The sequence below is a fragment of the Pseudofrankia coriaricola genome, assembly GCF_001854805.1.
Lineage (GTDB): Bacteria > Actinomycetota > Actinomycetes > Frankiales > Frankiaceae > Pseudofrankia.
This window is the reverse complement of the sequence record NZ_MBLO01000207.1, coordinates 1-57,671: the sequence shown is the minus strand read 5'-3', so window position 1 is coordinate 57,671 and position 57,671 is coordinate 1. Positions and strand designations below refer to the sequence as shown.

Here is a 57,671-nt window from a genome sequence, read left to right as displayed (position 1 = left end):
GCACCAGCGAGGTGGCCACGAAGGTCAGCGCCCAGCGCCGCTCGTGGCGGTGCAGGCCCGGCGTGATGAACGACCAGAGCTGGTAGAGCCAGACCGGCGCGGAGAGCACCGCGGCCGCGATCGCGGCGACCTTCAGCTCGATCATGAAGGCGCCGGTGATGTCGAAGAAGTACAGCTGGCAGTTCTGGCCGGCCTGCTGCGCGCGCAGCTTCGCGGGCAGGTCGCAGTACGGCCCCGTCAGCCAGTGCATGATCGTGTTCTTGAAGACGAAGGCCACGACCAAGGCGGCGAGGAACGCCAGCAGTGCCTTGAACAGCCGGTTGCGCAGCTCGCGCAGGTGCTCGGTCAGCGGCATCCGGCTGTCCTCCACCGTGCGCGTGCGCCGGTGGTTGACAGACGAGGCGAGGCGCCGCGGCGAAGGGAGGCCAGGCACGTTCGGGCCGCTCCTGCTCACTGGGTCGGGGACGTGGGTCTACGGAAGGCCGCCGGCCACCCGTCACGACGCGCCACGGCCGGGGGCGCGGCGAGGTCGGCCTGTCGGCCCGCCCGGCCGCCGACCCGGGTACGACGGCGAATCGACGTGGTCAGGCCGCCGACCCGCACCGGGCTGGCGTGCGACGCGACCCCCACCGGCCCGAGTCTCGTGCCGTCGGCGGCACGAGGGGTCAGTGCTGCTGCTGGGCCTCGACCGGGCCGACACCGTTGGCCGACGGGGCCTGCACGGCATCGTGCTCGAGTTCCGCGACCCGCTTGCGCAGCGCGTCGACCTCCGACGACTCCAGCTCCGCCTTCGGGGTGGCGATCGGCTTCGGCGACGGCGCAGGGGTCGGCGTTACGTCGTCCTCGCGCAGGCCCTTCGTCTCCGCCTTGAAGATCCGCAGGGAGCGGCCGAGCGACCGTGAGGCCTCGGGCAGCTTCTTCGCCCCGAACAGGACCAGCACCACGATCGCGATAATGATGATCTCGGTCGTACCCAGGTTCGGCATGGCAGACGTCCTCCGGTGTCCGATGACCGGTGCTGCGACCGGTGCGAGCCTGATGTTACGTCGAGAGCATAGGTCGGAACAGACAACAGCCAGGTAACCCACAGATGACGGAATGAGCCCACAACCCGTCTACCTGCATCTTCCGGCGTATGAATCTTCCGGCGTATGAAGCCGGCCGATCGGCCCTTACGTCGCCGTCCTGGCTGGTCAGACCACATACGTCATCCGCCGAGATTTACGGACAGCGCGGGAGGAATGACGGCGGCGGATCACCGAGCCCGGGCCGGTCGGTCGGTCAGCCCGCCGCGGATCGCTCGGCGAGCCGGGCCGTCACCTCGGCGGTGTCGAGCCGGGCCGACAGGGCTGTGGTCTCGGCCGACAGGCCGGAGACCTGCTCCTTGAGCTCGCCCGCCGTGGACCGCGCCGCGCGGACCTTGCGCCACACGGCCAGGGCACACAGCACGAGCAGCAGGAGTGACCCGACGATCAGCGCGACGTCGACCAGAACCCACGGCATGACCGATCACCCTACCCGCGCGCCTGTCAGGAAGAGGCGGTGTCGTCGTAGGCCGTGAGGGCCTTGGCGGCCGCGTCGTGGATCTCGGTGACGAGGGTGGGCGGGCCGACGACCCTGGCGTCGCCGCCGAGGCCGAGCAGCAGGCGGCGCAGCCACGCCGTCCCGGTCGCGTACAGGGTCATGCGCAGGCCGCCGCCCGGCAGCTCCGCGGTGGACTCGACGGGGTAGTGGTCGGCCGCCCAGCGGGCGGAGGCGGACAGGTCGACGACGGCGAGCAGGTCGCCCGGGCCCGGGGTGAACACCCCGGCGCTGACGTCACGGACGGCCGCGTCCGGCGGCGGGGCCGCCCGCTCGTCGAGCACCCGCACGCCGGCGGCGCCGCCGACGATGGAGTCCAGACGGAACATCCGCACCGCCTCGGCGCGGTGGCACCAGCCCTCCAGGTACCAGTGCCCGTCCATCGACAGCAGCCGCATCGGGTCGACATCGCGCTCGGTGAGCTCGTCGCGCGACCAGACCAGGTAGCGCAGGTGCACCCGGCGCCGCTCCCGCAGGGCCCGCTGCAGCACGGTCAGCACCTCGTTCGGCGGGTCGAGCTGGACGCCGACCCGCTCGGTCGGGCGGCTGCCGATCGCCTCCTCTATCCGCTCGACCGCCCGTTCCAGCGCCTCCCGGCCGGCGAGGCCCGGCAGGTCGGCGAGCGCCCGCGCGGCGACGACCAGGGCGGTCGCCTCGTCCACGGTCAGGCGCAGCGGCCGGTCCAGGGTCTGCGGGTCGACGACGGTGATCTGTCCGCCCTCGTAGCTGATGTCGATCAGGTCACCGGGCGCGCCCCCGGGCAGGCCGCAGATGAACAGCAGGTCCAGGTCGTCGCGCAGCTGGCGGGCGGTGATCCCGAACGCCGCGGCGGCCGCGTCGACGGAGACCCCCGGCCGCGCGCGCAGCCACGGCACCAGCGCCAGCAGACGGGACAGCCGGTCCTCCGACGGCGCCTCGCCCGCCGCCCGGCCCGCCGCCCGGCCCGCCGGCCCGTCGGCCCGGCGCCGCCCGCCGCCGTTACCGCCCGCTCCCGCGGCGGAGGCCGAGGAGCCGGCGCCGCCAGCCGTGTCCGTGGTGCCCACGGCGGCGGTCGTCGGGACGGAGGCCGAGGCGGCCGCGCCACCGGCGGCGGCGCGCAGCCGGCGGACGACCTCGGCGCGCATGTCCGGCGGGTCGAGGACGACGACGTCGGCGCCGTAGCCGGCCACCCAGCGGGCCATCCGCTCGACGTCGGCGAAGCCGATCCGCAGCACCTCCATGTCCGCGCCGACCCCGGGGCGTGCCTCGCCGGCCTCCCCCACCGGGACGGGTACGCCGGCCGCGCCGGACACCGCGGCGGGGCGGCCCCGGCGGCGCAGCGCATGGCCGGCGCCGACCCGGACCGCGAGCGTCGCCGTGCGCACCCGGTCGGGGACGGACGACGAGGACATCGTCACCATCGCCCGCAGGTCCACACCCGCCGGCACCGCCACCGCGCCCGCTGGGCCGACCGGGCGCACCGGCCCGGTGACCCGGGACAGGCGGAACACCCGGGGCGCGCCGCGGCGGCGGTCGTGCCCGGCCAGGTACCAGCGGCCGCGCCAGGACAGCACGCCCCACGGCTCGACGAGGCGCTCCGCCGGCTCGGCCTCCCCCGGCTTGCGGTACGGGAAGCGCACGGCACGGCGTTCCTGGACAGCGGCCAGGCACGGCTCGAACGCCGCCTCGGCCGCGTCGACGCGCGGCTCGAGCCCGTCGAGGCCGAACAGCTCCGCCGGCCCCGGCGCCCCGGCCGGCCTGGCGGGGGCCTCACCGGGCGGACCGGGGCCCAGGCCGGGGCTGGTGGCGGCTCCCCCAGCGGCGAGCTTGCGCAGCGCGCTCGCCGCGGGCGCCGCCAGCGACGCGGTCGACCACAGCCGGGTGGCGAGCGCCAGCGCCGCCGCCTCGTCCGGGGTCAGCCGGATCTCGGGCAGCGCGTAGTCGTCGCGGCGGATCCGGTACCCGACCTCGTCACCGTAGGAGTCGGACCCGGTCTCCAGCGGGATGCCCAGGTCGCGCAGATACTGCTTGTCCCGCTCGAACATCCGGCGGAACGCCTCGTGCTCGTCGCCGTCTCGGCCCGGCTCGTAGCCCTCGACCATGTCGCCGATCTCGGACACGGTCAGGAACCTCGACGTCGCCATCAGGCACATCGTCAGGTTGAGCAGCCGCTCCAGCCGTCGACGGGACACACCCGGTGAGGTTATCTGCCGTCAGGGCAACCGGGACGCGAGGCCGCACAGCAGTTCGACGCGCGCCCGCCACGGGCTCCCGTGGATCCGTATTATGCCGCCTGTTGCGGCCCGCTGGGGGCTGCGACGGCCGGCCCATGGGTGCCTGTTGGCCGTCCGGCTGGAAACGCGGATACGCGCCCGCGCGCCGGTCAGCTGCTGGCCGCGGGGTCCGTCGGGGCGGTGGTGGCGCCCGCGGCCCCGGAACCGCCGAGGTCGAGAAGGTCCACGACGAAGACGATCGTGTCGTCGACCTTGATCGGGCCGCTGCCACCCTGCGGCCCGTAGCCCAGCGCGGGCGGGATGATGATCATCCGCCGGCCGCCGACGCGCATGCCCTCGACGCTGTCCTTGACGCTGCCGCCGATGCCCTGGGCGAAGCCGGCGATGACCTGGCTCAGCGTGAACGTCGCCGGCTCGCCCTGGGTCCAGGAGGCGTCGAACTTCTCGCCGGTGTTCCACAGGACGCCGACGTAGTTGACCGTCACGTTGCTGTCGAGGCTCGCCTGGGCACCCTGGCCGACGACCAGATCCTTCACGGTCAGCGCCGTGGGCGGCACGCCCACGCCGGCGCCGACAGCCGGCTCGACCGTCAGGTTCGTCGGGTTGCCCACGACCGGCAGCACGGTCGGCGCCTCGGTGACGGGCGCCTTCGTCGTCACCGGGGCCGCGGCGGTGCCGTCGGGGGCGGTACCCGCGTCGCACCCGGCGACGGCGGCGCCCAGCAGGACCACCGCCACCGCACAGCCGGCGACGACCCGCCGACCGTGCCCCCGGCCGCGGGAACCAGCCGCGGCGGCCAGCGGCGCGAACGGACGGGTGGGCACGGGGCGAAGACTCGTCGTCACGGGAGGGTGCGTCCTTCCTGGATGGCGGCGGATGACGTGGACGACCTGCCGGCGCGCCTTCCGACGAGATACCGAGCGGATGCCGACCAGATCCGGAGGCATCCTCGCAGAGCCCGAAACCCTTCCGCCACCACCGCCCGCCCCAGTTCCCCCAGGCCACCGCCCCCACAACGCTCCCCCGCCAAACCCCCGACCCCCACCGCCGAGACACGACCGGCCAGAAGCACAAGACGTGGACAAACGCTCCCCGCCACGCTGCGACCCGGACCGCCCGCACCACGACCGACCAGAAAGCACGAAACGCGGACAGTCATCCATATGCGGCGCCGCTGTTTCGCACGCCAGCGAAAAGTCATGAGAGTGCGCAACACCCGGGCATCCCACGGGTTCGATGTCAAATCACACGATGGGACGGTGTCGTTCCAGCGAGCAAGCAACGCAACCCGACCACCGCTGGTGACGGCGCCTCAGCGCAGCGCCAACCCGACCACCTCGTCAGCCCGGACCCAGCGTTACCACCGCTATATGCCAGGACCCGGAACCACGTGGGGAGGGCGCCCAGCGCCCGACAGGCGCTGCCCGGTTGCGGGCGCGGAGCGTCCGGCAACGGGAGCGCCCTACATGGACGCGATCAGCTTGTCGACGCGGTCGTCGACGGAGCGGAACGGGTCCTTGCACAGGACCGTGCGCTGGGCCTGGTCGTTGAGCTTGAGATGGACCCAGTCGACGGTGAAGTCGCGGCGCTTCTCCTGCGCCCGCTTGATGAACTCGCCGCGCAGCCGCGCCCGGGTGGTCTGCGGCGGCTTCGACTTCGCCTCGAAGATGTCCAGGTCACGGGTGACCCGCTCGACGAGCCCCGCCTTCTCCATCCGGTAGTACAGCCCGCGCTCGCGGTGGATGTCGTGGTACTTCAGGTCGAGCTCGGCGACCCGCGGCGAGGCCAGCGACACGTCGTGGCGGGCGCGGAAACGATCGATGAGCACGTACTTCGTCACCCAGTCGATCTCCCGGGCGACCAGCTCCAGGTCGTCGGTCTCGATCGCCAGCAGCGTACGGCCCCACAGGTCGAGCACCCGCTTCGCGACCGCGTCACCGCCGCGGCGGTCGACGAACTCCACCGCCTTGGCGTAGTACTCCCGCTGGATGTCGAGCGCGCTGACCTCCCGTCCGTTCGCCAGCCGGATCTTGCGCTGGCAGGTCATGTCGTGGCTGACCTCGCGGATGGCGCGGATCGGGTTCTCCAGCGTCATGTCACGCAGCACGACGCCCGCCTCGACCATGCGCAGCACCAGGTCCGTCGCGCCGACCTTGAGCAGCATCGTCGTCTCGGACATGTTCGAGTCGCCGACGATGACATGCAGCCGGCGGAAGCGCTCGGCGTCCGCGTGCGGCTCGTCGCGGGTGTTGATGATCGGGCGCGACCGGGTCGTCGCGCTCGACACCGACTCCCAGATGTGCTCGGCCCGCTGGGAGATGCAGTAGACCGCGCCGCGCGGCGTCTGCAGCACCTTGCCGGCCCCGCAGAGGATCTGGCGGCTCACGAGGAACGGGACCAGCACGTCGGCGAGCCGGGAGAACTCGCCGTGCCGGCCGACCAGGTAGTTCTCGTGGCAGCCGTAGCTGTTGCCCGCCGAGTCGGTGTTGTTCTTGAACAGGTGGATGTCGCCGGCGATGCCCTCCTCGCGCAGCCGCCGCTCGGCCTCCACCAGCAGGCCCTCCAGGATGCGCTCCCCGGCCTTGTCGTGGGTGACGAGGTCGGGCACGGAGTCGCATTCCGGTGTGGCGTACTCGGGGTGGCTGCCCACGTCCAGGTAGAGGCGCGCCCCGTTCTTCAGGAACACGTTGCTGCTGCGGCCCCAGGACACGACCCGCCGGAACAGGTAACGGGCCACCTCGTCCGGGCTCAGCCGCCGCTGGCCGCGGAACACGCAGGTGACGCCGTACTCGTTCTCCAGGCCGAAGATGCGGCGATCCACACCTGGACCCTATGCGCGTCGCCGTCTCCGCGCGGCCGGACGCACGCGCCGGCCCCGGGAATTCGGCACGCCGGGCCGGTCGGCGTCACGAACCGTCAGAAAACTCGTCATTTCGGCTACGCCCGGCGACATACGCCGCCATCTCCCGCGGCGACGGCGGCCCCACGGCCGACCGGGCCGAAAGCTCGCGGCCGCCCGCGAGCGGCCTGGCGTGGCCCTCCCGGACATGCGGGCGGGCCGTCAGGCCAGGGGTAGGCCGGGCCGCCTGCCCGGACGGCGGGCGACCGCTCAGCGGACCGGCGGGCCGGCCGGCGGCACGGTCCGCGCCGAGCTCTCCGCCCGAGCCCACACGTCCGCCGCCGGCGCGGGCACGACCGGCGTCGGCGCCGAGGCGGGAACCGGCACGGGGATGCCGGGGAAGCCGACCGCCTCGTCGTCGTCCTCGTCCGGCGTCTCGGCGCGCCGGGAGCCGCCAAGCCAGCCGCGGGTGTCGCCGACCATGACCAGGGCCACCCCGAGCGCCGCCCACACCGTCAGCACCGCCGCCGGGTCCCCGCCGCCGGCGCCCCGGAAGTAGGCCGCCGACCGCAGCAGTGTCACGCCGGCGCCCGGCGGGGTCAGCTGCCCGAGACCCCCCCACGGGGCCGGCATCATCTCCGGCGCCGACGACCAGGCCGACAGCGCCGCCGCGACCACGAAGAACACGAACCCGCCGGTGAGCCCCGCCGTCCCCGCCCTGGCGCCCAGCCCCAGGACCGTGCCGGCCACCGCGAGCGACAGCAGCGTCAGCACCCCGGCCGCGGCCAGGTAGGAGCCAGGCAGCACGTCCAGCCCGTAGCGCAGCGCCGCGGCCCCGGACGCCCCCGCCGCCACGGCGAGGCCGACGAGCCCCGCGAGCCTCACGCGGCGGCGCGGGGTCGCCCGCGCGAGCAGCACCCCGCCGGCGGCGACCACCAGGACCAGCGGCAGGTAGCCGGCGGACAGCCCGCCGCCGACGTGGTCGGCCGGCGCGTTCGGCACCACGTCCACCACCGGGATCTCGGCGTTCGGCGCGACCTGGGTGATGCCGTGCTGCATCGCCTCCGACACGGCCGGGCTCGCGGCCGACGCGACGTGCAGCGACAGCCCGCTCGGCCCGACCACGAACGCGGCATAGGCCTCGCGGGCGCGCAGCGCCGCGTCGGCGGCGTCGCCGTCGGCGACCACCCGGACCCGCAACGCCCCCGGCTCGGTGTCCGACAGCTGCTCGGCGAGTGCCTTCGCCGCGTCGGCCGGGCCCGCCGCCAGCACCGGCAGGGAGCGCGGGCGCAGGCTGGTGACGGTCCACCCGTACAGGCTGGTCAGCACCCCGACCAGTACCGCCATGCCGACGACGAGCACGACGAGCCGCCGAGCCTGCCGCCCACCGCCGTCGGCGGCCCGCGTCGCCGGGCCCGCCCCATCCGCCCTGTACGGCCCATACGGCCCGGTTGTGAAGGTGCCTGGCCCCGGCCGGCCCGGCGCGTACGGCTCCGGCACGGCCCACGCCGGCTCCGCGCGCGGGCCGCGCGGGCCCGTGCCCCGGCCGCGGATGCCGCCGGGTCCCGTGGTCCTGCCGGGCGCGCGGTGGCGCGGACCGCCACGGCCACCATCCGGGCCGGCCACCGAGTCCCGCGCACCGCCCCCGCCGGGGTCGTTTCCCTCGCCCGTCAGCACCCGGCCCCTCCCGCCCGCGGCGTGCCCGTCCTGACAGGCACCCACCACCATCACCGTCCGCTATCGTTCGCGCCGATCCTGTGGCAGCGAGCCGGCGTGCGCACGCGCCTCGCGGCGTGTCGTCGCGAACCGGCGGCAGAGTCCCGGCAGAGGGCCGGATAGAGGATCCGACGCCCGGCGTCGACGCCGCGGGGCAACTCCGACATCCCACCGGACGGCCTCGCCCCGCTCCCCCGCCCGGGCCGCCATCACTCCCGCGGGGCGGAGACGATAGGGCCATGTCCCATGCCCACAACACGCCCACCGAGGCCGCGGCCCCCGGCGGCGCGCCACTGACCGTCCGCGCCCCCGCCGGGGCGCCGCGCGGCGGCGTCGTCGTCGTCCACGACGCCCGCGGCATCACCCCGTACCTGCGCTCCGTCTGCGAGCGGCTCGCCGCCGCCGGCTGGCTCGCCGCCGCGCCGCACCTGTACCACCGCCAGGGGATCGCTCAGACCCCGGCGGCGGGCGGTTGGCCGACCGCGGCCACCGACATGCTCGCGTTCACCGGCGCGGAGATCGCCGCCGACGTCGACGCGGCCCTCGCCTACCTGGGTACGGCCGGCGTCGGCGAGGAGAGCCGCGCGATCATCGGCTTCTGCATGGGCGGCACCGTCGCGCTCGCCACCGCCACCCGCGCGCCGCTGGCCGCCGCGGTCTCGTTCTACGGGGGCGCCGTCAGCGCGCCCTACTGGGATGGCATCGCGCCGCTCGTCGAGCTCGCCCCGGCGCTGCGCGGCCCATGGCTCGGCCTTTACGGGGAGGAAGACGCGCTGATCACGCTGGCGGAGATCAACGCGCTGCGGGAGGCTGCGGCCAAGGCGCCGGTCCCCACCGAGCTGGTCTCCTACCCCGGCGCCGGCCACGCCTTCCACAGCGACGACCGGGCCTCCGTCCACCGCCCCGAGGCCGCCGCGGATGCCTGGTCGCGCGCCCTCGCGTTCCTCGACGAGCACGCGGCCAAGACGGCATAGCCGAGACGGCCCGGCCGGCGCGCCGCGGTCATGGCGGCGCAGGCAGGACCGCTCGCCTGACGGCAGCCGCGGGCCGCCGGGCCGCCGTCAGGCGGCGGATTCCTGCCAGGCCGCTTCGGATCGCCAGGCGGGGCATCAGTGGCCTCGAGAGGCTCCTGCAGCCGCGGCGGTGGGCACCAAAGAGAAATCCCCGCCGGTTCGCGGACGCGGACCAGCGGGGATTTCTCGTGACACCGTCAGTCCGCCGCGGCGGCCGTCTCCGCGAGCAGGCCCTCGAGCTGGGCGCCGACGATGCGCTTGAACTGGCGGCGCGCCCGGGTGCGGTCGAGCACCGCCACCTCCAGGTTGGCCGACGAGAGCACCCGCTCGCCGTTGCCCGCCGCCACGCCGGGACCGGGCTGGACGCCGGCGGTGAGCGCCGTCACCGCGACCCGCAGCGCCGCCGCCAGCGGCTGGCCAGCGGTGTGGTGCTCGCGCAGCGACGTGTTCACCTGCTCGGACTGGCCGCCGATCGCCACGAAGCCCCGCTCGTCCGCGATCGAGCCGTCGTAGGTCAGCCGGTAGATCTGGTCCGACTCCGGCGTCTGCCCGACCTCCGCGACGACGATCTCCACCTCGTACGGCTTGACCGACTCCGTGAAGATGGCGCCGAGGGTCTGCGCGTAGGCGTTCGCCAACGCCCGGCCGGTCACGTCCCGCCGGTCGTAGGTGTAGCCCTTCATGTCGGTCAGCCGGATCCCGGCCGTGCGCAGGTTCTCGAACTCGTTGTACTTGCCGACCGCGGCGAACGCGATCCGGTCGTACACCTCGCTGATCTTGTGCAGCGTCGTGGACGGGTTCTCGGCCACGAACAGGATGCCGTCCGCATAGGTGAGGATCACGACGCTGCGGCCCCGAGCGATGCCCTTGCGGGCGTACTCGGACTTGTCCCGGACCCACTGCTCCGGGCTTGCGTAGCCGCCGAACGGCATGGTCACGTCATCCTCCAGGGTTCGTCATGCGGTCCGCGACGAGGGCATCCACCACGGCCCCCACCTCGTCGTCGGCGTACCGCCGGAACCCGTCGGCGGTGACGGCCGCGATCACCGGGAAGATCCGCCGGGCCATGTCCGGCCCACCGGTCGCCGAGTCGTCGTCCGCCGCATCGTAGAGCGCCTCCAGGCTGATCCGGACGGCGCGTTCCTCCGACAGGTCGTCCTTGTAGAGCTTCTTCAGCGCGCCCCTGGCGAACAGCGAGCCGGAGCCGATCGAGTGGAAGCCCTTCTCCTCCGAGCGGGCCGCGGCGATGTCGTAGGAGAAGATCCGCCCGGCGCCGCTGTCGAGGTCGTAGCCGGCGAACAGCGGGACCACCGCCAAGCCCTGCAGGGCCATCGGCAGGTTGCCCTTGACCATGAAGCCGAGCCGGTTCGCCTTCGCGTCCAGGCTGAGGACCGCGCCCTCGATCTTCTCGTAGTGCTCCAGCTCGACCTGGAACAGCTTCACCAGGTCCGCGCCGACGCCGGCCGTGCCGGCGTAGCCGACCGCCGAGTACTCGTCGGCGTGGAACACCTTCTCCACGTCCCTGGTCGCGATCAGGTTCCCCTGGGTCGCCCGGCGGTCACCGGCCATGATCACGCCACCGGGGAAGGTCACCGCCACGATCGTCGTCCCGTGCGCCACCTCGGTCGCGGGCACCGGCAGCTGTTGCCGGCTCCCGGGCAGCAGGTCAGGCGACGCGAGCGACAGGAACTCGGTGAACGACGACGTTCCCGGCATCATGAACACGGACGGTAGACGCCCGGCTACACCACTAGTTGGATCCGGCACGCATCCCCCTTCAAGTAGTTCGCCGCCAGCAGCAGGCGGTCCGGGTCATCCCCGAAGTTGCCCATCCCGGTGTTGCAGGTGAAGCACAAGATGCCACGGATCCGACCGGACGCGTGGTCGTGGTCCACGTGTTCCGGCGGACGAATCCGACAGACGGCACACGCGGCCCCCTGGGCGGCCACCAACGCGTCAGCCTGACTCTCCGTCAGACCGAACCGCCGACGGATACGCGTACCTACAACGTCACCGTGCCACTTCCCCGAGTCACCACGCCCGCGGGCCCCGAGACAAGCGGAGCAACAGGGCTGCATGCGATCCTCACCGACCTTGGCACCCTCGCTCCGGCGGGCCGCGAAGTCCGCGAACGGCTTGCGCTTGCCACAGCACATGCACACCCGGAAGCCCTGCGCCGCCATCAACGGCGAACCTCGGTGCTGGTGCATCCGGAGGTACCTGGCCGCCAGCCGCAGCCCGTACTCGTCGTCCCCGAAGTTGCCCAGCCCGACGTTGCAGGTGAAGCACAGCACACCCCGGACCCAGCCGGCACGATGGTCGTGGTCCACGTGGGCGGCCGGTCTCTCCACGCAGATCGCGCAAAGGCCACGCTGCTCGGCAACCATCGCTTCGACGTCCTGCTCCGTCAGGCCGTATCTCAACAGGAGGGCACGGCTGCGGGTGCTGCCGTGCAGACGTCGCGCGCTGGCGTACGAACGCGCGTTGTTGCACGGTCTGCAATAGGTGTGCAGGCCGTCCGCCGCGTTCTTCTTCGCAGCGAACTCTGCGGCGGGCTTGCGCTCGCCGCAGTCCGGGCACACCCGGTACCCGTCGGACACCAGCGGACGAGTCCGCCGAAGGTTCGTAAGGTCGCCCGCCTTCCTCCGGTAGTACCGCTCCCGGCCACGCCGACGGAAACACTCGATGCAGTAGCTATGCCGGCCGTCTCTGGCTTTCGGGTCACGGTGGAACTGATCGAGGGGCTTCTCGACGCCACAGTCCCGACACGCCTTTGTGATCATGGGACATAGGTACACCGAGGCCGTGACCTGCACAAACGCGCTTAGAGAACCGGGTCTTGACGTCTATCAATCAGTCATGGTAAGATTGGAATTTCGACTATTCTCCACCTTTTTGCACATAGCCGCGGACAAACTCCTCCGCGTTCTCCTCGAGAACGTCGTCGATCTCGTCGAGGAGCGAGTCCACGTCCTCGGACAGCTTCTCGTGGCGCTCCTTGAGATCTGAGGCGGAACGCTCCTCGACCTCGACCTCCTCGGTGTCGTCGTCACGACGGCTGCCGTGGGTCTGGCCCCCGCTGGTGTCCTTGCTCGGCATGACTGCCTCCTGTCGTCGCGGCCGGCGCGCCTGCGCCGCCCGTCCGTGCCGGCGCCGCCGCCCAGGCCCTGCCAGGCCCGTATCCGGACCAAGCCGGTGTCTGGCGAGCTATCCGCGCCGGCGGTGCCGATGGCCAGTCATGTCGTCGACCAGCCCGGGCGTCGTCGCCTGCGATCACACTATCCCGGCCCACCGACTGGTTTCGGCGGATCGAGAGAGCACCACTTCATCACGAACGTCGGCCTCCGTCCGGCCGTCAGCCCTCAGCGCAACGAAGGCTACCCACGCCCGGCCGCGCCCATTCAGCCACGTCACGGCCCCGTGAGGCCGTCGCGCGGCCCGTCAGGGCGGCCACGGAGCGCACAGGCGGCGCCGTCCTCACCACCCTGGCACGGCGCGGCCCATCGCGCCCCACAGCGGCGTTGGGCGCTGGACGGCGGCCGGGGCGCGTCAACTGGCCTGACGTCGTGCCGGCAGCCCGTCCACGCAACCCAGCCACCGAGTGGTGACGGCGCATCAGCGCTGCGTCGCCCTAGCAACGTCCTCAAGCCGAGACCAGACCAACCCCGGTCATATGCCCTAACCCCGGAACCACGTGGGGAGCAGGGTCCCTGCCGGATCCGGGTTCCTGCTTGATCGGCTTCGCCGATCAAGCAGGTCTGGGAGCTTGCGGAGCCGATCTGGGAGGTCAGGCTCGGCGCCCGACGGACGGGCGCCCCAGCGCCCGTCCTTATTTGCCGGAGAGGGCGTCGACGAGCTCGGCGGCGGTGCGGCAGCGCTCCAGCAGGGCGCCGACGTGGCTCTTGGTGCCGCGCAGCGGCTCCAAGGTCGGGACGCGCTGCAGGGAGTCGCGGCCGATGTCGAAGATGACCGAATCCCAGCTGGCGGCGGCGACCTGCTGCGGGTACTGCGCGAGGCAACGGCCGCGGAAGTAGGCCCTGGTGTCCTCGGGGGGCTCGGTCATGGAGCGCACGACGTCGTCCTCGGTGACGAGCCGGTCCATCCGGCCGCGGGCGACGAGCCGGTTGTAAAGGCCTTTGTCGGCGCGGACGTCGTGGTACTGCAGGTCGACGAGCTGGAGCCGCGGGTCGTTCCAGGGCAGGTTGTCGCGGGTGCGGTAGCCCTCGGCGATGGAGAGCTTGGCGACCCAGTCGAGCTCGCGGGCGCAGGTCATCGGGTCGTCCTCGAGCCGGGTGAGAACGGACTCCCAGCGGGCGAGGATGTCGACGGTCTGCGCGTCGGCGTCCGTGCCGTAGCGGTCCTCGACGTACTTGCGGGCCTGTTCGAGGTACTCCATCTGCAGCTGGATGGCGGTCATCCTCCGCCCGTCGCGCAGGGTGACCAGGTGGCGAAGGCTCGGGTCGTGGGAGACGGCCCGCAGGGCGGCGACCGGCCCGTCGACGGACAGGTCGACGGTGAGCCAGCTGTCCTCGATCATCGACAGCACGAGCGCGGTGGTGCCGACCTTGAGATAGGTGGCGATCTCGCTCATGTTGGCGTCGCCGATGATGACGTGCAGCCGGCGGTACTTCTCCGGGTCGGCGTGCGGCTCGTCGCGGGTGTTGATGATGGGGCGTTTCAGGGTGGTCTCGAGCCCGACCTCGACCTCGAAGAAGTCGGCGCGCTGGCTGAGCTGGTAGCCGGCGGTGCGGCCGTCGACGCCGACACCGACACGGCCGGCGCCGCAGAAGACCTGGCGGGTGACGAAGAACGGGGTGAGGTTGCGGACGATCTCGCCGAAGGGGGTCGACCGGGCCATGAGGTAGTTCTCGTGGCAGCCGTAGGAGACGCCCTTGTTGTCGGTGTTGTTCTTGTAGAGGTGCACCGGGTAGGTGCCGGGGACGTGCAGGGCGCGCCGCGCGGCCTCGGCCATGACCCGCTCGCCGGACTTGTCCCAGAGCACCACGTCGCGTGGGTTGGTGCACTCGGGGGCGGAGTACTCGGGATGGGCGTGGTCGACGTAGAACCGGGCGCCGTTGGTCAGGATGACGTTCGCCAGGCCCAGGTCGTCCTCGTTGGCGGGCGCGGACGGGTCGACGACGGGCTCGCGTGGCGTCTCGAAGCCGCGTGCGTCCCGCAGCGGGGACTCCTCCTCGAAGTCCCAGCGGGCCCGGCTGCCGCCGCTGGCCGTCCGGTTGGCATACGAGTTCACCACCAACGACGAGGCGAGCATCTGGTTGGTGTTGGGCTGACCAGGCACCGAGACGCCGTACTCGGTCTCCACACCCATGATCCGGCGAACGCTCACTCTGTCAGCGTAGGCGGTCGGCGGCCGGTTGGTCGGCCAGACAGCCCCGCAGTTTTATTGGTTCGCTCCGTCCGGGCGCCGCGCTCCGGCCCCGTACTCGCTTCGCTCCCACGGGACCTCCGCGCGGCGTCCTCCTCCGCGAACAGGGCGCTACGGCGACCTCGCTGCGGCCCAACCCACTTCGCTGCGCTCGTGGGCCGGGCCTCCGCGAGGCGCGCCTCCGCGCCCGCACGGTCACCTACCGCTGAACGTCACCAATCCGAAGTGGCCTCGTCCGTGCGTTTCCTTCGCTGCGCTCGGTGCCGAGCCCTCCACGCCCGCACGGCCACCCGCTGCTGCACGTCACCAACTACCAGGCGGTCTGGTCTCGTCGCGGAACGCGCGAGGCCGGCCCGTCCCCGGTGGATGCGGGGGCGGGCCGGCCTCGGAGCTGCCTCTACAGGTACTGGCCCGTGTTGGCGATGGTGTCGATCGAGCGGCCGGCCTCGGTGCCCTTGGTGCCGGTGACGAGCGTGCGGATGTAGACGATCCGCTCGCCCTTCTTGCCGGAGATGCGGGCCCAGTCGTCCGGGTTGGTCGTGTTCGGGAGGTCCTCGTTCTCCTTGAACTCGTCCATGCAGGCCTGGAGCAGGTGCTGCATCCGGATGCCCTTGACGCCGCCCTCGATGAGCTCCTTGACGGCCATCTTCTTGGCACGGGCCACGATGTTCTCGATCATGGCACCGGAGTTGAAGTCCTTGAAGTACAGGACCTCCTTGTCGCCGTTGGCGTAGGTGACCTCGAGGAAGCGGTTGTCCTCACTCTCCGAGTACATCCGCTCGACGGTCCGCTGGATCATCGCCTGGACGGTGGCCTCGGGACTGCCGCCGTTCTCGGCCACGTCGTCCGGGTGCAGCGGCAGTTCGGGCAGGACGTACTTCGCGAAGATGTCCTTGGCCGCCTCGGCGTCGGGCCGTTCGACCTTGATCTTCACGTCGAGCCGGCCGGGGCGCAGGATGGCCGGGTCGATCATGTCCTCGCGGTTCGAGGCGCCGATGACGATCACGTTCTCCAGCAGCTCGACACCGTCGATCTCGGCGAGGAGCTGCGGGACGATCGTGTTCTCGACATCCGAGGACACGCCCGAGCCGCGGGTGCGGAAGATCGAGTCCATCTCGTCGAAGAACACGATGACCGGCATGCCCTCGGACGCCTTCTCGCGCGCCCGCTGGAAGACCAGCCGGATCTGCCGCTCGGTCTCGCCGACGTACTTGTTGAGCAGCTCGGGGCCCTTGATGTTGAGGAAGAACGCCCGACCGGACCCGTTGCCGCGCAGCGCCTCGACCTTCTTGGCGAGCGAGTTGGCGACGGCCTTGGCGATGAGCGTCTTGCCGCAGCCGGGCGGGCCGTAGAGCAGCACGCCCTTCGGGGGCTTGAGCTTGTGCTCTACGAAGAGGTCCTTGTACAGGAACGGCAGCTCGACGGCGTCGCGGATCGACTCGATCTGGCCCTTGAGGCCGCCGATCTGCTCGTAGCCGATGTCGGGGACCTCCTCCAGGACGAGCTCCTCGACCTCCGACTTGGGTATCCGCTCGAAGGCGTAGCCGCTGCGCGGCTCGATGAGCAGCGAGTCGCCCGCGCGCACCGGGCCGTCGAGCAGCGGCTGGGCCAGCATGACCACCCGCTCCTCGTCGGTGTGCCCGATGACGAGCGCCCGGTCGCCGCTCTCGAGGATCTCCTTGAGCAGCACGATCTCGCCGTGCCGCTCCCAGGCCCGCACCTCGACGACGTTGAGAGCCTCGTTGAGCATGACCTCCTGGCCTGGGCGCAGCCCGTCGATGACGACGTTCGGCGAGACCGTCACCCGAAGCTTTCGGCCCTGGGTGAACACGTCGACCGTGCCGTCGTCGTACGGGGTCAGGAAGATCCCGTAGCCGCTCGGCGGCTGGGCCAGCCGGTCGACCTCCTCCTTGAGCGTGACGATCTGGTCACGTGCCTCCCGGAGGGTGGCCACCAGCTTCTCGTTGTGTGCCGTGGAGCTCGCCAGGTCCGACTGGATCTCAGCGAGCCGTTCCTCGAGCACCCGGACCTGCCGGGGCGACTCTGACAGCCGCCGTCGCAACATGGCCACTTCCTCCTCGAGGAAGGCGACCTGCGTCGTGAGCTCGTGCACTTCCTTCTGGTACGCCGACGTTCGTGCCGCTTCGGCGTCACCAGGACGACCCGTGCTCCCATCGGAGCCAGAGCCCGAGCGGGGATCGGACACCGCGCCTCCACCTCCCCCGTGCTGACCGGGACGCACCCAACACTACCGTTGTGACCGCCGCTGACAGGCAAGGTCCGCAAGGACGGCCGGGCTTTGTCGTAAACAGCGGGTTACGGTGCCATGGTGACAGACGATCGGAGCCGCGTGGCAACTCCTTCGAACTCGGGTGTCTCGGCCGGGCTTCGGGTGCGGATCGACCAGGGGGCGTGCACCGGTGACGGCCTGTGCGTCACCCGGGCACCTTCCGTGTTCGAGCACGACATCGACGGCCTCGCGTACGTCAAGAGCACCGAAGGCGAGCTGCTGACCCAACCGGGCGCCCGGGTGGTGATTCCGCTCCCACTCGTGGACGCGGTGGTCGACGCGGCCGATGAATGCCCCGGCGACTGCATCTACGTGGAGCGGCCCGACGGCACCCTGGAAGCCGGCCCGGGTTCCTGACGCCCGCCTCCCGTGCCGCATGGGTCCTCACTCTGCCCGCCGGGTCCGCGCCTCGCCAGCTGGGGCTGTATCTCTGGTTCGCTCCGTCCGGGCGGCGCGCTCCGGCCCCTTACTCGCTTCGCTCCCAAGGGGCCTCCGCGCGCCGTCCTCCTGCGCTCACGGGCGCTCCGGCGACCTCGCTGCGGCCCCCCTACGTCGCTTCGCTCGTAGGAGAGCCTCCGCGAGGCGCGCCTCCGCGCCCAGCCCGGTTGCGTCCCGCTGTAGGTCGCGAGCCCGAAGCTGCTGTCTCGGTGGGGGCACGTCGCTTCGCTCGTGGACGGCCTTCGCGCCTGATCGGCACGGAACGCGACCAGCACCGATCCAGACGTTCCACGAGCGAAGCGACGTGGCTCCCGCGAAGATCTGGCTACGGTTCGGGGGTCGGTCTTGGCTTGGTGACGTCACAGCGGCAGGCGACCGAGCTGGCGCGGAGGCGCGCCTCCGCGGAGGCCCTCCTACGAGCGAAGCGACGTAGGGGGGCCGCAGCGGAGGTCGCCGCAGCGCACGTTCGCGGAGGAGGACACGGCCCGGAGGTAGCCCGCGAGCCGCCAGGCGAGCGGGCTGCCGGAGGGCCGTGTCCGCACGGAGCGAACCAGAGACACAGCCTTCTGCGCCGACCCCGTCTCTGTCCTCCGAGGTCCCGGGTTAGTTCCCTGTGTCAGTCGTCTGCGGGCGTGATGTCCGCGGTGTCCTGGGGCTCGGAGGGGGCGGCGGGGGTGGGTGCGTCGGGCTCGGCTAGGGCGCCCTTGGCGGGGCGGCGGCGGCGCGGCGGGGCGGTGACACCGTCGGCGAGCCGGCGGGCGGTGATGAGGAAGCCGGTGTGGCCGATCATCCGGTGCTCGGGACGTACCGCGAGCCCGTCCAGGTGCCAGTCGCGCAGCATGGTCTCGAACGCGGCGGGTTCGGCGAACGAGCCGTGCTCGCGCAGCGCCTCGACGGTCCGCGAGAGCTGGGTCGCGGTCGCGACGTAGGCGCACAGCACCCCGCCGGGCACCAGCGCCCGCGCCGCGGCGGGCAGCACCTCCCAGGGCGCGAGCATGTCGAGCACGACGCGGTCCATGTCGGTCTCGCCCGCGTCGGCCAGGTCGCCGACGTGTAGCCGGTGGGCCGGGTGCGGTGCGCCGAAGAACGCCTCGATGTTGCGCTGGGCGATCGCGGCGAAGTCGGCGCGGCGCTCGTAGGAGACGAGCAGGCCGCCGTCGCCCACGGCGCGCAGCAGCGAGCAGGACAGCGCGCCCGAGCCGACACCGGCCTCGAGTACCCGCGCGCCGGGGAAGACGTCCGCGTATCCGACGATCATCGCCGCGTCCTTGGGGTAGACGACGGCGGCGCCGCGGGGCATCGCGAGCACGAAGTCACTCAGTAGCGGCCGCAGCGCCAGGTACGGCGTGTTGCCGGTGCTGGTGACGACAATCCCCTCGGGCGCGCCGATGAGCGCGTCATGCTCGAGCGCGCCGCGGTGGGTGTGGAACTGTTTGCCCGGTTCGAGCACGACGGTGTGCTTGCGGCCCTTGGGGTCGGTGAGCTGGACCCGGTCGCCCTTCGCGAACGGCCCGCGCCGATGCGCCGCCTCACCCGTCGGGCGGGAGGTGGCGGCGAAGGCGTCCCCGGCCGGCCCGCCCGCCTCGCCGTGGTCGTTCGCGCCGGCGACGGCGCCGTTGGTCTCGCTCACGGGGTGGATGTTCCCTTCCTGCCTGTTGTGGCGGCATCTGCGCGCCCACGACCATTCGGCCCAGGACGTCCCGGCAGATTACCGGCTGCCGCCGCCGCACCGCGCCCGCCGCATGGCAGGGCACGGAACCAGGTGGAGAGGGCGCCTATCGCCCGACAGGCGGGCGCCCCGGCGCCCGCCCCACCATTCGCTGGGCCGCGTTCCGGTCCAGGCGCGCGACCAGGTCGACCATGACGAGCACGCCGACGGGCCGGCCGTTCTGGGTGACGAGGTACTCCGACGCGGGGTGGCGCTGGATGTGGTTGAGCAGCTCCTCGCCGGCGAGGTCCGCGTCGAGGATCATGTTCGGCTCGATGGTCCTGCTGACCTCGGAGATGCCGACCCAGGGGCGGCGGTGCTCGGGCATCGCGTCCACCGACGCCCCGTTCATGATCATGGAGGGGCTGCCGGTGTCGTCGACGACGGCGATGGCGGTGGCGCCGGCCTGCTGGGCGTGGCGCAGCGCCTCGGCGAGCGGCACCGACCCGTCGACCGGCAGCGTCTTGCGGATCAGCCGGCCGGCGCGCAGGTCGGGGAGCTTCTCGCGCAGGTCGGCGGCGCGCAGCGACTGGTAGGCGCCGAAGCCGATGAAGCCGGCGAGCGCGAGCATGTAGAGGGTGTAGAAGCCGCTGGACGGGTAGCGCAGCGTGAACACGGCGACGGCTGCGGCGACGACGAAGCCGCCGTAGGCGCCGCCGCGCAGGCCGCGCAGCCGGCTGTGGGTGATCCTCCAGACCGCGGCGACAACCACGCCGCCGCCGTCGAGCGGCAGGCCGGGCAGGAGGTTGAACCCGAACAGCAGCAGGTTCGTGAGGCCCAGGTCGAACAGCACCACGCCGATCGAGCTGTGCGACGGGACCCCCAGCAGGCCGAGATAACACAGCCCGGCGAGCAGGCCGTTGACGAACGGCCCCGAGAAGGAGAGCAGGAACTGCCGCCCGGCCGACTGCGGCTCCTTCTCGTGCTGGGTGAAGCCGGCGAAGCCGTGCACGGTGACCGAGCGCACCCGCAGCTCGAACCGCTCGGCGACCAGCGCGTGGCCGATCTCGTGCAGCAGGATGGAGGCGAGGAAGCCGACCGCGGTGATGGTGGCCAGCAGCAGGACGAGCGAGTCGCTGGGGCCGACGAGCCGGGAGCGCTGCGTGTCGGCGTAGACCGTGGCGACGAGGACCGCGAAGACGACCGCCAGCGGCGAGACGTAGATTGGGACGCCGCGGACCCGCCCGATCCGGAACCCCGGCGGGCGCTGCGCGGGCGGGGTGCTGGAAGCCTGCGCGTTCGGGCCCGTTGGATCGGGCTGGTCGGCCATGTCACCGATGCTACGGCCGCCTCCCCGGCGATCCACCCGATCGGCCTCCGTCCTTTTCCTTTAGCGCCCGGTTTCTTATCCGAATCTCAACCGGGGGCGCCTGCCGGCACCCGTTCCCGGACAGCCCCGCCGTCGTCCGGCCGGTGCCCGGGAGGTTTCGCGGACCACGTTCGCGGGCGTTTCCGTCTCCGCCCGGGCCGTCTCCGCCCGGGCGGAGACGGCCCGGGGAACGCCGCCGGCCGGCTCGCCCGGTCTCGCCGGGAGCCGGTGAGGTGGCCGAGGCTGCCGCCGCACGGGCGCGTCCCGGCCCAAGGGGCGGTGCCCGCTGGCTGGGAGGACCTCGGCGGACGGCATGTCACAGGTGCGCCCTAGGGTGGCGGCCATGAGCACCGCCGCTGACCCGACGGCCGATCCCGTGACGGGCGATCCCGCCACGGGCGATCCGCGGACCGCCGGCCTGGCGACGGCCGGGACGGTTCTCGCCGCGGACGGCTCCCCGGCCACCAGCACGGCGGGGCTCCCCGGCGCCGTGCCGCCAGGTGACGCCCCAGTCGCCGGAGGCCGTGGCGACGCCGCGGCCGTGCCGGAGCAGCGGCCCCAGATCGTCGGGTCGCTGTCGCCGTCGCGGGCGGCGGACTTCGTCAGCTGCCCGCTGAAGTACCGCTTCCGCGTCGTCGACCGGCTGCCCGAGCCGCCGAGCCTCGCGGCGACGCGGGGGACGATGGTGCACACGGTCCTGGAGCGGCTGTTCGACCTGCCGGCGGCCGGGCGCACCCCGGCGGCCGCCGAGGAGCTGCTGCCGGCGGCGTGGGCGGACCTGCGGGCCCGCGAGCCGGAGCTCGCGGCGATGTTCGCGGACGAGGACGAGCTCGCCGGGTGGCTGTCGTCCGCGCGCGACCTGCTCGCCGGCTACTTCGCGCTCGAGGACCCGCGCCGGCTCGCGCCGGCCGCCCGGGAACTCTACGTGGAGCACGTCCTGGACTCGGGGCTGCGGCTGCGCGGCTACGTCGACCGGCTCGACGAGGCGCGGACAGCGGACGGCCCCGCGCTGCGGGTCGTCGACTACAAGACCGGGCGCTCCCCCGGCCCGGCGTTCGAGAACACGGCGCTGTTCCAGATGCGCTTCTACGCGCTGCTGCTGTGGCGGACCCGCGGGGTGGTGCCGAGGGAGCTGCGGCTGTACTACCTGGGAGACCGGACGTGGCTGCGGGTCGTCCCGGACGTCGACGACCTGCTGGCGACCGAGCGGCGGGTGCAGGCGCTGTGGGCGGCGATCTCGCGGGCGCACCGCACCGGCGACTGGCGGGCGACGCCGAGCAAGCTGTGCGGCTGGTGCGACCACCAGTCCCGCTGCCCGGCGTTCGGCGGCACGCCACCGCCGCTGCCCGAGGCGCCGTTGGCCGACGACACCGCCCCCGCCGTCTGCGAGGCGGAGGGGTAGCGGCTGGCGGGTACGGAACGAGTCCCATACCGCCGCCAGACCGGGCGGGCGCCGCGGATCCGAGGGAATCAGGCACGATGCGTAGGTGCGGCGCGTCTGCGATCGATCGCCTCGGGCCGGCCGAGCCGCCCCCGCCGTGGCCGGCCCGGCCGGGGCTGGGCCGATGACGGCGGCTGGTCGGCGGCCGGGGGTGGGCGAACCGCGTCCCACCGGCGCGGGGGCCGGCGGGACTGCCATCGGCCCGACAACGAGCGGTCAACCAAACGGGCGAGCCAGGCGTCCGACACCCTGGCGGCGCGGCGGCGCTCCCCGCCCGGCGGCCGGGCTGGTGGCCGTCCGCGAGCCTGGCCTGTCCGCCCAGCGGCATGACGACCCGGCCGGCGGCCTCGCCGGGCGAGGCCGGCCGGCGCGGGCAGCGATGGCCACCGAACTCCAGGGCGCGCGAAAGGAAGACCGATGAGCCCAGTGCGCGGACGGGCCGCCGACACCGCGGCGGGCCGTTCGGGTGGGCCGCGCCTGGCCGCCCGGGCGGAGCGGCTGACGAAGGTCTATGGCTCCGGGGACACCGAGGTGTCCGCGCTGCGCGGCATCGACCTGGACTTCCCCCGCGGCCGGTTCACGGCGATCATGGGGCCGTCCGGTTCGGGCAAGTCGACGCTGATGCACTGCCTGGCCGGCCTCGACACGGTCAGCGGCGGCCGGGTGTTCATCGGCGACGTGGAGCTCTCGCGCCTGTCGGACCGGCAGCTCACCCAGCTGCGCCGCGACCGGATCGGCTTCATCTTCCAGCAGTTCAACCTGCTGCCGACGCTGACCGCGGCGGAGAACATCACGCTGCCCCTCGACATCGCCGGGCGTCGGGCGGACAAGAAGTGGATGCAGCTGGTCGTCGACGCGGTGGGCCTGGCCCCGCGGCTGAACCACAAGCCGACCGAGTTGTCCGGCGGCCAGCAGCAGCGGGTCGCCTGCGCCCGGGCACTGATCACCCGGCCGGACATCATCTTCGGCGACGAGCCGACCGGCAACCTGGACAGCGCCTCCGGCGCCGAGGTCCTGTCGTTCCTGCGGGACTCGGTGCGCGAGCTCGGCCAGACCGTGGTGATGGTCACCCACGACCCGAAGGCCGCCTCCTACGCCGACGAAGTGATCTTCCTCGCGGACGGCCGGATCGTGGACACGATGCTCGAGCCGACCGCGGACGCGGTGCTCGACCGGATGAAGAACCTGGACCAGCCGGGCCGCGGCCGCCCGTCCCGCCGGGGCACCACCGCGCCGCGCGCGGCCGGCCGCGACGGCGCGCCCGCCCGCCGCGACACCGGCGGCGGGCGAGACGACGGCGGCCGCGCGGGCTGGGACGACGGCGAGCGCCCGCCGACGCGGCGCCGGCCCACGATGCCGCCCCCGGGCGAGGGGCGACGGTCGGCGACGGGCGCGAACGCCGCCCGCGTACCCACCGGCCCCGGTCCCGCCACGGGTCGGCGCGGCACCGGAGCAGGTGCCGGGGCCGGGGCCGGGGCCGGTGGGTACGCGGATCCCGGCTACCGGCGCGGCACCGGGCCCGCGCGCGACGGCCGCGGCCCGGCCCGGCCCGACCTCGGCGCCGGGCGGGGCGGGCCGCCGCCGGCCCGCGGTGCCGATGGGTATCCGGTGGTCGAGGAGACCGACGAGTTCCCGCTGGCCAGGCACGGCGCCGAGGGCTACCCGCCGCCGCGGCGGGCCACGGGCGGCTACCCGCCCGCCGAGCCGAGCGGATACCCGGCCGGCGAGCCGAGCGGCGGCTATCCGCCCGCGGAGCCGGTCGGCGGCTACCCGGCCGGCGAGGACACCACCGGCTACCCGGCGCCCGGGCCGCCCGCGGGCGAGCAGCAGCCACCCTGGCGCGCCCCGTACCGCCGCGACACCGGTGCCCCTCGCGAGCCGGGTCCGCCGGGCCCGCGCCGCGGCTACGGCGGGGACGACGGCCCCGTCCAGATCGACCCCTACGGGGAGCCCGGCCCCTACCCCGACGGCTACGGTCCCCCGGCCAGTGGGTACGCGCCGGCCGACGGCTACAGCCACGCCGGCTACGGCGAGGAGCCGAACGGCCACTACCCACGGGGCGGCTACCCGCCCGACGACACCGAGTCGTACGGCGTCCCCAACGGCTACGGCGCTCCAGAAGGCGGCTACCAGCCGCGCCCGGCGCCCCGCTCCGGCTACCGGCCGGATGACGCCCGAGGCGACCAGGACGGCCGTGAGGCCTACGAGGTGGACCGTTACGACGGCCGCTACGAGACAGGCGGCTACGAGACCGGCCGGTGGACCTGAGGATGCTGCGCGCAACCCTGCGCAGCCTGCTCGCCCGCAAGCTGCGCCTGCTCCTCTCGGCGCTCGCCGTCGTCGCCGGCGTCAGCTTCGTCTCCGGCACGCTGGTGCTCACCGACACGCTGAACGCGACGTTCACGTCGCTGTTCGCCGGGATCACCAAGAACGTCAGCGTCGACGTCCGCGCGGTCAACAAGGTCGACCCGACCAGCGACGACGGCCGATCCCCGCTGCCGGCGTCGCTCGTCGACGGGCTGCGGGCGAAGTTCCCCAAGGTGGCGGTCGTCGGCCAGGTTAGGGGCAAGGTGGCGCCGCTCGACCCGGCGACCGACAAGTCCATCGCCCAGCCGACCACCCCGGCGATCGCGATCAACTGGACCGGCGGCCAGCCCACGTCGGTGCAGGAGATCGCCACCGGCCGGGCCCCGAACGCCGACGGCGAGGTCGTGGTCGACAAGGCCACCGCGGACCGGTACGGGTTCCAGCTCAACCAGAAGATCGCGATGGATGTCGAGGAACGCCCGGCGTTCACCCTCGTCGGCACGTTCCGGATGAACGGGCAGGACGGCCTCGCCGGCACCCCCGTCACCGCCTTCACCCTGGCCGACGCCCAGCGGCTGATGCTGAAGCCCGACCAGTTCTCCGCGGTCTACCTGGCCTCGAACGACGTCTCGCAGGAGGAGCTGGCGAGACAGGTCGCCGCGGCGCCGCTGCCCCCCGACGTCGAGGCGATCACCGGTCACCAGCTCGCCGACGAGAACGCCACCGCCGTGCGCGACGGGCTGGCCTTCCTGTCTACCGCCCTGCTGATCTTCGCCGGGATCTCGGTGTTCGTCGGCGCGTTCATCATCTTCAACACGTTCACGATGCTGGTCGCCCAGCGCGTCCGGGAACTGGCGCTGATGCGGGCGATCGGCGCGAGCCGCCGCCAGGTTCAGGTCTCGGTGCAGGTGGAGGCCGCGCTGATCGGCTTCTTCGGGGCGACGGCCGGCCTGGTGTGCGGGGTCGCGCTCGCGGCGCTGCTCCAGTCGGCGCTGGGCGCCTTCGGCGTGGAGCTGCCGACCGGCGCCATGGTCTTCCGGCCCCGCACCGCCGTCGTGTCGTACCTGGTGGGGGTGCTGGTCACGTCGGCCGCCGCCGTCGTGCCCGCCCACAAGGCCGCGACCGTGCCGCCGATCGCCGCCCTTCGCGACTCGTACACGATCGCCGCCCGGTCGCTGCGGATGCGGGCGCTCGCCGGTGTCACCGGCGCCCTGCTCGGCGCCGGGGCCGTCGTCGTCGGGCTGTCGCGGCCAGGTTCGTCGGGAACCCCGCTGGTCGGCGTCGGCGCGGTGATGATCTTCTTGGGGGTGACGGCGCTGTCGCCGGTGCTGGCCCGGCCGGTCACCCGGGTCATCGGGGCGGCCCTGCCGGCGCTGTTCGGCGTGGTCGGGCGGATCGGGCTGCAGAACGCGATGCGCAACCCGCGGCGGACCGCGTCGACCGCGTCCGCGCTGATGATCGGCCTCGCGCTGGTCAGCGCGTTCGCCATCTTCGGTCAGTCGATCAAGGTGTCGGTGAAGGACACGGTGACGAACAGCGTCGGGGCCGACTACCTGATGTTCAGCCCCGGGTTCGCCACGTCGTTCAGCCCGCGGCTTGGCCAGACGGTCGCGAAACAGCCTGGGGTCACGGTCGCCGCGATCAGCGGTGGTTTCGCGGCCATAGCGGACCGGGGCACGTCCGACAGTTTCTGGGCGGGCGACCCGGCGGCGATCAGCGATCTGCTGAAGCTGAAGGTGACGTCCGGGGACATCCACCTGCGCGAGGGCCAGGTCGCCATCGACGAGACTACGGCGACCAAGATCGGTGCCCGCGTCGGCTCACCCGTGAAGATCACCTTCAGCAACGGCCAGGAGACGCTGACGCTCGCGGCCACGTTCGCCGGCGGCGGCATCGCGCCCAACGCGCTGCTCACCCAGCCCGCATGGGTCAAGCACGCCGCGGCCGACGAGAACTTCCTCGTCCTGGTCAAACGGGGGCCAAACGCGGACCCGGCCACGGTCCGGTCCGCGATCGACGCCGCGGCGAAGGCGGTGCCGAGCGTGAACGTCTACGACCAGTCCGAGTTCATCGCCGAGCAGTCCAAGCAGGTCGACCAGATCCTCGGGCTCGTCTACGTCCTGCTCGCGCTCGCCGTCCTCATCGCGCTGTTCGGCATCGTCAACACGCTCGCCCTGTCCGTCATCGAACGGACGAGGGAGATCGGCCTGCTGCGCGCGGTCGGCCTGCGCCGCGGGCAGATGTGGGTCGTGATCGTCCTGGAGTCGGTGGTGATCGCGCTGTTCGGCGCGGCGCTCGGGGTAGGCGTCGGCAGCTTCCTCGGCTGGGCGCTGGTGACGGCGCTGAAGAGCCAGGGCATCACGAGCTTCGCCTACCCGACCGCCACGATCGTCGTGGTGCTCATCCTCGGCGGTGTCCTCGGCGTCGCCGCCGCGGTCTTCCCCGCCCTGCGCGCCGCCCGCATGAACGTCCTGCGCGCCATCTCCACTGCCTAGGCCGGCGGGTCACGACCGTCGGCCCGGACGGTGGCGGCTGCTGCCAGGGCTCGGCGCATGCAGGGATGCGCGAACATCCACCGGTCACCCACCTGCCGGATGACACCGCGTTCAGCGGCGTCCTCTAGGACACCGATCAGGTCGGCCGGTGTTCCCAGCTGACGGCTCAGCCACCAGCGGGAGAGCTGGTACCGCCCCCACGCGGTCATCATGAGAGCGCAGCTCAGCGCCGCCGCGGTCACGGCGGCGGCTGTGGCCGGCGTCGAGGCGGGCCCCCAGGGCCAGGTCAGCGGCGTCATCCCGCCCGCTCGGCAGACCGGGCGGGAGACGCCACAGCTCACAGCCGTGATGACCACGGCGGCGGGCACCGTCCAGCGGCAGCGGCGCAGCACCGCGCGGGGCCCGGCCGGCCGCCACCGGCTCACCGGCCCGGACGCCGTCCGGTCCCGCCCCGCGGGCCGCGCATAGTCCCGAATCGCCGGCACCGGCCCGGCGCCCATCCCGGTCCGTGCCAGCATCAGCCGCGTCACGACGACGCCTAGCAGCCCGATCCCGACGGCGGACACCAGCCCGACCGCGAGCCCCGCCATCTCGATCATGATGCCGAGCGTCAGGACACCGCTCAGCACCCCCAGGGCCGTCACAACGGCGGGAACCGCAAGCAAGGTCTGGGTGTCCCACCAGCCGAACTCGGCCAAAGCCTGCGACCGGTCGCGTTCTCGACCGCCGGTGGAACGCTGGGCACTGGCGAGCGGCTGACCGTCGAGGCACAGGGCCAGGTGCGCCAGCGCCCGAAGACGGACCGCGGCGGCGCGAACCGCCGGTGCGGTGGCGTCATCGGGGGCGAGCGCCCGCCGCAGCCGGAGCACCGCCAGATGTTCCTGGACCGAGCCCGCCGTGGGGAATCGGCTCGCGTCTGTCAGCTCGGCAGGTGCCCGCCCGGCCGTTCCCGTGGCCACCCGCCGCTTGCCATAGCCATCGGCCAGCAGGCTCAGCACGAGCGGTGACGTGAGCGCACCGGCGACCGGCCCTGCCGGGTCCGCGGCCGCCCGGTGCAGCAGCGGGTCCCAGGACACGCCATCGGGCCCTGGTGTGCTGGCGGCCAGGTACGCCGCGGCGCCCGCCAGGCCGACGGGGCGGATCTCGACGACCGCGGCCGCCAGCCGCGCGAGCCGGCTCGGCCAGGCCGGTTCGCCGGCCTCCGACGCGCCCGCGCCGCGGCCGGCCGGATCGTCCGCCGGCTGCGGGCTGCGGGCCATCGCCCGGCCGATCGGCGTAGGCGCGTCGACCGGCAGCCGGCGCCGGGCGAGCCCCCACCTGGCCTGGGCGCCGGCTGGCCGCGCGTGGGAACGCGGGGCCGGCGGAGCCTCGACGAGATCCCGCCAGGCCTCCGGGGCGCAGCTCAGCACCAGCGGCAGGCCATCCGCGAGCCAGTCGCCGATCCGGTCCAACGCCCGGGCCCGCCGCTCGGCCGGGATCTCCTCCAGGCCGTCGAGCAGGGGGAGCACCTTGCGCCGCGCCAGCAGCGCCCCAGCCCGGCTCACCGCCGCAGTGCGCCAGCCGAGCCAGGTGTGCCGACAGCCGATCTCGTACTCGAGCCAGGTCGCCAGGTCGTCGCGCTCGGGATCCCACGAGCGCGGGGACAGCAGCACGGGCACCGGGCCGGTGGGCAGCCTGGCCGCGAGCAGGTCGCGGGCCAGCGCGGCGAGCAATGTGGTCCGCCCTGAGCCTTCCGGACCGAGGACGACCAGCCGGTGGGTCGGGATGCGCGCGAACGACGGGGCGAGCCGAGTGCCAGTGCCGGCGAGCCCGTCCGGTCCCTCCGCCCATGCCTCCGGCGATCCGCCGGGCCAGCCGCCGGCGACGTCCCGCAGCAGCGGCCACGGCGGCGCGAGCTCGGGCGCGGCGGCCTGCCACCGCAGGGGGATCACGGGGCCGGCCACAGCGAGGGCGCGCACGTGCGTCGCGGTCTGCTCGGCCAGCCGGGCCGCCAGCGGGTCGGGGACATTGCCGCCGAGCTGCCGCTGCAGCTCGATGTGCCGGAACTGATGGACGGCGCCGACCCGGCGCAGGATCTGCCGCCGGTCATGGGCGTCGTCGAGGAAAGCGCCCAGGCGCCAGGGCAGATCGCCCCGCCAGGCCAGCCACAGCCGCGTGACGGTGTACGCCGGCCAAGTCGTGAGCGTCGCGGCACGGGCCAGCCCGTAGGGCACGCCATACCCGAGGCCGACGACGAGCCCGGCCCCGACGGCGAGCCGCGGCGTCACCCGCGCTGGCAGGGCGAACAGCAGGCCGACCGCGGCGAGCAGGCAGAGGCCCGCCGCGCCGCCGAGCAGGACGGCGAGAAGCACGAACCGCCGCCGGTCGCCAGACCTGGCCTGCGCGGGGCCGGCCGGCGCCCCGGCGGCCATCTCGTCCGTGGTGAACCGCGACAGCAGCGCCACGGCCACCGCCGCCGCCGGCCCCGTGGCGAACCAGAAGGCGAGGATCAGGGGGGTGCTGAGGCGCGCCGGGCCGGCGTCGACCACCGCCGAGAGGGCCGACGTGGTGACGGCGAACGTGAGCAGGCCCGTCGGCAGCGCCCTAGTGCGCCGCCGCGTGCCGTCCCGCGCGCGGGGCACCCGCGACCAGCAGACCCGGGATGCGGGTGCGCGCCGTCCCCAGTGCCGCAGCCCGCCGCCGTGCGGAGGGGCGCAGAAGACGAGCCAGCAGATCCCGACGCACCAGCACAGGGACACGGCCAGCACGAGGCCGACGCCCTGCCAGGGCGGCGACGTGTCGAACAGGCGCCGGGCCGCCGAGCCGGCCGCCCCCGTCGCCAGCGCGGCCACCGCGAGCGGGACCCACACCGCCGTGCCCGCCGCGAGCAGCAGCCGGTGGCGCATCGGGCCGGGCACGTGCGCGGCGAGCCGCCACCAGGCGAGGTCCGGGCCGCCGCCCTCGCTTTCCAGATGGTGCGCGAGGAAGCTGAACCAGCGCTGAGCCCGCTCCCGGGTCCAGCCACGCCGGCCCGCCGGGTACTCGGCCGCGATCAGCGCGCCGAGGAGATGCCGACGCACGCTGCCCGGGTCGGCGAAGCCCCGGGTGAGCAGCTCGGCGGGGTCGTCGCGGCGTCCCGTGCCGGCTGGGCGCATATACACCTGGATGGCGAGGGCGAGCGCGAGCGGGTTCGTCAGCGCGAGCGCCACCGGGTGCGACGGCGCGCCGGCCAGCGTGCGCAGGACAGGCTCCCAGCTGTCCAACGTCCGCTGGCCCGGGCGCACGTCGCGCAAGTAGTTCTCGACGACGCCCAGGTCCAGCGGGCACAGTTCGATGCCCGCCGAGCCGGCCAGGCTCGTCTCGGCTCCCTCCCCGGGGCTCACCGCGTCCCGGTACTCCCGGGTGCCGCAGGTCAGGACGAACTCCTGGCCTTGGTCGAGCTGCCTGCTGATCTCGTCGATCGCCGGGCCGCGATACCGCGGCGAGATCTCGTCGAGCCCGTCGAGCAGCAGCAGGAGGCGATGCTCGTCGAGCAGGTCACCGGCGGTCTCGCGGGCGGCGGCGCGGCCGAGGCGGCGCAGTGCCGGGAACCCGCCGATCATCTCCACCAGCCAGGACCGGAAGGTAGGCTCGCCGGGCCGAGGCGTCCACGACGAGATGTGGATCAGCACGGGCACCGCGTCGCCCCGGCCGGCGTCGAGCGAGTCCAGCAGGTCCGCCCGCAGCTGGTAAAGCAGCGTCGACTTTCCGGAGCCGGCGGCGCCGAGTACGACCAGCCGGCGGGTGGGCACCTGGCGCAGGGTGGCGTGCAGATCCGGCCCGCGGGCGAGCTGGCCCGGCCCGGTGGCCCAGGTGTCCGGCGTCGGTGCCCGCACCCCGGACGCGCGGTCGAGAGCCCGCCTGACCAGGAGCGGCCAGCCCTCGAAGATCGCCTCGTCGGCCGGCTGCCACCGGACGGTCGCCGGTCGCAGTGCGTTGTCGCCCCGACGCCGCCCCTCCTCCCGCGCCTGCCGTCGCAAGTCCACGGCCAGGTCGGCGCAGATCGAGCCGAGCCTGTCCGCCACGGGGCCGGGCTCCGGGCCGCGCGCCGCGGGGAGGGTGGGCGGCGCGGCCGCGCGGTGCCCGGCCGGCGGATCTGCGCCCGGCAGCCGCGGCGCCACGGACGGCTTCGCACGGCCCGATACGGCGGCGGCCGTCAGACCCAGCAGGCGCGCCCGCGTCGTGTCGTCGTCATAGCCGAACAGCCTGATGGGGCGGATCTCGCGGAGCAGCCCGACGGGGTCGCAGGGCTCGACCTGGATCGGTAGCAGCGTACTCGCCGGACTGTCCTGGTCCCGTGAGAGCGCGGCGCTCCGGGCCTGGTGGTGCGGGCCGGGCCGCAGGTAGGCGGGCGAGACGAGCGCGATGACCCGGGCCGCGTGTGCGATGCCCTGGTCCGCCACGGCGGCCTGGTAGGTCCCTGGGACCCCGTCCCAGGCCTCGAGCAACACGCGGTAGCCGGCGTCCTCGAGCTGCCAGGCGATCCATTCCGCCCAGATCACGTCGCCGGCCGCGTAGGTGACGAAGAAGTCCCAGTACGGTGACTCCCCCGGCCTCACCCCAATATCATCACACCGTCGCCGAGGGTGATCGTGAACGACCCCGCACGGCCCGGCATCGGGTGCCGCCGCGTCCGGCGCCACGACGTCGCGTCACCCACTACTTGGGTGTCACCCACTACCCGGCGTCACTGGCCCCGGCGGCGCAGGTAACGCTCGAACTCGCGGGCGATGGCGTCGCCGGAGGCCTCCGGCAGCGCCGTCTCCGGCTCGCGGGACTCCAGGGAGCGGACGTACTCGGCGACCTCGGTGTCCCCGGCGGCCAGCTCGTCGACCTGGCGCTCCCAGGCGCGTGCCCGCTCCGGCAGGTCGGCGAGCGGGATCTCCAGGTCGAGCAGGTCCTCGACGCGGCGAAGCAGCGCGAGTGTGGCCTTCGGGCACGGCGGGTTCGCCACGTAGTGCGGCACGGCGGCCCAGAACGACACGCTCGCGAGCTCCGCCCGCGCGCAGGCGTCGGAGAAGACCCCGACGATGCCGGTCGGCCCCTCGTAGCGGGACGACTCCAGGCCGAGGCGGGCCGCGGTCGCCGGGTCGCCGGCGGTGCCGCTGATCGGCACCGGCCGGGTGTGCGGCGAGTCGGCGAGCAGGGCGCCCAGCGTGACGACCATGTCGCTGCCCAGGGCGTGCACCGCCTCGATCAGCTCCTCGGTGAAGCCGCGCCAGCGCATGTTCGGCTCGAGCCCGCGGATGAGCACCAGGTCCGTGTCGGACTTCGGCGGGCGGGCGACCGACAGCCGGGTGGTCGGCCAGGAGATCTTGCGAGCCTCGCCGTCGACGCCGCTGACAGTCGGCCGGTTGACCTGGAAGTCGTAGTAGTCGTCCGGGTCGATGGCGCCGATGACCCTGGCACCGAACACCGTCTCCAGGTGCTCCACCGCCGCGGAGCTCGCGTCGGCCGCGTCGTTCCACCCCTCAAAGGCGGCGACGACAACCGGCGACCGGAGCTGTCCGACACCGGAGAACTCGATCACCTACCACCTCCCGCCGCCCGCCGGCGGCTGCCGTTACGGTGCCACCGTACGTCCTCTCGGTGACACCGCCCGTCGAGCGCCCCATATCGCCCCGCATCGGTGTACCTGGCCACTCGGCCGGTTCGACCGACCGGGCGGGCTGGACTCCGGAGCGCGCCCGGTCAAGTCTGCCGTGCCGGCTGGGTAAGCGCCGCACCGACTGGCGGCTTCGACCGGCTCGTCCCCGGCACGCCCGCCGGGAAGCCCGATTTGTCCGGCTGCGCGCGCCGATTTGCCCGGTTTCCCGGGGGCGCCGGCAGCGTCGGCCTCCCGACCGGGCATCGGGTCCGGCGTCGAGCCGCCGGTAGGCTTCCGGCGTGCGAACCGACCTCGTCCCCGCCCTGTGACCGGCGCTGCCATGGGCCTCCCCGAGCTCCCCGGCCCCCTTGCCGCCGCCCTTCCCGGCTCCGCGGGAGACGCGCCGCCGGCCGCCGTCCTGCTGGACATGGACGGGCTGCTGGTCGACACCGAGCACCTGTGGACGATCGCCGAGGAGGAGCTGGCGGCGAGCTACGGCCGCCCGTTCACCCCGGAGATGAAGCACGCGATGCTCGGGCACGGCGTCGACACCGCCGTGCCGCTCATGCTGTCGATGCTGGGCGTCGACGGGGACCCTGCGCAGGCCGCGCGCTTCCTGGTGGACCGCGCCGTCGAGCTCTTCAGGACCCCCGGTCTGGTGATGCGGCGGCCGGGCGCGCCGGAGCTGCTGGCGGCGCTGCGCGCCGCCGACATACCCACCGCGCTGGTGTCGTCGTCGTTCCGCTCGCTGATGGACCCGGTTCTCGACACCCTCGGCCGCGACCTGTTCACCATCACCGTCGCGGGCGACGAGGTGGCGCGGCGCAAGCCGTTCCCCGACCCCTACCTGGTCGCCGCGGCGGCCCTCGCCGTCGACCCGGCCCGCTGCGTCGTGCTCGAGGACTCGACGACCGGCGCCCTGGCCGGTCTGCGCGCCGGCTGCCGCACTGTCCTCGTCCCCTCGGTGCCGGGCCTGCCGAGCCTCGCCGAGGTGGCGGCCACGACCGAGGCCGCCCTGGCCACCGGGGCGGCCAGGGCCGCGGCCCAGGCAAGGCTGCCCGCCGGTATGGAGCCGGCGCCGGCGCCCGTCGGCGGGCACCGGCCCGCGCCGGAGGACATCGCCGAGCTCTCGGCCCGTCTCCTGCGCGTCGCGAGCCTGCACGACGTCACCCTCGACTTCCTGCGCGCCCTCACGGCGACCGCGCCCCAGGCCACCGCTCCCTAGGCCACTGCTTCCCTAGCAGGGCGCCCCGGCGCCCGTGCATGCCGGGATCTTTCGGCGCGCCGGCAGCCGCGCCCCGCGGTGGGCCGGGCCGTGCGCACGGGCCCTAGGCGCGGTGGGGTCAGAACGGTGGCCAGGGGATGGCGGGCCAGTCGTCGGAAGGCTGCGGGAAACGGCCGCGGCTGCGCAGCCGGTCGACGCGGGCCGCGAGGGCCGCGATCTCAGACTGGGTGAGCAGGTCGTCGAGCTTCTCACCGAACGCGCCGTCGAGCGCGGCGCCCAGGCCGTCGAGCAGGGCGCACTCGGCGGCGTCGAACCGCTGGCCGCGCCAGTTCCACAGCACGGTGCGCAGCTTGTCGTCGCCGTGGAACGTCACGCCGTGGTCGATCGCGTAGACCCGGCCGGACGGCGCGGGCAGCAGGTGAGGGCCCTTGCGGTCGGCGTTGTTGATGACGGCGTCGAACAGGGCCACGCGGCGCAGCCGTCTGTCACCCGCGCGCACCAGGTCGACCACGTCGACGGTCTCGTCGACGTCGATCCACAGCTGCGCCATCCCGACGCCGAACGGGCCGTCACGCAGCACGGTCGGCGGGACCAGCCCGTCGCCAAGCTGCTCGGACAGCTCGTAGGCCGCGTACTCGCGGGCGGCCAGCGTCCCGTCCGGGAAATCCCACAGCGGCCGCTCGCCACGCACCGGCTTGTACACGCAGTGGGCCCGGGCGCCGCCGGCGCTTACCGCGCAGAACAGGGTGGCGTTGCTCGCCTCGACGAGGCGCCCCTCGACGGCGATCTCCCCGGTGCGCAGCAGCTCGAGCGCCGCCTCCGCGGAAAGCCCCCCGGCGTCGCTCGGCTCCAGCCGGGCCGGTACGGCGGGCTCGCCCCGCGCGGCGGGCACGCCCGCGCCGCTCGCCGCGACGGCGCCCGCCGCCGCGGCATCCGCCCGGGCACCGCCCGCCCTGGCACCGCCCGCCCGGGCTCCACCGGCTCCGGCGCCGGCGGTCTCGTCGTCGTCCCGCCGCCCCGTCACGGGCCCAGGGCCGCCCGCTGCCGCGTCCACCGTCCTAGTCTCCCGCCCCGCCGTCCCGACCCCGTCACCTGTGACCAGGACCACCTCACCATCCGTCCCGATGTGCTCGTGTGGCCGGGCTCGTGTGGCCGGGCCCGAATCCCTCCAGGCCCGTTCCGTCGACCGCCCGAGCCTGGGAGGGCCGCGCGCCGACCAGCGCCGCTCCCCACCGGCCGCCGAGGGGGCTGCCCCTGGGCCGTCGACGCGGCGAGGGCTGCCCGTGCCCGCCGCGCGTCAGACCTGCGGCACGACGCCGGCGCCGCCACCGACGATCGAGTCGCTCGCCGCGTCGTCGTCGGCCGGGTCGGCCTGGGCCGGACGGGAGCCGGCCACCTGGCCGTTCGCGCCTCCGGCCTGCTGCTGCCCCTGCTCCTTCGGCCTGGGGAGAAGGTCGTCGACGGCGCCGCCGAGGTCGTTGAGGCGCAGCGCGAACGGCCGGCGCTCCTCGTAGCGGATCACCGTCACCGAGCACGGGTCGACGGTGATCCGGTGGTACATGTCCAGGTGCATGCCGAGCGCGTCGGCGACGATCGCGCGGATCACGTCACCGTGCGAGCACGCGACCCAGGTCGCGTCCTTGCCGAGCCGGGTGTTCCAGTCCCGCACCGCCGCGACCCCCCTGGCCTGGGTGTCGCGCAGCGCCTCCCCCTCCGGCCCGGGGAACGTCACCGCGCTCGGGTGCGCCTGCACGACCTTCCACAGCGGGTCCTTGACCAGGGTGGCGAGCTCCTGGCCGGTCCAGTCGCCGTAGTGGCACTCGCCGAGCCGGTCGTCGAGCTGGACCTCCAGAGGCGGCACGCCCTCGGGCCGGGTGGCCGCGATGTGCGCCGCGGTCTCGGCGCAGCGGTCCAGCGGGCTGCTCACGACCGCGTCCAGCGGCACCCCCGCCAGCCGCGCCGCCACCGCTCGCGCCTGTGCCCGCCCCCGCTCGTCCAGGCCGACGCCGGGCGTCCAGCCCAGCAGCAGCTTCCCGGTCAGCGCGGTGAGCCCATGGCGCACCAGCAGCACCGTCGACACCGGGTGCCTCCCTCGTCAGCCAGCCGGGCCGGCGCGCCCGGGCGTGCTCACGCTACCGACCGGGGCCGACATCCGGGCGGTTCGAGTCGTTGATCGCGCTTGCCCGGAGTCACCCGAGGCGCGTCCCGGGCCCGGCTACGCTGGCTGACATGCACAGCTGGCCGGCCTGTCCCGTTCCCACGCTGCCCGGACGGGGCCAGCAGCCACGGCTCGTCGACACGTCCACCGGCCGGCTGGAGCCGGTCGGCCCCGCCCTGCCCGGTGAGGCCGGGGCAGGCGCCGAGGCGCCGGCGGTGACCATGTACGTCTGCGGGATCACGCCGTATGACGCGACCCATCTGGGCCACGCCTTCACCTACCTCACCTACGACCTGGTGAACCGGGTGCTGCGCGACGCCGGCTACCAGGTCCGGTACGTACAGAACGTCACCGACGTCGACGACCCGCTGCTGGAGCGGGCCGCCCGCGACGGCGTCGACTGGGTCGACGTCGCCCGCCGCGAGACCGACCTGTTCCGTGCCGACATGACGGCGCTGCGGATCCTGCCGCCGCGGCACTACATCGGCGTGGTCGAGGCGGTGCCGCTGATCGTGGACATGGTCGCCGAGCTCACCGCCGCGGGCGCGACCTACTCCCTCGACGGCGACGTGTACTTCTCGGTCGCCGCGGCACCCCGGTTCGGCTACGTCAGCGGCCTGGACGCCGTGGCGATGCGCGCGCTGTCCGCCGAGCGCGGCGGCGACCCGGACCGGCGCGGCAAGAAGGACCCGCTCGACCCGCTGCTGTGGCGGGCCGAGCGGCCGGGCGAGCCGAGCTGGCCGTCGCCGTTCGGCCCGGGGCGGCCGGGCTGGCACATCGAGTGCTCGGCGATCGCCCGCCACTACCTGGGCGACGTGATCGACCTGCAGGGCGGCGGCGCGGACCTGGTCTTCCCCCACCACGAGTGCTCCTCCGCGCACGCCGAGGTGGCGACCGGACGCAACCCCTTCGCCCAGCGGTACGTCCATTCGGGCATGGTCTGCCTCGACGGGCACAAGATGTCGAAGTCGCGCGGGAACCTCGAGTTCGTCTCGCGGCTGCGCGGCCGTGGCGTCGACCCGGCGGCGATCCGGCTCGCCCTTCTCGCCCACTCCCACCGCGAGGACTGGGAATGGACCCCGGCCGAGCTCGCCGCCGCCGAGGCGCGGCTGGCCCGCTGGCGGGCCGCGGCGGCCCTGCCCGCCGTACCGGGCGCCACCGCCCTGCTCGCCGAGGTGCGCGGCGCGCTCGGCACCGACCTGGATACGCCTGCCGCGCTGGCCGCCGTCGACGGCTGGACGGACCGTGCCCTCGCGGGCCCCGCCTCGCCGGGCGGGGACGACACGGACACGCCGGTGCTTACCCGGATGCTGGTAGACGCACTACTCGGTGTAGACCTTGACGTGGTGCAGACGTAAGGGGGCTGGTATATGGCGCCGCACCACCGCGACCCGCCCGACGACGGGGCCGACGCGCCTCGGCCCGCCTTCGACGTCGTCGCCCGGGGCTATGACTCCGAGCAGGTCGACGGGTACATGCACGCGCTGTGGCGGTACTCCAGCGACCTGACGGCGAGGGTGGCCGCGGCGGAGGCCGCGCTGCGCCACGAGCGGGACCGGCGCGCGGCCGACGACCTGGACGCCGCGGCCCGGCTGGGCGAGCGGATCGGACGGATACTCACGATCGCCCAGCAGATGGCCGACGAGATCGTCGCCGGGGCCCGGCTGGTCGCCGAGCAGACCCTCTACGAGGTGGTCAGCGACGCCGGGGCGCACCACCCGATCACCCTGGAGGCGCGCGAACAGGCTGGCAAGCTGCTCGCCGACGCCGTCGCCGAGGCGCGCCGGCTCGCCAGGGAGCGCCACGAGGACCTCGAGGCGGAGATCGCCCGCGCGGCCACGTCGCTGGAGGCCCTGCGCCGCCAGCAGGGCGAGCTGCTCGGCGCGATGCTGCGGCTGCGCGGCCTGGTCGCCTCGGACGACATGGAGCGCGCGGTCACCGACCTCGCCAGGGCCGGCGCCGAAGCGCCGCCCGACGACGCGGAGCAGCCGCCGGCCCGACCGGGCGACGCGGCCCCACCGCCCGCACCGCCCGCACCGGTCGCACCGGTCGCACCGTCGCCGCCCACAGCCCCAGCTCCGCCCACGCCCACCGCTCCTCCTCCGCCGCGCGCGGCACCCGGGGCGGCCACCGGCGCCTCGGGGGCGCGCACCGCGCCGCCGCGTCCGACGACGTCGCCGCCGGGCGAGGCTGCGCGCCCAGCGGGTCCGGGGGGCCTGGGGGGCCCAGCGGGCGCAGGGGGCCCGGCGCAGCCGGCCGCGCCGCGGACCGGCACCGGCCGCCACCGCGCCGCGCGCGGTCCCGCCATGGCCGACATCCTCGACGGCGAGCTCTACCCCACCGACTCCACGCCGGTGACCCCCCCGACCGGTCCCATCCGCCGCGGCGCCGACGAGGAGATCGTCGACGCCGAGATCCTCGACCGGTGAGCCCTTCCGCCGGCGCCTGACGGCCGAGGCCCGCCGGCGCGGCGAGGCACAAGGGCCCGCGGGACGGGGGCGCGCGAGGACGAAGCCGCGGCCGGCGGGGGCGGCGCCGGGACGTGGGCCGGCGGTGCGCGGGGCGGCCCAGGCCGCGATGGAAACGGCCCATACCGACCCCGGCGCGGCGGCGGTCAGGCTACCGGGACGTGGCCCGGGGCTGGTTACGCTTCGGGCATGCCGGACCAGACCTCCCCTGCCCCTGACGCCCGGAGGACCATGGGCGCGCCAGGCTTCGCCACCGCCGCCGTGGGGGCCCCGGCGGACGACCGCCCGCCGGTCCCCGGCCAGGCGCCTCCGGCCGCCGACCCCCCGTTCGCCGACCCTCTGTTCGGCGCGTTCTGCGCGGCGGGGCTGTGGCCGGGGCTCGGGCGGACCACGGCCTCCCGGCTCGCCGGCGCGGGCATCCGCCGCCCCGCCGACGTCGACCTGGCCAGGCTCTCCGCCGTCGAGGGGGTGAGCGGGCCGCGGGCACGCCGGCTGCTGGACTCGTTCCGCGCCGCCTCCGGGAAGTACGAGGTCGCCGAGCTGCTCGCCGCGGCCGACCTGCCGGTGCGCCTGGCCCGGGGGGTCGGCGACGAGCTGGGAGCCCAGGCGGCCGACGAGCTGCGCGCCGACCCCTGGGCGCTGCTGGTCGGCGGGGAGGCCGAGCTCACCCACGCCGACCGGCTGGCCCGGTCGATGGGGCTCGGGCGCGAGGACCCGCGGCGCGGGCCCGGGGTGCTCATCCACCTGCTCGCGAAGGCCGCCGCCCGCGCCGGGGACACGGCGGGGCCGGTCGAGGCGGTGCTGGCGGCGGCCGCCCGCGAAGGCGTGAGCGACCCGGCGGCGGCGCTCACCGACGCCGCCCGGGACGGCCGCCTCGTGCTCGTCGACGACCGGATGAGCCTCGAGCGGTACGCGATGGCCGAGCAGGCCATCGCCGACGGCATCGAACGGCTCACCGTGACCGCCGAGCCGCTGCGCCCGGGCGGGCGGCGCCGCCCGCGCGCCGGTGCCGGGGCGCTCGCGGACGGCGGGCTGGCCCGGCCCACCGACGGGGACGAGGACGACCAGGCGTCGGCACACCTGGCCACCGAGCTCGACTTCGGCCTCGACGACGGCACCGGCACGGGCACCGGCCAGCCGGACGACGCCGGCGACGAGACCGACAGCGCCGCCGGCACCGACAGCGCCGCCGGCGCGCCTGGCGACGACGGCCCCGCCGTCCTCGCGGGCCCGGCGCCCGGCGCGCCGGGCGGTGGCGAGGAGGACCTGACCGACGGGCTTGACGAGGTGCAGCTCGCCGCGGCGCGCACGGCGCTGGCCGTCGGGGTGAGCGTGCTGACCGGCGGCCCGGGGACCGGGAAGAGCCGCACCGTGGCCGCCGTCGTCCGCCTCGCCCGCGCCGCGGGCGCCGAGGTCGCGCTCGCCGCGCCGACCGGGCGGGCGGCCAAGCGGCTCGAGGAGCTGTGCGACGCCCCGGCGAGCACGCTGCACCGGCTGCTCGGCGCGCAGGGCAGGGGCGGCGGGTTCACCCGCGGCGAGCACTACCCGCTCGACGCCGACCTGGTCGTCGTCGACGAGGCGTCGATGGTCGACGCGGAGCTCGCCGCCGCCCTGGTGGAGGCCTGCGCGGACGGCACCCACCTGCTGTTCGTCGGCGACCCGGCGCAGCTGCCGAGCATCGGCCCCGGCCAGCTGCTCACCGACCTGATCGAGTCGGGCGTGGCGCCAATCACGGAGCTCTCCCGGCTGTACCGGCAGTCCGCCGGCGGGGCGATCGCGCAGCTGGCGACGGCGGTGCGCGGTGGCGACCTGCCACCCCCCGCGGGCGGCCCGGACCGGGAGGTGGTCGTCGTGATGGCCCGCTCGGCGGGTGAGGCGGCGCGCCGCGTCGTCCAGCTGGTCACCGACTCGATCCCCCGGGTCCTCGGGATCGTGCCGGCCGACGTGCAGGTCGTCACCCCGGTGCACGCGGGCCCGGCGGGGACGGCCGCCCTCAACACGGCGCTGAAGGCGGCGCTCAACCCGGGCCCGGGGGCGGTCAGCGGGTTCGACGTCGGCGACCGGGTGGTCGCGACGGCGAACCATCTGGACGTCGGGTTCGCCAACGGCGAGATCGGGGTGGTCACCAAGCTCGCCGACCGCGGTGGATTGCTCGTCACGTTCCCCGGGGGCACGCTGGAGGTGCCGGCCGGCGTGCTCGGCGACCTGCGGCACGGCTGGGCTGTGACGGTGCACCGGGCGCAGGGCAGCGAGTGGCCGGCGGTGGTCACCGTCTTCCCACCGGAGGCTGGCCGGATGCTCAACCGCCCGTTGGTCTACACGGCGATCACCCGGGCCCGCGGCCACCTGTCGATCGTGTGCGTGGGCGGCCCGGCCCTGCGCCAGGCCGTGCGTACGGCCGGCGGCCGGCGCCGGGTGACCCTGCTCGCGCCGCTGCTCGCCGGAGCCGAGGCGGGCGAGCCCACCGAGCCGGACGACGACGACGAGGACGTAACGGATGGGGGCGTCGGCGCCGCGGGCCGACGGCAGGTCCCTCGGGTGGTGGCCGGCACGTGACCGAGTCCGTCGAGTGAGCCGCGACCAGTCGGCCGGGCAGCCGCGAACCGGCGGCGCCGGGCGCGGCGTCTGGCGCATGGTCCGGCGGGCCGCGGGCGACACCAGACCAACCGGAACCGGCCGGGGATGGCGGCCTCGTTGGTCTATCCCGGGCCTCGGTAGCGTCCGTGGGGTGAACATCGACCCATCCGCCAGCCCGACCGTGTACCCGTCGGGCGACGACACCTCGATGGCGGCACCAGCCCCGCCGGAGCTGACCGCCGCGGCCGTCCCCGCGCAGGCGTCGATCCACCCACCCGCGGACACCGTGGCGACGGCCACCGTCCCGCGCCAGGCGCCGCCGGTCGACCCCGGCCCGCCGCGCCACCGGGAACCCGCGCCGTCGGCCGCCCCCTCCGTCCCGGCCGCCGGCGTCCGGGAGCCGGCCCCGACGGCGGGCCCCGCGCAGACAGGCTCCCTCTTGGCTGTCACGGCCCCCGAGAGCGATACGGACAGCCCGGCGGACGGCGCGCCGGGCGGGACCGCCGGCGGAGGCCCGGCCGCCGGCGCCGGAGGACCGCTGGGCGTCGCCCACCGCGTCGGCCTGTGGCTGGTGGCGCTCTGGGTGAGGCTGCGCGACCGGGCACGGCGAAGCCCGCTGGCCGCGCGGGTGGGCGGACGGCTGCCGCTCGTGCTCATCGCGGCCGCGGTGCTGGTCGGCGGGGTGCTGCGCTTCGCGACGACAAGCCACCTGTGGCTCGACGAGTCGCTCACCGTCGAGATCGCGCACCGGCCGGTCGGCGGCCTGCTCTCGGCGCTGCGCCACGACGGCGCGCCGCCGCTGTACTACCTGCTGCTGCACGTGTGGATCAAGATGTTCGGCGACGGGGACGTCGCCGTGCGGTCGCTGTCCGGGGTGCTGTCGCTCGGGACCCTGCCGCTGGCGTGGGCCGCCGGCGCCCGGGTGGGCACGCTCGCCGCCGCGTACGGCAACGGCGACGAGGCCACGCCGCGCCGGGTCGCCCGGGCGACGCTGCTGCTGTTCGCCTGCTCCCCGTACGCGATCCGCTACGGCAGCGAGACCCGGATGTACTCGATGGTCGTCCTGCTGGTGCTCGCGTTCGGGCTCGCGCTCGTCCGGTCGCTGGACCGTTCGTCGCCGTGGCGGCTGGCATTACTGACGCTCGCGACGGCGGCCCTGGTCTACACCCACTACTGGACGTTCCTGCTGATCTTCACGGTGGCGGCGTTCCTGCTGCTGCAGTCGCGGCGCCGTCCCCGCTACCGCCGCCCAGCGCTGCGCGCGTTCGCCGCGATGGCGGCCTCCGCCGTGCTGTTCGCCCCGTGGATGCCGTCGTTCCTGTTCCAGATGCTGCACACCGGGACGCCGTGGGCGCCGCGGGTGCAGGCGCAGGTGCTGCTGGACACGGTGTTCGACTGGGCCGGCCCGCAGTCGACGGGGGCGCTGCTGGGCCTGGTGCTGCTCGGCGGGGCGCTCATCGGCCTGACCGGCCGCCCGAGCGGCCGCGAGCTGGTCGTGAAGCCGTCCGGGCGGATGCCGGGCCGCTACCTGGCCGCGGTGTGGCTCGCGCCGCTGACGCTGGCCTACGTGGTGAACATGTTCGGCGGCAGCGCGTACGCGGAGCGTTACACCGGAATCTCGCTGCCCGCCTGCCTGATGCTCGCGGCGCTGGGTGTGTCGATCCTGCCGTCGAAGCGCTGGCGCAGCGGGGTGCTGATCGTCGCCTCGCTCGCGGGCCTCGTCGGTGGCTACCAGCTGGCCCGGACCGAGCGCACCCAGGCGAGCGAGATAGCGGCGGAGATCGCCAAGCAGGCCAGGCCGGGCGACGTCGTCGCGTTCTGCCCCGACCAACTCGGCCCCGCCGTGTACCGGGCGCTCACCCGCCTAGGCGAGACCGACCTGCGCGAGGTCGCCTACGCGGACTCCACCGGCCCGGCGCTCGTCGACTGGGTCGACTACGCCGCACGGATGCAGCAGGCCAACAGCGACGAGTTCGCCCGCTCCCTGAACACGCTCGCCGGCCCCGACCACGCGATCTTCCTGGTCGGAGCCGACGGCTACCGGTTCCTCGAGGGCTCGTGCAGCCTGGTCTCCGAGCAGCTCGGCGTCCGCCGCGACCGCAGCGTCCTCGTCAACAAGAAGCCCCTGTACGAGGGCGCCTGGCTGGAACGCTTCACCACCCTGCGATAGGGCGCCGCCTGCGGGAAGGTCGCTTGCGCGACCGCCCGCGGCGGCGCCTGTCGGGCGCTGAGCGCCCTCCCGGCCTGGTTTCGGGGCTGAGGTGTACGGCCGGGGCCGGCGTGGGGCGGGGTCCAGAGATGGGTCGCGTTGGCAGTGCGCCGATGCGCTGTCACGGCTGGTGGCCGAGTTGCGTTGTCTAGGACGGGTGCGCCCGACGGGGCCTCTTGACAGTCAGAGCCGTGCGACGTCTACGGGCTGGCCTGAGTAGTCCCGGTGGCTGGGGTGGCTGGGGCCAGGGTGGTGGCGATGGCCAGGATGAGGAGGGCCATCGGCAGGGTGTAGTGGTTGAAGAACGACTGCTTGTTCAGCTCGACCACGGTCAGCAGGACCAGCGCGCCGCCGGCGGCGAAGCCGGCCGCGTCGCCCCGCGCCCGCCAGGCGAGCAGGTAGGCCGCCACCAGCGCCACCGCGGTCGTCCCGAAGCCGAGGTTGACGCCGAAGTGGTGCGCCCAGCCGGTCACCGACAGCGAGTGGTCGAGCACCGAGTAGCCGAGATTGGTCCGCACGGCGTCATGGAAGAACGCGCCCGGGTCGTCGAGCACCCACGGCGCCACGAACGCGAGACCGAGCCCGCAGGCCGCTGCGGCGCGCCGCCGGCCGAACGCGGGCCACGCCGCCGCCACCGGGACCAGCAGGACGACGTGCTGCTTGCTCGCCAGCGCCACGGCGAACGCGACGACCGCGAGCACCCCCCGGCCACCGCACGCCGCCCACACCATCACGGCCAGGCAGGCGACCAGCAACGGCTCCGTCCAGGACTGCTCCAGCGCGTAGCAGGACTCCGGGAAGACCAGCACCAGCAGCGGGACGACGGGCACCCACGGCGCCTCTCGCCGGCCGAGCGCCCGGACGGCGTAGACCGCGACGACGAGCGCGGCGAGCAGCCCGTAGCGGACGTCGCCGAGCAGGAGCCGGAACGGGGCGAGCAGCACCGAGGTGGCCGGCAGGTAGGGGTAGACGTCGACGAGCCCGCCGTGCAGGTCGCCGGGCCGGCCGGTCAGCCACACCTGGTGGTACATGTTCACGCCGTCGGGGAGCCCGCGCGCGGACGCCTGGAGCAGGTGGAACACGTCGATCTGGGGGTCGGGCGCGGCGAGCACCGTCGCCACCCCCGCGGCGGCCGCGAGGGCGACCACGGCGTCGAAGACGCGGTGGCCGCGCAGCGCGCCAAGCCCCCAGGTCGGGGCCGGCGGCCAGGGTTCCGGGCGCGCGGCGAGCAGGCCCGCGGCGACGCCGGCCGCGGCGAGCAGGCCCGCGGCGATCGAGCACCAGTCGGCGAGCTCGGCGAACCCGCCGGAGCCGTAGTAACGGGGGTGGCGCAGCACCGGCCCGAGGCCCACCACCAGGGCGACGGCGGCCCACGTCACCCGCCACGACAGCCATGGCGTCGACCGGCCGAGCCGGCGGGCGGCGAGCCGCACGGGCCGGCCGAGCCAGCTCGCCGGGCCCTGGCTGCCGCCCAGCAGGGCGACCGTGACCGCCGCCACTCCCCAGCCGACGAGCACCGCCGACATCGCCCAGCCACCGTAGCGGCCGTCCTTCGCCGCGATCCCGACCGCGAGCGCGCACCACGCGGCCACCAGCCCCGCGACCGGCCTCGTGACCGCCGCCGGCTCGGACGACCGCCCCGGCGGCGCCACCTCGGGCGTCTGGGCGCCGCCACCGAACTGGCCGACAGCGGTGGGCCCGTCCCCCGGCGCCGGCGGGCCCGTCGTCGCGACGTCGGTGGCGTTGGCGGCCCCGGCCCCGGCAGCGGCGCTGGTCTCGACGCCGCCGCTCACGCCGCCGCTCACGCCGCCGCTCACGTCGGTGCCGACGGCCTCGGCGGCCGGCATGCCGCCGGCCACGTCACCGCGACCAGCGCCGGGGATGTCAGCCGTCATGCCGGCTCCGGCGGGCCGCGGGCTGAAGCCCCCGGGCTACGCGGAGGGTGACGACGCGCGCATCGCGGACGGGTGAGGCCATGACCGCACCTTGCCAGACCACGCCCAGACGGGCCCAGACGGGCCCGGACGGCGGTCCGCCGCACCGCGGCCGTCCACCTAGCGGGGCGCCGGCGCGGCGGCCGCGGTGCGGCGGACCGCGCGACGCGGCGATCGACCCGTGGCGATGAGACGATCACCACTGGTACGCAAGGGAAGGCGAGATGGACCGGTGGACAGACGGCGCAAGGGGCGAACCGGTACGCCCCGACAGCCCGTGAAAGACTGGGCGCGCACGCCGGCCGGCGGCCGGCGGCGCCACCTTGCCTGCCCCTCGACGGCGGGCCTCGGGCCTCGGTAGAGCCACTGCCGGGCGCAGCATGGCGCCGCTGGAGGCCACGGCGGCACCACAGCGGACCAGGGCACGCAGGGTCCAAAGGCAGCGGACCGACAAACGAAGGCAGCAGACGGACAACAGCGAGAGTGCCGCGAAACACCCTCCTGCTGGCACGGAAGCCGGGACGGGACCACAGATGGACCCGCCCGCCCCGCGGTGGGAGTGGAAGGTCTCGGGTGGCTCAGGCCCCCCGACGAACAGGGACGGAGAGGACAGACCGTGACGGACGTCGCGGTCCGGCCGGCGGAGCGCATCCCCGAGCCGGTCGACACGCCGGGGCCGCGCCCCGGGCGCGCGGATCGGATCTACCAGGCCGTGATGCTGCTGATCCTGGCGGTCGCGGTCGTGGTGCGGTTCACCGCCCGCCAGGACCTGTGGCTCGACGAGGCGCAGAGCGTCGCGATCGCCAAGATGCCGCTGACGGGCAACGGCCCGACCATGTTCACCGGCCTGCGCGAGGACGGCTCGCCGCCGCTCTACTACCTGATCCTGCACGCCTGGATCAGCCTGTTCGGTGCCGGCAACTCGGCGGTGCGGGCGCTGTCGGCGATCATCAACCTGGTCGCCGTCTGGCCGCTGTACCTGCTGGCGCGCCGGGTCGTCGGGCAGCGGGCCGCCCAGCTCGCGGTGGTCTTCTACATCACCTCGCCGTTCGCGCTGCGCTTCGCGACCGAGACCCGGATGTACAGCCTGATCGTGCTGCTGACCGCGCTCGGGGGCCTGGCCATCGAGCGCGCGCTGCGCAAGCCCACGGCGCTGTCGGTGGCCTACGTGGCGCTCGCGGCCGGCTCGCTCGCGCTCACCCACTACTGGTGCCTCTACCTGCTGCTGACGGTCGGCGGCTGGCTGGTCCTGCTGTGGTGGCGCCCGACGCTCCTGTTCGGCCACGCCGATCGGGCCGGCGCCGGGCGGCCGGACGACGGCCCGTCCGTCGACCCGGCCACCCAGGACGCCGTCGACGAGGGCCTGGCGGCCGCGGGCCTGCCGGCGGGCAGCGTCGCCGCCGACCCGCCCTCGCTGCCCGGGACCGGCGCCGCGGCCGCGAAGGCCGCGCGCCACTCGGCCGCCGGTGCCGCGGCGCGCACTGCCGCCGCCGCGGCCGCCCGGCCGCGGTTCCCCGCCGCCGGGCGGCGCGGGGCGTTCGCCGCGGCCCTCGGGATCGTCTGCGGGGCGATCGTGTTCTCCCCGTGGCTCAGCGAGTTCCGCTTCCAGTCGGCGCACACCGGCACGCCGTGGGGCGAGCCCGCGACCTACGCGGCCATCTCGCACGCCTACGGCCAGTGGGCCGGCGGCCCGTCGACCGTGGGCCGGATCCTGCTGCTGTTCATCACCTGCCTGGTCGCGCTCGGCATCGCCGGGCGGGGCCTCGGCGGCCGGTTCGTCCTGATCGACCTGCGCGGCGGGGAACCGGGGCGCACCCTGTTCCTGCTGTCCACGATGACGCTGCTGGTCGCCGTCACGGCCGGCAAGGTCGTCGGCAACGCCTGGGCCGACCGGTACACGGCGACGGCGTTCGTGCCGTTCCTGCTGGTCGTCGGCCTCGGCGCGACGGTCGTACGCCACAAGCGGTTCGTCCAGTGCACCGTCGCGGTCTGCGCTCTGGCCGGGGTGATCGGCGGCTACACCGACGTCCAGATGCAGCGCACGCAGGCCACCGACGTGGCGTCGATCCTCAAGCGGGAGGCCAAGCCCGGCGACCTCCTGCTGATCTGCCCCGACCAGCTCGGCCCCGGCTTGGCCCGCACGATCCCGGCCGGTCTCAAGGTCCACCTCGTGCCGACGTGGGGGCCGCCGGACCGGGTCAACTGGGTCGACTACGAGGAGCGCAACAAGGCCGCCGACGGCGTCAAGCTCGCGGAGCGGGCGCTGGCGGAGGCAGGCAAGGACCACACGATCTTCATGGCCGACTCCGGTGGCTACCGGACCTACGAGACGCTCTGCCTACAGATCCAGACCGAGATCCAGAACAAGCGGCCGAAACCCAGCCTGGAGATGGAGCAGGGCAAGCCGGCTGAGGTGTACGAGAACTACCAGCTCGTCCGGTTCCCACCCGCATGACCGACACGCCGGATGATGGGCGGGCGGCCGGGTCACGACCGCCCGCCAGGTCCCCGTCCTCTGGCGAGGAGACCGCGCCGGGGCTGGACGCCTCCCCCGCGAGACTCGCCGGGGCGGTGCCAGCCGCGGCCGGCACCGCCCCGGCGGAGCCGGCCGGCGGGCGGCTCGCCCTGACGGCGGGCGCCGCCACCAGGGCCGCCCCGTCGAGCGCGGGCGACGTGGGTGCCGCCGACTTCCCGGATCGGGACGGGGCCGGCGACGCGGCCGGGCCCCGGTTCGAGGCGTACGGGCCCGCGGCGGCACGGCCGGTGGAGCGGCGGGGCCCCGGCGCGCACCGGGCGATGCGCCGGGACGCCGAGCGGTCCGGCCGCTACACCGACGACATCGACAACATGCTGGTCGTGCTCGCCGACCCGGCGGCCGCCCGCGGCAGCTCCGGTGCCCGGCAGCGGTTCGGCCTGTCCGACGGCGTCGCTCCCGATGTCGCCCGCGGCGGACGGCTCGCCCGCTGGTACGTGCCCGAGGCCGCCGCCGCCTGGGTGGCCGGCCGGGTCGTCGTCGCGGCGGCGCTCGGCCTCGTCCACTTCCTGGCCGGCTCGGTCGCCGACAACGGCGGCAGGCTCGACCACTCCGGCCTGCTCGGCTGGGACGCCGGCTGGTACGAGAGCATCGCGTCCCACGGCTACGGCGGCGCCGGTGAGGAGAGCCGCCGGTTCTTCCCGCTGCTGCCGCTGCTGGTGCGCGGCCTGTGCGCGCTGCCCGGCCTCGCGGGGCGCCAGGGCGCGGTGCTGCTGGTGGTCGTCAACGCGCTGGCGTTCGCGCTCACCGTCCTGCTCGCCCGGCTGGCCCGGGCCGAGGGGTTCCCGGACCCGGCGATCCGCCGGGTGATCTGGCTGTCGGCGCTGGCCCCGCCCGCGTTCGTGCTGGCGATGGGCTACGCCGAGGCGCCCGCGATGCTGCTCGCGATCGGGGCGTTCCTGGCCGCCCGCTCCGGGCGGTTCGGGCTGGCCACGCTCGCGGGGCTCCTCAGCGGGCTGTGCCGGCCGCTGGGCTTGCTGCTGGTCGCGCCGATGGCGATCGAGGCGGCCCGCGGGCCGCGCTCGGCCAGCCCACGCTGGTGGCTGCCGCGCCTTGGCGCGGTCGTCGCCCCGGCCGCCGGCGCCGCGATCTACGTGGCCTGGTCCGCGGCGACGTACCACGACGGCCTGGCGCCGCTGACCATGCAGCGCGACGCGGCCCGCCACGGCGCCGCAGGCAACCCGCTGTCGGTGCTGTGGGACGCGGCACAGGGCACGATCCACGGCGAGGTCGGCACGGGGCTGCACGTGCCGTGGCTGCTGGTGGCGCTGGTCGCGCTGGTGCTGATGACCCGGCTGCTGCCGGCGAGCTATTCGGTTTGGTGCGCGCTGGTGCTGCTCACCGTGTTCACCGGCTCGAACCTGGACTCCTCGGAGCGCTACGTGTTCGGCGCGTTCCCGTTCGTCCTGGTCGCGGCGCTCGCGCTCGGCCGGCGCACCGTCTGGCCGTTCGCCCTGGCGGCCTCGGCCACGCTGATGACGGTCTACGCCACGCTGGCGTTCACGCTGGCATACGTGCCTTAGTCAGTGCCGGGCCGGGCCTGTGCCCGGCCCGGCGGCTCCACCTCGGGCGAGGTCCGGTCAGGTCGGGAGGTAGCCGGGCAGGCTGCCCGGCCGTCGGCGGCGGCGCAGCACCACGCGCCGCGAGCCGTCGGGGAGCAGCCGCAGCCGCTCGAGCTCCCAGCCTCCGAACTCGGCATGCATGGTCAGGACCGTCTGCGCCGTCCGCCGGTCCGTCCACGGCGGCAGGTACAGCCGCTGGTACTCCAGCTCCATGTGTCGACACGGTAACGGCCAGGTAGATCTCGAGGGTACGTTTCGCGGTGACTTGAGGCCGCGGTGGCACGTCCCACCCCGTGGCATCGCGCAGGTCACAGACCCGGTAGCGGCGCGTCGCGCGATGGTCCACGCACCCGCCTTATCTGGTCACTCTCCGCGCCCAACCCGCGCATTTGCCTTGGCGCGGACCGTGACCGGACCCTCCGGCTTACACATCAAGATTCTTTTTCGGGTGCGGCCCGGCCGTCAACAGCGTGGACAACGCTGTAAGTCCCACCGCCGCCGCGCAATCTGTGGTCGACCACGGTGTCTCAGGGCACGGGCGCGGGTCAGAGCGCGTAGGTACGCAGGAGGTCCAGAACGCGGGGGGCGTCGGGGCCGTGCGTCACCAGCCCCGAGGACTCGGGGGCGAGACGGCGAGCGGCGACGCGGCAGAAGGCACCGGCCGGGCCGCTGACCACGCAGGCGGCGTCGGCCGGGCCGTACTCCCAGCGGGTGACACCGTCCGGGGCGGTCAGCTCGCAACGGACCGCCGGCGCCCGCTCACCGGCGGACGCGAACGCGTACGGCAGCGTGCGGTGCGCGAGCCAGGCGACGTGGCGGAGCCGGTCGGTGTCCGGGAACGGGATCGCGAGCGGCTCGGTGATGTCCAGGCCGTGCGCCCAGTGCTCGGTGAGCCGGGTCGTGGCGAGCGCCGCCGGTCGCAGCGGGGCCGCCACCCACGTGACCGGCGTGTCCGGGTCGGCCCGGCGCAGCACCTCGAGGGCGGCGGTCCTGGCCGCGCGCCAGCGGGCGTATACCTGGGTGGGATCCGCCCGCTCGCGGCTCACCCAGGCGTCCATCGCCTCGTCCACCGAGGTGGTCTCGTCGACCCCGCCGACGGACCGGAGGGCGCCGGCCGGGCCGGCGGCGATGGTCTCGACCACCGTCTCGTCGGTCTGGGCCAGGTGGAGCACGACGTCGGCGACGCTCCAGCCGGCCGCCGCCGAGGGTGCCGCCCAGGACGCCTGGTCGAGGCCGCCGAGGATCCGGTCGAGGTCGTCCAGCTCGGCTTCCAGATCGTCGAAGATCCGCATGCGCGAAGCCTAGGCTCCGGCGCCGCCGCCGCGCCGGAACGTCACCAGCCGGACAGCGCCGAACGCCGCCCTGCCCGCCGGTTCGCGGCGTCGGCCGGCGCCTGGCCACGACGCGGGTGCGCCGGGGTCAGGCGGACATGCGGCTGGCGACGTAGTCGAGGGCGTCGGCGACGCCGCTGGGACTGGCGCAGGCCGCGGCGATCTCGTCGAGCGAGATGCCGAGGACGGTGGCGAGCGCGGCGACGGTGAAGAACGCGGGTGTCGGGATCCGGCCGGACTCGATCTTCCGGATGGTCTCGGCCGACACGCCGGCGAGCTCGGCGACGCGCACCATGCTGCGCTCGCCGCGGGCGGCCCGCAGCAGCGCCCCGAGCCGTTCGCCCCGCGCGCGCTCATGGCTGGTCAGCGGTGTCCGCACCATGCGCAGCATCCTAGTCCCGTGATAATAATACCGGGATAGTTATTGGGGTCGTTAACCGCGTCGTTGCGCGGACCGGGACCACACAGGGGCGAGATCGGGCCAAGACCCGGACCAGCCGGACCAGACGAGCCGGAATGGCGGCGCACGGCCCGGGATGGAGGAGATGAGCATGGTCGAGCTGAAGTCACCGGCGGCGATCGCGGCGATGCGGGCGGCGGGGCAGGTGGTCGCGCGGGCGCTGGGGGCGGCCCGGGCGGCCGCGCACGTCGGCGCCAGCCTGCTGGAGCTGGACGAGGCCGCGGCGCGCGTGCTCGCCGACGCGGGCGCGACGTCGACGTTCAAGGGCTACCTGCCCTCGTTCGCTCCGACCCCGTTCCCGGCGGTGCTCTGCGCGTCCGTCAACGACGTGATCGTGCACGGCATCCCGGACGGCTACCGGCTGCGCGACGGCGACCTGGTCAGCATCGACTGCGGCGCCGAGCTCGCCGGCTGGACCGGCGACGCCGCGACCAGCTTCACCGTCGGCACCGCGCACCCGGCGGACCTGCGCCTGATCGCCGCCGCCGAGGAGGCGCTGGCCGCCGGCATCGCGGCCGCGCGCCCGGGCGGCCGGGTCGGCGACATCTCGCACGCGGTCGGCCGGGTCTGCCGGCGGGAGCGCTACGGCATACCCGAGGGGTTCGGCGGGCACGGCATCGGCCGGCGGATGCACGAGGACCCCCACGTCGCCAACGACGGCCCGCCCGGCCGCGGCTTCCCGCTGCGCCCCGGCCTGGTGCTCGCGATCGAGCCGATGCTGCTCGCCGGCGGCCGGGACCGTTATCGCACCGACCCGGACGGCTGGTCGCTGCGTACCACCGACGGCAGCCGCGCCGCCCACGTCGAGCACACGGTCGCCATCACCGACGACGGGCCCCGCGTCCTCACCCTCCCCTGACCGCCCTCCCCCGACGACCGAAGCATGGGTATACATGGCATGTATACATGCCATGTATAGTCCTGCGCATGTCGATCGGCCACACGCTGCTCGGGCTGCTGGAAGCCGGGCCGCGCCATGGGTACGACCTCAAGCGCAGCTACGACGAACGGTTCGGGCACGATCGGCCGCTGCACTACGGGCAGGTGTACGCGACGCTGTCGCGGCTGCTGAAGAACGGCCTGGTCGAGGTCGACGGCGTGACGCCCGGCGACGGGCCGGACCGTAAGCGCTACGCGATCACCGAGGCGGGCGTCACGGACGTCGAGCACTGGCTCACCCAGCCGGAGAGGCCGGACCTGTACCTGCACAGCGGGCTGTACACCAAGCTGGTCGTCGCCCTGCTCACCGGGCGCAGCGCCACCGACGTCCTCGACCGGCAGCGCGCCGAGCACCTCACGGCGATGCGCACGCTCACCCGCCGCAAGACCGGCGGCGACCTCGCCGACCAGCTCGTCTGCGACCACGCACTGTTCCATCTGGAGGCCGACCTGCGCTTCCTGGAGCTGACCGCCGCCCGGCTGGACGCGCTCCGGAACGCGATCCGGTCGCCCCAGGCCGAGGAGGCCCGGCCATGACCCCCCGCGACCCGTCCGCCCGCGCCGTGGCGGCGTCCGCGGCGTCCGCGGCGTCCGCGGCGTCCGCGGCGTCCGCGGCGTCGGCCGGCGCGCCAGGCACGGGGCCGGCCAGGGTGGGCCTGGCCGGGCCGGCGGACCCCTCGGGAACGTCAGGCGCCCTGCTCGCCGCCGTGGAGCTGCGCAAGAGGTTTGGGGCGACGCCGGCGCTCGACGGGGCGAGCCTGCGCGTCGACGCGGGCGAGATCGTCGCGCTGATGGGGCCGAGCGGCTCGGGCAAGTCGACGCTGCTGCACTGCCTGGCCGGCATCATCGGCCCCGACGCCGGCGAGGTCCACTACGGGACGCGGCGGCTGTCGGCGATGTCGGAGGCGGGCCGCAGCGCGCTGCGGCGGGGCGAGTTCGGCTTCGTGTTCCAGTTCGGCCAGCTCGTCCCCGAGCTGACCTGCGCGGAGAACGTCGCGCTGCCGCTGCGTCTGGGCGGGGTCGGCCGCCGCGCGGCCCGCGAGCGCGCGCGGGCGCAGCTGGCGCGGCTCGGCGTCGACGACGTCGCCGGCAAGCGGCCCGGCGAGGTGTCCGGCGGGCAGGGCCAGCGGGTCGCCGTCGCCAGGGCGCTCGTCACCGAGCCCAGGGTGATCTTCGCGGACGAGCCGACCGGGGCGCTGGACTCGCTCAACGGCGAGGAGGTGATGCGCCTGCTCACCCAGGCCGCCCGGGAGGCGGCCACGGCGGTCGTGCTCGTCACCCACGACGCCCGGGTCGCGGCCTACTCCGACCGGGAGGTCGTCGTCCGCGACGGCCGGACCAGGTCGCTGGCCGGATGAACGCCCCCGTCGTGACCAGGACCACCGCGACCACCACTGGGGCCGCGGCCGGGCGCAGGGCCCGCGCGTCGCTCGCGCAGCTGCTGCTGGGGGCGCGTCTCACCCTGGCCGGCGGGCCGTCGGCGTGGCTGCGCACCGCGATGACGGGCGTGGGCGTCGGGCTCGGTGTCGCGCTGCTGCTGGTCGCGGCGTCCGCGCCCGCGATCCTCGGCGCCCGCGACGACCGGCGCGCCGACCGTGACCCGTCGTCCTACCTCGTCGGAGGACCGCTCGCCCCCAGCGACACCACCGTCGTGGCGGAGCCGTACGAGACCACCACGCACGGCCAGGTGGTCGTCGGGCTGGTGGTGCGGCCGGACGGGGCGCACCCGCCGGTGCCACCGGGCCTGTCCGCCCTGCCCGGCCCCGGTCAGATGATGGTGTCCCCCGCGCTCGCCCGGCTGCTCGACGGGCCACGCGGCGCGCTGCTCGCCGCGCGGCTGCCCTTCGAGCGGGTCGGCGTTATCGGCGCGGCGGGGCTCGCCGGTCCCCACGAGCTGTACGTCTACATCGGGGAGCCGCGGGACCGGCGGCCGGACGCCGCGCCGGGTAGCGGCCAGGGGTTCCGGATCGACCATTTCGGCGCCCCCCAGCGGGACGCGTCGGTGCCGGCCGTGCTGACGATGCTCATCATCGTGATCGTCGCCGTGCTGCTGCTGCCGATCGGCGCGTTCACGGCGGCCGCCGTCCGGTTCGGGTCGCAGGCGCGTGACCGGCAGCTGGCCGCGGTCCGGCTCGTCGGCGCCGACCCGGGGATGGCGCGGCGGATCGCGGCCGGTGGGGCGTTGGCGGGCGCGCTCGCGGGCTGCGCCGCCGGCGTGGCGCTGTTCGCCGCCGGGCGCCCGCTGGCGCAGCGCGTCACGCTGTTCGGCAGTGGCGTGTTCGCGGGCGACATCCGGCCGAGCCCGGCACTCGCCGCGCTGGTCCTCGTCGCGGTGCCGGCGAGCGCGGTCGCGATCACCCTGTTCTCCCTGCGCCGGGTGGTGATCGAGCCGCTCGGCGTGGTGCGCCTCGCCCCGACGACGAGGCGGCGGCTGTGGTGGCGGCTGGCGATGCCCGCGGTCGGCATCGCCTTGCTGCTGCCCCTGCACGCGGGCGGCGAGGAGGTCTTCGGCCGGGGGAAGCAGGCCCAGCTCGCCGCCGGCGTCGTGCTGGTCCTGGTCGGGGTGACCGTCCTGCTGCCGTGGGTGCTCGACGCGGCCGTGCGCCGGCTCGGCCCCGGCCCGCTGGCCTGGCAGCTGGCGGTGCGCCGGCTGCAGCTGGACAGCGCGACGACCGTGCGGGCGGTCGCGGCCGTGGCGGTCGCCGTCACCGGCGCCATCGCGCTGCAGATGGTCTTCTCCGTCGCCGAGGACCGGTTCACCCGCCGCGTCAGCTTCGGCCCGGGCGGCGAGAGTCCTGGCGTGACCAGGCTGATGGTCGAGACCGGCTCCCCCGGCTCGACCGCCGCCGACCTGGGGCGGGCACTGGCGTCCGTGCCCGCGGCGCGCCAGGTGTGGGCGTGGGCCTCGGGCGGGATGACGACCGTCGCCCCGATCGGCGGCGACCAGGCGAACAGCCAGCTGTCCGCGACCCTGGCGGTCGCCGACTGCGCCTCTCTGAGGCGGCTCGCCACCCTGCCAAGCTGCGCCGACGGCGACACCTTCCTCGCGGTCCCGGGCGCCTCCTCGAGCGGCGGCGCGCCGCCCGTGATCAGCCCCGAGCAGCTCGCCGACCCGACAGCCCGCACGCCGTCGGCCGCCGCCCTGCCGGGTCCCGGCACCCAGGTGCGCGCGGGCGGTTACCTGGCCGGCCTGTCCGACGCGGGCCGCGCCTGGGTGATCCCCGCCGGGGCGGGCGTCGTCGCCACCCGTCCGGACGCGCCGGTCAGCACGCTCGTGCTGGCCACCCCGCGCGCCGTCGGCCCGGAGCTCCTCGACACGCTGGTCCCCTACGGCTACATCGACGTCGACCGCGATGAGCCGGACGCCTACGACAAGGTCGCGGTGGCCGCCGCCCGGGTCGACCCGCTGGCGCATGTCCTGGGATTCGAGCGCACGGTCGTCGACCCGATCTTCGGCCAGATCCGGATGTCGATGTATGTCGGGATCGCCGCGGTGCTCGGCATGGTCGGCGCGAGCCTGCTGGTGACCATGGTCGAGCAGCTGCGGGAGCGGCGCCGGGTGCTGGCGGTGCTGGTGGCGTTCGGCGCCAGGCGGCGCACCCTGGCGGCGTCCGTCCTCTGGCAGGCGGGGGTGCCGATGGTGCTCGGGGTGGCGCTCGCGGTCGGCCTGGGGATGGGGCTCGGCGCGGCGCTGTTGCGGATGGTCGGCCTGCCGCCGAGCTTCGACTGGGCGAACATCGCGACCATCTCGGTCGCGACCGCCGCCGTCGTCCTCGGCACGACGGCGGCGAGCCTGCCCGTGCTCTACCGCCTCATGCGCCCGGACGGCCTGCGTACGGAGTAGTTCGGTCTTTCGTCGCCGCCGCGGATCACAGTGACCGCGGGTGAGATCACACCGCGCGGGGCCGCGTAGAGCGATCAACGTCCCGGGTGGCGGGGCTTGTGAGCGGGGCGAGCGGGTATGCAGGTGGCGGCCAGCCGGCCCGCCGCGCCTCGGTCATCCGAGGGATGGCCTGCCCGGGGCGCAGGTCCTCACCGGCGTCTCGGCGACGGGCGGCCGGCGGCCGACCGGCGCTGTCGACCGACACAAGGGCGGCCCCGGGGCGCGGCCAACGGCGACCGTGCCCGCGCCGGCCGGCCGGCCATCCGAGTGGCCCCGTGCGAGGACGCGGCTGGGAACGGTGCTCGCGTCCGCGGTGACCACGCGTCAACGAGAGGACCGTGATGACGACGACCGCACGCGAGATCATGCATCCCGACGCCACCTGCATCGGCGCGAGCCAGACGCTCCAGGACGCCGCCCGCAAGATGCGCGACCTGGGTGTCGGCGCGCTGCCGATCTGCGGCGAGGACGACCGGCTGCAGGGGATCATCACCGACCGCGACATCGTGGTGCGCTGTGTCGCGGCCGGCTCCGACCCGGCGACGACACCCGCGAGCCAGCTCGCCCAGGGCAAGCCGTTCTACGTCGACGCGGGCGCCGACGTGGACGAGGTCCTGCAGCGCATGAGCGAGCACCGCATCCAGCGGATGCCGGTCATCGAGGACCACCGCCTGGTCGGGATGATCAGCGAGGCCGACCTGGCCAGCTGCGGCAAGCTCAGCGAGTCCCAGATCAGCCACCTCGTCGAGGCGGTGAAGTCCGGCCCCGCGGACCGCGTCGGCTGACCGTGTCTCTGGTTCGCTCCGTCCGGGCGGCGCGCTCCGGCCCCTTCCTTGCTTCGCGGCGGAAGGGACCTCCGCGCGCCGTCCTCCTCCGCTCACGTGCGCTCCGGCGACCTCCGCTGCGGTCCAACCCACTTCGCTTCGCTCGTGGGCCGGGCCTCCGCGGAGGCACGCCTGCGCGCCAGCGCGGTCACCTGCCGCGCAACGTCACCAACCCGAAGCCGTGGCACACGCATAGCTGACACCTCGCTCGCTCGTGAACGGGCCTCCGCGGAGGCACGCCTACGCGCCGCATGGTCACCCGCCGCCGCACAGCGGCGATCCCACGCGGCACCCGGGGGGCTATCTCGCTTTGCTGCTGCCGCCCGCGGGCAGGGTGGCGGTGAACCGGACGCCCAGGTCGACCCACTCGATGAGCGCGTCGGTGTCGGCGAGGGCCTCCGGGTCGACGAGCACCCAGCCAGTCATCGCCCGGCCGCGCATCTCGAACGGCCCGACCCCGTCCTGGATCAGCGCGGCCGGGTAGGCGTCCGGCCCCACCCGCAGCATCAGCCCTCGGCTCATCACCGCGCAGATCATTTTCCCGTCGAGCAGGAACGCCAGCCCGCTGAACATCCGCTTCTCGGACAGCCCCGGCCGCGGCCCGAGCACGTCCCTGACCCGCTCCGCGAGCTCCACATCGAACGCCATCGCCGCACCTCCGAGCCGTGACCACCCTGCCCCCGACGCGGATTGTCACGGACACCACCGACAATTCGACTGGGGTGGGATTGACCTCATGCCCACTGCAGGTTGTGAACTGGCTAGGGCGTACGGCGGGCGAGAGCGGAGGAGCACGGCATGCGGGTGGTGTACCTGACCAGGTTCGGCGGTCCGGAGGTCCTGGTCACCGGGACGGCGCCCGAGCCCGTCGCCGGGCCCAGACAGGTCGTCATCGAGGTCGAGGCGGTGAATGTGACCTTCCTCGACACGCTCATCCGGTCCGGCAACGCCCCCGGCCCGCTCCCGGTCAGCCCGCCGATGATCCCGGGCAACGGTGTCGGCGGCGTCGTGACCGCGCTCGGCCCGGACGTCGACCCCGCCCTCAAGGGCCTGCGGGTGGTGGCCAGCACGGGCGGCTTCGGCGGCTATGCCGAGCGCGCCGCCGTCGCCGTCGACAACCTGGCCGAGGTGCCGGGCGGTCTCGGCGTCGAGGCGGCGACCGCCGTGCTCGCCGACGGGCGCACCGCGACCTGGCTGGTCGCGGCGACGGCGGTCACGCCCGGCGAC

At 74.6% G+C, this 57,671-nt stretch carries 42 protein-coding genes (1 of these 42 running past the window's edge); 18 read left to right on the top strand and 24 right to left on the bottom strand.

What is annotated here, in order from left to right; translation table 11 throughout:
- From tatC to BCD48_RS22805, 7 genes are all read right to left on the bottom strand, one after another.
- Window positions 1–433, bottom strand: partial view of a twin-arginine translocase subunit TatC gene (gene tatC / locus BCD48_RS22835; RefSeq protein ID WP_071050430.1) — the 5' portion only. The gene continues 602 nt to the left of window position 1, outside the view; the window shows 433 of its 1,035 coding nt (coding positions 1–433); the start codon lies at window positions 431–433; its stop codon lies off the left edge, out of view.
- A gap of 232 nt (window positions 434–665) precedes the next feature.
- On the bottom strand, window positions 666–986 hold the full coding sequence (tatA, locus tag BCD48_RS22830) for a Sec-independent protein translocase subunit TatA (protein ID WP_071050429.1): 321 nt from the start codon (window positions 984–986) through the stop codon (window positions 666–668).
- Window positions 987–1,281: 295 nt separating this feature from the next.
- Window positions 1,282–1,503 carry a hypothetical protein gene (locus BCD48_RS22825; RefSeq protein WP_071050428.1) on the bottom strand — a complete coding sequence of 74 codons (222 nt, stop codon included), beginning with the start codon at window positions 1,501–1,503 and terminating at the stop codon, window positions 1,282–1,284.
- A gap of 26 nt (window positions 1,504–1,529) precedes the next feature.
- On the bottom strand, window positions 1,530–3,752 hold the full coding sequence (locus BCD48_RS55855) for a helix-turn-helix transcriptional regulator (protein WP_071050427.1): 2,223 nt from the start codon (window positions 3,750–3,752) through the stop codon (window positions 1,530–1,532).
- Between the two features lie 191 nt (window positions 3,753–3,943).
- Complete coding sequence (locus BCD48_RS22815; RefSeq protein ID WP_241841924.1) at window positions 3,944–4,639, bottom strand: FKBP-type peptidyl-prolyl cis-trans isomerase; 696 nt, start codon at window positions 4,637–4,639, stop codon at window positions 3,944–3,946.
- Window positions 4,640–5,256: 617 nt separating this feature from the next.
- The gene (pafA, locus tag BCD48_RS22810) at window positions 5,257–6,615 is read right to left on the bottom strand and encodes a Pup--protein ligase (RefSeq protein ID WP_071050426.1); all 1,359 of its coding nucleotides are present in this window, start codon (window positions 6,613–6,615) and stop codon (window positions 5,257–5,259) included.
- Between the two features lie 288 nt (window positions 6,616–6,903).
- Window positions 6,904–8,361 carry a hypothetical protein gene (locus BCD48_RS22805; RefSeq protein ID WP_241841926.1) on the bottom strand — a complete coding sequence of 486 codons (1,458 nt, stop codon included), beginning with the start codon at window positions 8,359–8,361 and terminating at the stop codon, window positions 6,904–6,906.
- 227 nt (window positions 8,362–8,588) lie between these two features.
- Here BCD48_RS22805 and BCD48_RS22800 point away from each other — a divergent pair, with 227 nt between their 5' ends.
- On the top strand, window positions 8,589–9,323 hold the full coding sequence (locus BCD48_RS22800) for a dienelactone hydrolase family protein (RefSeq protein WP_071050425.1): 735 nt from the start codon (window positions 8,589–8,591) through the stop codon (window positions 9,321–9,323).
- 236 nt (window positions 9,324–9,559) lie between these two features.
- Here BCD48_RS22800 and prcA read toward each other — a convergent pair whose 3' ends face one another.
- The 6 genes from prcA to arc form a co-directional block, all read right to left on the bottom strand.
- A complete protein-coding gene (gene prcA, locus BCD48_RS22795) occupies window positions 9,560–10,300 on the bottom strand; it encodes a proteasome subunit alpha (protein ID WP_071050424.1) in 741 nt (246 codons plus the stop codon).
- A gap of 1 nt (window position 10,301) precedes the next feature.
- Window positions 10,302–11,129, bottom strand: a complete 828-nt coding sequence (prcB, locus tag BCD48_RS22790) for a proteasome subunit beta (RefSeq protein WP_198543355.1) — start codon at window positions 11,127–11,129, stop codon at window positions 10,302–10,304.
- Complete coding sequence (locus BCD48_RS22785; protein ID WP_083419051.1) at window positions 11,105–12,145, bottom strand: endonuclease VII domain-containing protein; 1,041 nt, start codon at window positions 12,143–12,145, stop codon at window positions 11,105–11,107. The genes prcB and BCD48_RS22785 overlap by 25 nt, the downstream gene beginning before the upstream one ends.
- Window positions 12,146–12,242: 97 nt before the next feature.
- On the bottom strand, window positions 12,243–12,461 hold the full coding sequence (locus BCD48_RS22780; RefSeq protein WP_071050421.1) for a ubiquitin-like protein Pup: 219 nt from the start codon (window positions 12,459–12,461) through the stop codon (window positions 12,243–12,245).
- A gap of 730 nt (window positions 12,462–13,191) precedes the next feature.
- On the bottom strand, window positions 13,192–14,709 hold the full coding sequence (gene dop / locus BCD48_RS22775) for a depupylase/deamidase Dop (RefSeq protein ID WP_349308044.1): 1,518 nt from the start codon (window positions 14,707–14,709) through the stop codon (window positions 13,192–13,194).
- Window positions 14,710–15,145: 436 nt separating this feature from the next.
- Window positions 15,146–16,954, bottom strand: a complete 1,809-nt coding sequence (arc, locus tag BCD48_RS22770; protein ID WP_071050419.1) for a proteasome ATPase — start codon at window positions 16,952–16,954, stop codon at window positions 15,146–15,148.
- A 120-nt stretch (window positions 16,955–17,074) separates the two neighbouring features.
- On the opposite strand from arc, the gene BCD48_RS22765 reads away from it, so the two are divergent.
- Window positions 17,075–17,395 (top strand): ferredoxin, encoded by a 321-nt coding sequence (locus BCD48_RS22765; RefSeq protein ID WP_071050418.1) that lies wholly within the window; start codon window positions 17,075–17,077, stop codon window positions 17,393–17,395.
- A gap of 697 nt (window positions 17,396–18,092) precedes the next feature.
- Here BCD48_RS22765 and BCD48_RS22760 read toward each other — a convergent pair.
- On the bottom strand, window positions 18,093–19,106 hold the full coding sequence (locus BCD48_RS22760; protein ID WP_083419050.1) for a tRNA (adenine-N1)-methyltransferase: 1,014 nt from the start codon (window positions 19,104–19,106) through the stop codon (window positions 18,093–18,095).
- 145 nt (window positions 19,107–19,251) lie between these two features.
- Window positions 19,252–20,454, bottom strand: coding sequence for a site-2 protease family protein (locus tag BCD48_RS22755; RefSeq protein ID WP_071050417.1), 1,203 nt, complete (start codon window positions 20,452–20,454; stop codon window positions 19,252–19,254).
- Window positions 20,455–20,836: 382 nt separating this feature from the next.
- Between BCD48_RS22755 and BCD48_RS22750 the strand changes: the two genes are divergently transcribed.
- The 3 genes from BCD48_RS22750 (at window position 20,837) to BCD48_RS22740 (ending at window position 26,736) form a co-directional block, all read left to right on the top strand.
- Window positions 20,837–21,895, top strand: a complete 1,059-nt coding sequence (locus tag BCD48_RS22750; protein ID WP_241841923.1) for a RecB family exonuclease — start codon at window positions 20,837–20,839, stop codon at window positions 21,893–21,895.
- 456 nt (window positions 21,896–22,351) lie between these two features.
- The gene (locus BCD48_RS56795) at window positions 22,352–24,202 is read left to right on the top strand and encodes an ABC transporter ATP-binding protein (protein ID WP_491677165.1); all 1,851 of its coding nucleotides are present in this window, start codon (window positions 22,352–22,354) and stop codon (window positions 24,200–24,202) included.
- A 2-nt stretch (window positions 24,203–24,204) separates the two neighbouring features.
- Window positions 24,205–26,736 (top strand): ABC transporter permease, encoded by a 2,532-nt coding sequence (locus BCD48_RS22740; RefSeq protein ID WP_071050416.1) that lies wholly within the window; start codon window positions 24,205–24,207, stop codon window positions 26,734–26,736.
- Here BCD48_RS22740 and BCD48_RS22735 read toward each other — a convergent pair.
- Window positions 26,733–31,313 carry a TIR domain-containing protein gene (locus BCD48_RS22735; RefSeq protein ID WP_071050415.1) on the bottom strand — a complete coding sequence of 1,527 codons (4,581 nt, stop codon included), beginning with the start codon at window positions 31,311–31,313 and terminating at the stop codon, window positions 26,733–26,735. The two genes, BCD48_RS22740 and BCD48_RS22735, sit on opposite strands and share 4 nt — an antisense overlap.
- 128 nt (window positions 31,314–31,441) lie before the next feature.
- Window positions 31,442–32,284 carry a PAC2 family protein gene (locus BCD48_RS22730; protein ID WP_071050414.1) on the bottom strand — a complete coding sequence of 281 codons (843 nt, stop codon included), beginning with the start codon at window positions 32,282–32,284 and terminating at the stop codon, window positions 31,442–31,444.
- 397 nt (window positions 32,285–32,681) lie between these two features.
- On the opposite strand from BCD48_RS22730, the gene BCD48_RS22725 reads away from it, so the two are divergent.
- Complete coding sequence (locus BCD48_RS22725; protein WP_083419047.1) at window positions 32,682–33,566, top strand: HAD-IA family hydrolase; 885 nt, start codon at window positions 32,682–32,684, stop codon at window positions 33,564–33,566.
- Between the two features lie 118 nt (window positions 33,567–33,684).
- Here the strand turns inward: BCD48_RS22725 and BCD48_RS22720 are convergent, their stop codons facing one another.
- Entirely contained in the window at window positions 33,685–34,458 is a 774-nt protein-coding gene (locus BCD48_RS22720; RefSeq protein ID WP_083419056.1) for an SCO1664 family protein, read from the bottom strand.
- A 405-nt stretch (window positions 34,459–34,863) separates the two neighbouring features.
- Window positions 34,864–35,646, bottom strand: coding sequence for an MSMEG_4193 family putative phosphomutase (locus BCD48_RS22715; RefSeq protein ID WP_071050413.1), 783 nt, complete (start codon window positions 35,644–35,646; stop codon window positions 34,864–34,866).
- A 149-nt stretch (window positions 35,647–35,795) separates the two neighbouring features.
- Between BCD48_RS22715 and mshC the strand changes: the two genes are divergently transcribed.
- The 4 genes from mshC (at window position 35,796) to BCD48_RS22695 (ending at window position 42,939) form a co-directional block, all read left to right on the top strand.
- A complete protein-coding gene (gene mshC, locus BCD48_RS22710) occupies window positions 35,796–37,082 on the top strand; it encodes a cysteine--1-D-myo-inosityl 2-amino-2-deoxy-alpha-D-glucopyranoside ligase (protein WP_071050412.1) in 1,287 nt (428 codons plus the stop codon).
- Between the two features lie 12 nt (window positions 37,083–37,094).
- Window positions 37,095–38,153, top strand: a complete 1,059-nt coding sequence (locus tag BCD48_RS22705; protein ID WP_071050411.1) for a hypothetical protein — start codon at window positions 37,095–37,097, stop codon at window positions 38,151–38,153.
- A 270-nt stretch (window positions 38,154–38,423) separates the two neighbouring features.
- Entirely contained in the window at window positions 38,424–40,748 is a 2,325-nt protein-coding gene (locus BCD48_RS22700) for an AAA family ATPase (RefSeq protein WP_083419046.1), read from the top strand.
- A gap of 76 nt (window positions 40,749–40,824) precedes the next feature.
- Window positions 40,825–42,939: a glycosyltransferase family 39 protein gene (locus tag BCD48_RS22695; protein WP_071050435.1), complete on the top strand. Its 2,115-nt coding sequence runs from the start codon at window positions 40,825–40,827 to the stop codon at window positions 42,937–42,939.
- Window positions 42,940–43,178: 239 nt separating this feature from the next.
- Here BCD48_RS22695 and BCD48_RS22690 read toward each other — a convergent pair whose 3' ends face one another.
- Window positions 43,179–44,873 (bottom strand): glycosyltransferase, encoded by a 1,695-nt coding sequence (locus BCD48_RS22690; RefSeq protein WP_241841922.1) that lies wholly within the window; start codon window positions 44,871–44,873, stop codon window positions 43,179–43,181.
- A 655-nt stretch (window positions 44,874–45,528) separates the two neighbouring features.
- Between BCD48_RS22690 and BCD48_RS22685 the strand changes: the two genes are divergently transcribed.
- Both BCD48_RS22685 and BCD48_RS22680 read left to right on the top strand, forming a co-directional pair.
- Complete coding sequence (locus BCD48_RS22685) at window positions 45,529–47,367, top strand: glycosyltransferase family 39 protein (RefSeq protein WP_071050410.1); 1,839 nt, start codon at window positions 45,529–45,531, stop codon at window positions 47,365–47,367.
- Complete coding sequence (locus BCD48_RS22680; protein ID WP_241841921.1) at window positions 47,364–48,968, top strand: putative hexosyltransferase; 1,605 nt, start codon at window positions 47,364–47,366, stop codon at window positions 48,966–48,968. The genes BCD48_RS22685 and BCD48_RS22680 overlap by 4 nt, the downstream gene beginning before the upstream one ends.
- 57 nt (window positions 48,969–49,025) lie before the next feature.
- On the opposite strand, the gene BCD48_RS22675 is transcribed toward BCD48_RS22680, so the two are convergent.
- The 3 genes from BCD48_RS22675 to BCD48_RS22665 all read right to left on the bottom strand — a co-directional run bounded on the left by BCD48_RS22675 (window position 49,026) and on the right by BCD48_RS22665 (window position 50,720).
- Window positions 49,026–49,220: a DUF5703 family protein gene (locus BCD48_RS22675; protein ID WP_007518323.1), complete on the bottom strand. Its 195-nt coding sequence runs from the start codon at window positions 49,218–49,220 to the stop codon at window positions 49,026–49,028.
- A gap of 332 nt (window positions 49,221–49,552) precedes the next feature.
- Entirely contained in the window at window positions 49,553–50,299 is a 747-nt protein-coding gene (locus BCD48_RS22670) for a maleylpyruvate isomerase family mycothiol-dependent enzyme (RefSeq protein ID WP_071050409.1), read from the bottom strand.
- A 127-nt stretch (window positions 50,300–50,426) separates the two neighbouring features.
- Window positions 50,427–50,720, bottom strand: a complete 294-nt coding sequence (locus BCD48_RS22665) for a helix-turn-helix domain-containing protein (protein WP_071050433.1) — start codon at window positions 50,718–50,720, stop codon at window positions 50,427–50,429.
- 169 nt (window positions 50,721–50,889) lie between these two features.
- Here BCD48_RS22665 and map point away from each other — a divergent pair, with 169 nt between their 5' ends.
- The 5 genes from map (at window position 50,890) to BCD48_RS22640 (ending at window position 56,405) form a co-directional block, all read left to right on the top strand.
- A complete protein-coding gene (map, locus tag BCD48_RS22660; RefSeq protein WP_071050432.1) occupies window positions 50,890–51,657 on the top strand; it encodes a type I methionyl aminopeptidase in 768 nt (255 codons plus the stop codon).
- A gap of 68 nt (window positions 51,658–51,725) precedes the next feature.
- A complete protein-coding gene (locus BCD48_RS22655) occupies window positions 51,726–52,274 on the top strand; it encodes a PadR family transcriptional regulator (protein ID WP_071050408.1) in 549 nt (182 codons plus the stop codon).
- On the top strand, window positions 52,271–53,095 hold the full coding sequence (locus BCD48_RS22650; protein WP_083419045.1) for an ABC transporter ATP-binding protein: 825 nt from the start codon (window positions 52,271–52,273) through the stop codon (window positions 53,093–53,095). Before BCD48_RS22655 ends, BCD48_RS22650 begins: the two co-directional genes overlap by 4 nt.
- Window positions 53,092–55,581: an ABC transporter permease gene (locus BCD48_RS22645; RefSeq protein WP_071050407.1), complete on the top strand. Its 2,490-nt coding sequence runs from the start codon at window positions 53,092–53,094 to the stop codon at window positions 55,579–55,581. Before BCD48_RS22650 ends, BCD48_RS22645 begins: the two co-directional genes overlap by 4 nt.
- Window positions 55,582–55,961: 380 nt before the next feature.
- The gene (locus BCD48_RS22640) at window positions 55,962–56,405 is read left to right on the top strand and encodes a CBS domain-containing protein (protein ID WP_071050406.1); all 444 of its coding nucleotides are present in this window, start codon (window positions 55,962–55,964) and stop codon (window positions 56,403–56,405) included.
- Window positions 56,406–56,744: 339 nt separating this feature from the next.
- Here the strand turns inward: BCD48_RS22640 and BCD48_RS22635 are convergent, their stop codons facing one another.
- Entirely contained in the window at window positions 56,745–57,092 is a 348-nt protein-coding gene (locus tag BCD48_RS22635) for a TfoX/Sxy family protein (protein WP_071050405.1), read from the bottom strand.
- 150 nt (window positions 57,093–57,242) lie between these two features.
- Here BCD48_RS22635 and BCD48_RS22630 point away from each other — a divergent pair.
- On the top strand, window positions 57,243–57,671 hold a 429-nt coding region (locus BCD48_RS22630; RefSeq protein WP_157910553.1), incomplete at its 3' end, for an alcohol dehydrogenase catalytic domain-containing protein.

What these genes read in the sequence shown, in the direction of transcription:
- tatA (WP_071050429.1), bottom strand. Translation starts at nt 986, where the DNA reads ATGCCGAACCTGGGTACGACCGAGATCATCATTATCGCGATCGTGGTG.
- BCD48_RS22825 (WP_071050428.1), bottom strand. Translation starts at nt 1,503, where the DNA reads ATGCCGTGGGTTCTGGTCGACGTCGCGCTGATCGTCGGGTCACTCCTG.
- BCD48_RS22805 (WP_241841926.1), bottom strand. Translation starts at nt 8,361, where the DNA reads ATGGTGGTGGGTGCCTGTCAGGACGGGCACGCCGCGGGCGGGAGGGGC.
- BCD48_RS22800 (WP_071050425.1), top strand. Translation starts at nt 8,589, where the DNA reads ATGTCCCATGCCCACAACACGCCCACCGAGGCCGCGGCCCCCGGCGGC.
- BCD48_RS22785 (WP_083419051.1), bottom strand. Translation starts at nt 12,145, where the DNA reads ATGATCACAAAGGCGTGTCGGGACTGTGGCGTCGAGAAGCCCCTCGAT.
- BCD48_RS22780 (WP_071050421.1), bottom strand. Translation starts at nt 12,461, where the DNA reads ATGCCGAGCAAGGACACCAGCGGGGGCCAGACCCACGGCAGCCGTCGT.
- BCD48_RS22765 (WP_071050418.1), top strand. Translation starts at nt 17,075, where the DNA reads ATGGTGACAGACGATCGGAGCCGCGTGGCAACTCCTTCGAACTCGGGT.
- BCD48_RS22755 (WP_071050417.1), bottom strand. Translation starts at nt 20,454, where the DNA reads ATGGCCGACCAGCCCGATCCAACGGGCCCGAACGCGCAGGCTTCCAGC.
- BCD48_RS22750 (WP_241841923.1), top strand. Translation starts at nt 20,837, where the DNA reads ATGAGCACCGCCGCTGACCCGACGGCCGATCCCGTGACGGGCGATCCC.
- BCD48_RS56795 (WP_491677165.1), top strand. Translation starts at nt 22,352, where the DNA reads ATGAGCCCAGTGCGCGGACGGGCCGCCGACACCGCGGCGGGCCGTTCG.
- BCD48_RS22740 (WP_071050416.1), top strand. Translation starts at nt 24,205, where the DNA reads ATGCTGCGCGCAACCCTGCGCAGCCTGCTCGCCCGCAAGCTGCGCCTG.
- BCD48_RS22725 (WP_083419047.1), top strand. Translation starts at nt 32,682, where the DNA reads ATGGGCCTCCCCGAGCTCCCCGGCCCCCTTGCCGCCGCCCTTCCCGGC.
- mshC (WP_071050412.1), top strand. Translation starts at nt 35,796, where the DNA reads ATGCACAGCTGGCCGGCCTGTCCCGTTCCCACGCTGCCCGGACGGGGC.
- BCD48_RS22705 (WP_071050411.1), top strand. Translation starts at nt 37,095, where the DNA reads ATGGCGCCGCACCACCGCGACCCGCCCGACGACGGGGCCGACGCGCCT.
- BCD48_RS22700 (WP_083419046.1), top strand. Translation starts at nt 38,424, where the DNA reads ATGGGCGCGCCAGGCTTCGCCACCGCCGCCGTGGGGGCCCCGGCGGAC.
- BCD48_RS22695 (WP_071050435.1), top strand. Translation starts at nt 40,825, where the DNA reads ATGGTCCGGCGGGCCGCGGGCGACACCAGACCAACCGGAACCGGCCGG.
- BCD48_RS22690 (WP_241841922.1), bottom strand. Translation starts at nt 44,873, where the DNA reads ATGACGGCTGACATCCCCGGCGCTGGTCGCGGTGACGTGGCCGGCGGC.
- BCD48_RS22680 (WP_241841921.1), top strand. Translation starts at nt 47,364, where the DNA reads ATGACCGACACGCCGGATGATGGGCGGGCGGCCGGGTCACGACCGCCC.
- BCD48_RS22675 (WP_007518323.1), bottom strand. Translation starts at nt 49,220, where the DNA reads ATGGAGCTGGAGTACCAGCGGCTGTACCTGCCGCCGTGGACGGACCGG.
- BCD48_RS22670 (WP_071050409.1), bottom strand. Translation starts at nt 50,299, where the DNA reads ATGCGGATCTTCGACGATCTGGAAGCCGAGCTGGACGACCTCGACCGG.
- BCD48_RS22665 (WP_071050433.1), bottom strand. Translation starts at nt 50,720, where the DNA reads ATGGTGCGGACACCGCTGACCAGCCATGAGCGCGCGCGGGGCGAACGG.
- map (WP_071050432.1), top strand. Translation starts at nt 50,890, where the DNA reads ATGGTCGAGCTGAAGTCACCGGCGGCGATCGCGGCGATGCGGGCGGCG.
- BCD48_RS22655 (WP_071050408.1), top strand. Translation starts at nt 51,726, where the DNA reads ATGTCGATCGGCCACACGCTGCTCGGGCTGCTGGAAGCCGGGCCGCGC.
- BCD48_RS22650 (WP_083419045.1), top strand. Translation starts at nt 52,271, where the DNA reads ATGACCCCCCGCGACCCGTCCGCCCGCGCCGTGGCGGCGTCCGCGGCG.
- BCD48_RS22645 (WP_071050407.1), top strand. Translation starts at nt 53,092, where the DNA reads ATGAACGCCCCCGTCGTGACCAGGACCACCGCGACCACCACTGGGGCC.
- BCD48_RS22640 (WP_071050406.1), top strand. Translation starts at nt 55,962, where the DNA reads ATGACGACGACCGCACGCGAGATCATGCATCCCGACGCCACCTGCATC.
- BCD48_RS22635 (WP_071050405.1), bottom strand. Translation starts at nt 57,092, where the DNA reads ATGGCGTTCGATGTGGAGCTCGCGGAGCGGGTCAGGGACGTGCTCGGG.